This window comes from Haloferax sp. ATB1 (assembly GCF_000730175.1).
Map to the genome: position 1 here is coordinate 1 of NZ_JPES01000015.1, position 57,671 is coordinate 57,671.

The 57,671-nt window shown below is 65.8% G+C and carries 45 protein-coding genes and 4 pseudogenes (1 of these 49 running past the window's edge); 19 read left to right on the forward strand and 30 right to left on the reverse strand.

Going from position 1 to position 57,671, the window contains the following annotated elements; genetic code table 11:
- The coding region (locus ATB1_RS02610) for a DUF6498-containing protein (protein WP_042662174.1) at positions 1-760 on the reverse strand (760 nt) is incomplete at its 3' end.
- Between the two features lie 73 nt (positions 761-833).
- Complete coding sequence (locus tag ATB1_RS02615; protein WP_042662136.1) at positions 834-1,181, reverse strand: hypothetical protein; 348 nt, start codon at positions 1,179-1,181, stop codon at positions 834-836.
- A gap of 122 nt (positions 1,182-1,303) precedes the next feature.
- On the opposite strand from ATB1_RS02615, the gene ATB1_RS02620 reads away from it, so the two are divergent.
- Positions 1,304-2,557 (forward strand): DUF6498-containing protein, encoded by a 1,254-nt coding sequence (locus ATB1_RS02620; RefSeq protein WP_241768012.1) that lies wholly within the window; start codon positions 1,304-1,306, stop codon positions 2,555-2,557.
- A 17-nt stretch (positions 2,558-2,574) separates the two neighbouring features.
- Here ATB1_RS02620 and ATB1_RS02625 read toward each other — a convergent pair whose 3' ends face one another.
- The 8 genes and pseudogenes from ATB1_RS02625 to ATB1_RS02660 all read right to left on the reverse strand — a co-directional run bounded on the left by ATB1_RS02625 (position 2,575) and on the right by ATB1_RS02660 (position 9,468).
- The gene (locus ATB1_RS02625; protein WP_082256243.1) at positions 2,575-3,315 is read right to left on the reverse strand and encodes an ABC transporter ATP-binding protein; all 741 of its coding nucleotides are present in this window, start codon (positions 3,313-3,315) and stop codon (positions 2,575-2,577) included.
- Positions 3,315-4,201 (reverse strand): annotated as a pseudogene (locus ATB1_RS02630) (ABC transporter permease). Before ATB1_RS02630 ends, ATB1_RS02625 begins: the two are co-directional and overlap by 1 nt.
- Entirely contained in the window at positions 4,198-5,136 is a 939-nt protein-coding gene (locus tag ATB1_RS02635) for an ABC transporter permease (RefSeq protein WP_042662137.1), read from the reverse strand. Before ATB1_RS02635 ends, ATB1_RS02630 begins: the two are co-directional and overlap by 4 nt.
- A gap of 2 nt (positions 5,137-5,138) precedes the next feature.
- Positions 5,139-6,242, reverse strand: coding sequence for an extracellular solute-binding protein (locus ATB1_RS02640; RefSeq protein ID WP_042662138.1), 1,104 nt, complete (start codon positions 6,240-6,242; stop codon positions 5,139-5,141).
- Between the two features lie 253 nt (positions 6,243-6,495).
- Positions 6,496-7,029 (reverse strand): hypothetical protein, encoded by a 534-nt coding sequence (locus tag ATB1_RS02645; RefSeq protein ID WP_052367661.1) that lies wholly within the window; start codon positions 7,027-7,029, stop codon positions 6,496-6,498.
- Between the two features lie 132 nt (positions 7,030-7,161).
- Positions 7,162-7,896: an aspartate/glutamate racemase family protein gene (locus tag ATB1_RS02650; RefSeq protein WP_042662139.1), complete on the reverse strand. Its 735-nt coding sequence runs from the start codon at positions 7,894-7,896 to the stop codon at positions 7,162-7,164.
- Between the two features lie 63 nt (positions 7,897-7,959).
- Entirely contained in the window at positions 7,960-8,934 is a 975-nt protein-coding gene (locus tag ATB1_RS02655) for a deoxyhypusine synthase (protein WP_042662140.1), read from the reverse strand.
- A 96-nt stretch (positions 8,935-9,030) separates the two neighbouring features.
- Entirely contained in the window at positions 9,031-9,468 is a 438-nt protein-coding gene (locus ATB1_RS02660; RefSeq protein ID WP_042662141.1) for a DoxX family membrane protein, read from the reverse strand.
- A gap of 689 nt (positions 9,469-10,157) precedes the next feature.
- Here ATB1_RS02660 and ATB1_RS02665 point away from each other — a divergent pair.
- The 6 genes and pseudogenes from ATB1_RS02665 (at position 10,158) to ATB1_RS21905 (ending at position 15,989) form a co-directional block, all read left to right on the forward strand.
- The gene (locus ATB1_RS02665; RefSeq protein WP_042662142.1) at positions 10,158-10,895 is read left to right on the forward strand and encodes a 2-phosphosulfolactate phosphatase; all 738 of its coding nucleotides are present in this window, start codon (positions 10,158-10,160) and stop codon (positions 10,893-10,895) included.
- Positions 10,888-11,685, forward strand: a complete 798-nt coding sequence (locus tag ATB1_RS02670) for a sugar phosphate isomerase/epimerase (RefSeq protein WP_042662178.1) — start codon at positions 10,888-10,890, stop codon at positions 11,683-11,685. Before ATB1_RS02665 ends, ATB1_RS02670 begins: the two co-directional genes overlap by 8 nt.
- 236 nt (positions 11,686-11,921) lie before the next feature.
- The gene (locus tag ATB1_RS02675) at positions 11,922-12,785 is read left to right on the forward strand and encodes a hypothetical protein (RefSeq protein WP_241768014.1); all 864 of its coding nucleotides are present in this window, start codon (positions 11,922-11,924) and stop codon (positions 12,783-12,785) included.
- Positions 12,786-12,805: 20 nt separating this feature from the next.
- Positions 12,806-14,619, forward strand: a pseudogene (locus ATB1_RS24035) (ABC transporter ATP-binding protein).
- Positions 14,616-15,575, forward strand: a complete 960-nt coding sequence (locus ATB1_RS02685; protein WP_042662144.1) for an energy-coupling factor transporter transmembrane component T — start codon at positions 14,616-14,618, stop codon at positions 15,573-15,575. Before ATB1_RS24035 ends, ATB1_RS02685 begins: the two are co-directional and overlap by 4 nt.
- A 237-nt stretch (positions 15,576-15,812) precedes the next feature.
- Entirely contained in the window at positions 15,813-15,989 is a 177-nt protein-coding gene (locus tag ATB1_RS21905) for a hypothetical protein (protein ID WP_157837703.1), read from the forward strand.
- A gap of 664 nt (positions 15,990-16,653) precedes the next feature.
- Here ATB1_RS21905 and ATB1_RS02690 read toward each other — a convergent pair.
- On the reverse strand, positions 16,654-17,976 hold the full coding sequence (locus ATB1_RS02690; RefSeq protein WP_082256244.1) for an AI-2E family transporter: 1,323 nt from the start codon (positions 17,974-17,976) through the stop codon (positions 16,654-16,656).
- A gap of 414 nt (positions 17,977-18,390) precedes the next feature.
- Entirely contained in the window at positions 18,391-19,017 is a 627-nt protein-coding gene (locus ATB1_RS02695) for an HdeD family acid-resistance protein (protein WP_082256245.1), read from the reverse strand.
- 303 nt (positions 19,018-19,320) lie between these two features.
- Here ATB1_RS02695 and ATB1_RS02700 point away from each other — a divergent pair, with 303 nt between their 5' ends.
- The 3 genes from ATB1_RS02700 to ATB1_RS02710 all read left to right on the forward strand — a co-directional run bounded on the left by ATB1_RS02700 (position 19,321) and on the right by ATB1_RS02710 (position 21,706).
- Positions 19,321-20,292, forward strand: coding sequence for a formylglycine-generating enzyme family protein (locus tag ATB1_RS02700; RefSeq protein WP_042662145.1), 972 nt, complete (start codon positions 19,321-19,323; stop codon positions 20,290-20,292).
- Positions 20,293-20,438: 146 nt separating this feature from the next.
- Entirely contained in the window at positions 20,439-21,041 is a 603-nt protein-coding gene (locus ATB1_RS02705) for a hypothetical protein (protein WP_052367663.1), read from the forward strand.
- Entirely contained in the window at positions 21,038-21,706 is a 669-nt protein-coding gene (locus tag ATB1_RS02710; RefSeq protein ID WP_042662146.1) for a hypothetical protein, read from the forward strand. Before ATB1_RS02705 ends, ATB1_RS02710 begins: the two co-directional genes overlap by 4 nt.
- A 91-nt stretch (positions 21,707-21,797) precedes the next feature.
- Here the strand turns inward: ATB1_RS02710 and ATB1_RS02715 are convergent, their stop codons facing one another.
- A complete protein-coding gene (locus ATB1_RS02715; RefSeq protein WP_042662147.1) occupies positions 21,798-23,510 on the reverse strand; it encodes a sodium:proton antiporter in 1,713 nt (570 codons plus the stop codon).
- Positions 23,511-23,719: 209 nt separating this feature from the next.
- On the opposite strand from ATB1_RS02715, the gene ATB1_RS02720 reads away from it, so the two are divergent.
- Positions 23,720-26,038: an arylsulfatase gene (locus tag ATB1_RS02720; protein WP_042662148.1), complete on the forward strand. Its 2,319-nt coding sequence runs from the start codon at positions 23,720-23,722 to the stop codon at positions 26,036-26,038.
- Positions 26,039-26,056: 18 nt separating this feature from the next.
- Positions 26,057-26,941, forward strand: a complete 885-nt coding sequence (locus ATB1_RS02725) for a bile acid:sodium symporter (RefSeq protein ID WP_042662149.1) — start codon at positions 26,057-26,059, stop codon at positions 26,939-26,941.
- A 610-nt stretch (positions 26,942-27,551) separates the two neighbouring features.
- On the opposite strand, the gene ATB1_RS02730 is transcribed toward ATB1_RS02725, so the two are convergent.
- The 4 genes from ATB1_RS02730 to ATB1_RS22235 all read right to left on the reverse strand — a co-directional run bounded on the left by ATB1_RS02730 (position 27,552) and on the right by ATB1_RS22235 (position 35,780).
- Positions 27,552-28,319: a winged helix-turn-helix domain-containing protein gene (locus ATB1_RS02730; RefSeq protein ID WP_082256246.1), complete on the reverse strand. Its 768-nt coding sequence runs from the start codon at positions 28,317-28,319 to the stop codon at positions 27,552-27,554.
- A 77-nt stretch (positions 28,320-28,396) separates the two neighbouring features.
- On the reverse strand, positions 28,397-31,534 hold the full coding sequence (locus ATB1_RS02735) for a PKD domain-containing protein (protein ID WP_052367665.1): 3,138 nt from the start codon (positions 31,532-31,534) through the stop codon (positions 28,397-28,399).
- A gap of 314 nt (positions 31,535-31,848) precedes the next feature.
- Positions 31,849-35,466, reverse strand: coding sequence for a bacterio-opsin activator domain-containing protein (locus ATB1_RS22230; protein WP_241768015.1), 3,618 nt, complete (start codon positions 35,464-35,466; stop codon positions 31,849-31,851).
- A complete protein-coding gene (locus ATB1_RS22235) occupies positions 35,463-35,780 on the reverse strand; it encodes a helix-turn-helix transcriptional regulator (protein ID WP_042662150.1) in 318 nt (105 codons plus the stop codon). Before ATB1_RS22235 ends, ATB1_RS22230 begins: the two co-directional genes overlap by 4 nt.
- 272 nt (positions 35,781-36,052) lie before the next feature.
- Between ATB1_RS22235 and ATB1_RS02750 the strand changes: the two genes are divergently transcribed.
- A complete protein-coding gene (locus ATB1_RS02750; protein ID WP_042662151.1) occupies positions 36,053-36,595 on the forward strand; it encodes a hypothetical protein in 543 nt (180 codons plus the stop codon).
- A 368-nt stretch (positions 36,596-36,963) separates the two neighbouring features.
- A complete protein-coding gene (locus ATB1_RS02755) occupies positions 36,964-37,575 on the forward strand; it encodes a molybdenum cofactor guanylyltransferase (RefSeq protein ID WP_042662152.1) in 612 nt (203 codons plus the stop codon).
- Here the strand turns inward: ATB1_RS02755 and yqeC are convergent.
- Together yqeC and ATB1_RS02765 are read right to left on the reverse strand one after the other, a co-directional pair.
- On the reverse strand, positions 37,572-38,303 hold the full coding sequence (gene yqeC / locus ATB1_RS02760; RefSeq protein ID WP_042662153.1) for a selenium cofactor biosynthesis protein YqeC: 732 nt from the start codon (positions 38,301-38,303) through the stop codon (positions 37,572-37,574). The genes ATB1_RS02755 and yqeC overlap by 4 nt on opposite strands.
- A 128-nt stretch (positions 38,304-38,431) precedes the next feature.
- Positions 38,432-40,186 carry an aldehyde ferredoxin oxidoreductase family protein gene (locus ATB1_RS02765; protein ID WP_042662154.1) on the reverse strand — a complete coding sequence of 585 codons (1,755 nt, stop codon included), beginning with the start codon at positions 40,184-40,186 and terminating at the stop codon, positions 38,432-38,434.
- A gap of 270 nt (positions 40,187-40,456) precedes the next feature.
- Here ATB1_RS02765 and ATB1_RS02770 point away from each other — a divergent pair, with 270 nt between their 5' ends.
- Positions 40,457-41,590, forward strand: coding sequence for a GTP-binding protein (locus ATB1_RS02770; protein WP_042662155.1), 1,134 nt, complete (start codon positions 40,457-40,459; stop codon positions 41,588-41,590).
- On the opposite strand, the gene ATB1_RS22240 is transcribed toward ATB1_RS02770, so the two are convergent.
- Both ATB1_RS22240 and ATB1_RS02775 read right to left on the reverse strand, forming a co-directional pair.
- Complete coding sequence (locus ATB1_RS22240) at positions 41,591-41,752, reverse strand: hypothetical protein (RefSeq protein WP_167344148.1); 162 nt, start codon at positions 41,750-41,752, stop codon at positions 41,591-41,593.
- Between the two features lie 69 nt (positions 41,753-41,821).
- A pseudogene (locus ATB1_RS02775) lies at positions 41,822-42,978 on the reverse strand (glutathione-independent formaldehyde dehydrogenase).
- Between the two features lie 315 nt (positions 42,979-43,293).
- Here ATB1_RS02775 and ATB1_RS02780 point away from each other — a divergent pair.
- Positions 43,294-43,674, forward strand: a complete 381-nt coding sequence (locus tag ATB1_RS02780) for a Rid family detoxifying hydrolase (protein WP_042662156.1) — start codon at positions 43,294-43,296, stop codon at positions 43,672-43,674.
- Positions 43,675-43,782: 108 nt separating this feature from the next.
- On the opposite strand, the gene ATB1_RS02785 is transcribed toward ATB1_RS02780, so the two are convergent.
- Entirely contained in the window at positions 43,783-44,058 is a 276-nt protein-coding gene (locus ATB1_RS02785) for a hypothetical protein (protein WP_042662185.1), read from the reverse strand.
- Positions 44,059-44,256: 198 nt separating this feature from the next.
- Between ATB1_RS02785 and ATB1_RS02790 the strand changes: the two genes are divergently transcribed.
- Together ATB1_RS02790 and fdhF are read left to right on the forward strand one after the other, a co-directional pair.
- Positions 44,257-45,777, forward strand: coding sequence for an NADH-ubiquinone oxidoreductase-F iron-sulfur binding region domain-containing protein (locus ATB1_RS02790; RefSeq protein ID WP_042662157.1), 1,521 nt, complete (start codon positions 44,257-44,259; stop codon positions 45,775-45,777).
- Positions 45,774-49,099: pseudogene (gene fdhF, locus ATB1_RS02795) on the forward strand (formate dehydrogenase subunit alpha). Before ATB1_RS02790 ends, fdhF begins: the two are co-directional and overlap by 4 nt.
- Before the next feature lie 863 nt (positions 49,100-49,962).
- On the opposite strand, the gene ATB1_RS02800 reads toward fdhF, so the two are convergent.
- Both ATB1_RS02800 and ATB1_RS02805 read right to left on the reverse strand, forming a co-directional pair.
- On the reverse strand, positions 49,963-51,282 hold the full coding sequence (locus tag ATB1_RS02800; RefSeq protein ID WP_042662158.1) for a DUF362 domain-containing protein: 1,320 nt from the start codon (positions 51,280-51,282) through the stop codon (positions 49,963-49,965).
- Between the two features lie 19 nt (positions 51,283-51,301).
- A complete protein-coding gene (locus tag ATB1_RS02805; RefSeq protein ID WP_042662159.1) occupies positions 51,302-51,730 on the reverse strand; it encodes a universal stress protein in 429 nt (142 codons plus the stop codon).
- A 92-nt stretch (positions 51,731-51,822) separates the two neighbouring features.
- Here ATB1_RS02805 and ATB1_RS02810 point away from each other — a divergent pair, with 92 nt between their 5' ends.
- The gene (locus ATB1_RS02810) at positions 51,823-52,725 is read left to right on the forward strand and encodes a dihydrodipicolinate synthase family protein (protein WP_042662160.1); all 903 of its coding nucleotides are present in this window, start codon (positions 51,823-51,825) and stop codon (positions 52,723-52,725) included.
- A 147-nt stretch (positions 52,726-52,872) separates the two neighbouring features.
- Here ATB1_RS02810 and ATB1_RS02815 read toward each other — a convergent pair whose 3' ends face one another.
- The 6 genes from ATB1_RS02815 to ATB1_RS02840 all read right to left on the reverse strand — a co-directional run.
- Positions 52,873-53,649 (reverse strand): HpcH/HpaI aldolase/citrate lyase family protein, encoded by a 777-nt coding sequence (locus ATB1_RS02815; protein ID WP_042662161.1) that lies wholly within the window; start codon positions 53,647-53,649, stop codon positions 52,873-52,875.
- A 108-nt stretch (positions 53,650-53,757) separates the two neighbouring features.
- The gene (locus tag ATB1_RS02820) at positions 53,758-54,831 is read right to left on the reverse strand and encodes a hypothetical protein (protein WP_042662162.1); all 1,074 of its coding nucleotides are present in this window, start codon (positions 54,829-54,831) and stop codon (positions 53,758-53,760) included.
- A gap of 4 nt (positions 54,832-54,835) precedes the next feature.
- Positions 54,836-55,120, reverse strand: coding sequence for a hypothetical protein (locus ATB1_RS02825; protein WP_042662186.1), 285 nt, complete (start codon positions 55,118-55,120; stop codon positions 54,836-54,838).
- A 34-nt stretch (positions 55,121-55,154) separates the two neighbouring features.
- Positions 55,155-56,300 carry a hypothetical protein gene (locus ATB1_RS02830; RefSeq protein ID WP_052367667.1) on the reverse strand — a complete coding sequence of 382 codons (1,146 nt, stop codon included), beginning with the start codon at positions 56,298-56,300 and terminating at the stop codon, positions 55,155-55,157.
- Positions 56,301-56,307: 7 nt separating this feature from the next.
- Positions 56,308-57,363 (reverse strand): 3-isopropylmalate dehydrogenase, encoded by a 1,056-nt coding sequence (locus ATB1_RS02835; protein WP_042662163.1) that lies wholly within the window; start codon positions 57,361-57,363, stop codon positions 56,308-56,310.
- 94 nt (positions 57,364-57,457) lie between these two features.
- A protein-coding gene (locus ATB1_RS02840; RefSeq protein ID WP_042662164.1) for an ABC transporter ATP-binding protein crosses the window boundary here: on the reverse strand, positions 57,458-57,671 show its 3' portion. It continues 941 nt past the right edge of the window; 214 of the gene's 1,155 nt are visible here — the last part of the coding sequence; the start codon falls outside the window, past its right edge; its stop codon occupies positions 57,458-57,460.

Genomic DNA, 57,671 nt, shown 5'->3' on the forward strand with positions numbered 1-57,671 from the left:
CGGCCGAGGGGTGGCCGGCGGGAACGTCAACCTCGCCGCGGGTCGCGTCGCTGTCGGGGCCGGAGAGCCAACTCGTCAGCCGGCCGCCGCCGCCCTGCTCCGCGCGGAAGCCGGACCACTCAAAGAGCAACTTCACGAACACGAACCCCGCGAGCGCGACCGTCGCGCCCCCGAGAGCGACGACGAACAGGAAACACGCGAGGAACATCGCCTGCCGGGCGGGAATTTCGACGAGGGCGTACGGCGAGCGCTCCGCGTATCGGTCGCCGCGGAGGAGCGTGGCGACCGTCTCACCGACCTGCCCGACGACGAGCGCGGCGACGCTAACGACCGCCTCCGGTCGGGCGAGCACGTCGAGCACCGAGACGACCTCCGAGAGCGGCGCGAGGAGGAAGACGCCGACCCACGCGCCGCCGCTGACGACGGCGGTCGCAAACGGGACGTTACGCGGGTACACCGGCGGCAGACACTCGTGAACGGTGACGCTCCCGCGCTTGTTGACGAGGTCGTTGTCGGACAGGCTGAAGACGCCGCCCTCGCGGGACGAAGTCGGTGGCCGGCCGGCGAACAGCGCTTTCACGCCCGAAAGCGGGAACAGCAACAGCAGTTCGAGGACGTAGACCGCGAGAAGCGTCCCTGGGTTCCAGCCGAACCACAGCACGCCGGCGAGCGGGAGGAGATTCGCCGAGAGCACCGGGAGGAATCCGATGCCGGCGGGGAGAGACGAAGTCGGAACGTCGCCGTACCGTGGAGGGGCCATCGAGTGCGTCGTTTCGCACATCCAGTCATATAGCTGATGGAAATCGCTCTCGAATCGCCCCGACGGCCCGTGACTACTCGGGGAGCGATTCGTAGTCGGCGACCGTGAGTGCCTGGCCGAAGAGCATCAGTCCGATTCCGGTGATGCCAGCCGGGACCGAGAGGGAGAGCAGCAGCGAGAAACTGAGCGCGCCGATGCCGCCCCCGAGCGCCCCCCGCTTTCGGTCGCTCCAGCGTTGGTTTCCGAATCGGAAGAGTCGCTTCCACCCGTCGCGGTGGCGGAGGACGAGCGCGGTGGTCGCCGCGTACAGTGGAGCGATTGCCACGGGAAGGGACCCCGGCGTGTTGGCGACCGAGACGGTCACACCGGCGACGACGAGGCCGACGACGAGCGAGACGAGATATCGAAGCGAGGAACGCACGCGTTCTGGATAGTTCGCTGACAGTATCAACGCTTGGTTTCCAGTCGCGGAAGCGCGGTTCCGACCGCCCGACGCGAGTCAGACTACCTAACTGTCCCGAGCGAAATGTCTCTCTATCAACAATGCTCACACCCAGCGAGAAGCGGCGAGCGAAGGTAGCGGTCCTGATGGCGGTCAACGCCGTCCCGCTCGTCGGCGTGCTCGCGCTTGACTGGTCGCTCGTGGCGCTCTTGTCTGTCTACTGGGTCGAACTCGGGGCGTGCGTCGTTGGTGCCGCGGTGAAGGCGCTGTTCGCGGAGGGCAAGCCGACCTACGACGCAAACGGCTTTTCGTGGCTCGTGTTCGGTGCCCTGTCCGAAAAGCGCGGGCGCGTCGGACTGCCCGGGCTCCCGCTGTCGATTCAGGTCGCGAACCTCCCGGCCATCCTGATGACCCTCGCCGTCGGAAGTGTGGGGTGGGCCCTCTTCGGTGCAATCGGAGTCGGCGGCGTCGGGGAGACCACGGGCGCGACGATGACTGACGCCGAAACGCTCTCGGTCGGCTTGGGAGTCGTCGCCGTCGTCTTCGGTCGCGCCGTCGACGTGGGCCGCTATCTCATCGGCGGAGCCTACGCGTCGGTCCCGCCGCAGCAGCCGCTTCGGTCGGCCCTCGTGTCCGCCGCGGGCACCGGTTCGGCGCTCCTCATCGGCGGCGGATTCGTCATCGCGGGTGCTCCCGCTCCGTTCGTGCTGGCGTTCGTCCTCGCGGTGAAACTGCTCGCCGATATCGTCGACGTCTACCGCGACCAATTGGAGGCGTTCGACGAGCGCACGTCGGTCGAACTCGGACTCGCTCCCGACACCCCCGAGTGGGAGCGAATCGAGAGCTCACGGAACGGTTCCGATACCGTCCGACCGAAGGCCGTGGCCGTCGTCGTGGGCGGGGTCGCCCGCGGGCTCAGCTCTCCGCTCGCGCTCGTACTGGGCGGGGGGCTGACGCTGGTCGGCCTGCTCAGCACCGCGACGACCGACAGCGTCGCGGTCGAACTACTCGGTGGGGCGGTGGCCGTCGCTGGGGTGTTCACCGCGCTGGGCGTCTTCGACTGGTCGTTCCGGTATCTGGCGATGGAGTACCGCATCGGCGACGAAGGCGTCGGGGATGGGAAACTCGTCGGCTACGACCGACTGCTCGGACCGCAATGGCGACTCCCCCGCGAGGCGCGCGCCGAGATGGAGCGCACTCGAACCGTCACCGACCGGCTGTTCGGAACCGAGACGCTCCGGGTGGAACGCGACGACCGGCTCTATCGGCTCCCGCACCTCCCGCCGGACGCCGTCGAAGTCGGCGGGCGGTCGGCGGCAGCGGCCGCGGGCGTGGGTGGAACGACGGGCGCGTGATTCGAACGGTCGACGAATCACCAGCTGACGAACGGGAGGTCGGGCGCGTCCAGTGCGACGAACTCCGAGACGAACTCGTTCGCCGGCGATTCGTATATCTCTCGGGGCGTCCCGACCTGTTCGACGCGACCCTCGTTCAGCACCGCGACGCGGTCGCACATCACCATCGCCTCCTCTTGGTCGTGGGTGACGTAGAGGCCGGTGACGTCCAACTCGGCGAGGAGCGCGCCGATTTCGGTCCGCAGGCGCGCCTTCAGTTGGGCGTCGAGCCCCGTCATCGGCTCGTCCAACAGGAGGATGTTCGGCTCGATAGCGAGCGCGCGCGCCAGCCCGACGCGCTGTTGTTGGCCGCCCGAGAGGGTCGTCGGGTCGCGGCCGCCCATCTCGCCGATATCGAGCATTTCGAGCAACTCTCGGGCCCGCGCCCGTCGCTCGTGCTTCCCGACGCCCCGCATCTTCAGCCCGAACGCGACGTTCTCGGCGACGGTCATGTTGTCGAACAGGGCGTACTCTTGGAACACCAACCCGACGTTGCGGTTCTCCGGGGGGACGTTCGTCACGTCCTCGCCGTCGAACCTGACCGTCCCGTCGGTCGGCGTCTCGAAGCCGGCGACGGTTCGCAGCGTCGTCGTCTTCCCGCATCCCGAGGGACCGAGCACGCCTAGAATCTCGCCGTCCGAGACGGTGAGCGAAACGCCGTCCAGCGCCGTCGTGTCGTCGTAGTCCTTTCGGACCGCATCTAGTGTCACGTCTGCCATTAGCTACCTCTGCTGTCGAATCCGCGGCGACCGACCCGCTGTAGGAGGAGGGTGACCGCGACGATGATGAAAAAGAACATCGACACGGCGGCCGCCGCCTTGGTGAACGAACTGTTCGAGATGTGTCGCTGCAAGAAGAGCGCGAGCGGCTGGGTGCCTTTCGCCCAGACGATGTACGAGAAGTTGAACTCCGCGGCCGCGAGCGCCCAACAGATGATGGCTCCCGAGACGATGCCCGAGCGGGCGTTCGGTACGATGACCGTCAGGAACGTCCGCGGCCACGACGCGCCCAGCGAGCGGGCCGATTCCTCCAGTTGTTGGAGCGGCATCGACTCGAACTCGCTTTGGACTGCCATCACCATGAACGGCGCTTTCAGGAGCGAGTAGCCGACGATGAGCCAAAGCTCGTCGCCGAGAGGTCCGGATACGCCCGGAGGAACGCGACGCCCAAGATGACGCCCGGTACGAGCGGGAGCACCGAGACGGCGTTGACCCACTCTTTCCCCGGGAACTCGTAGCGAGCGACCGCGTACGCGATGGGGACGCCGACGACGAGGTTGATGAGGACGCCGCCGAGCGCCAGCCCGATGCTGAACGCCAACTCCGCCGGGACCAACACCGTCAGCGTCTCGCCGCCGAGCGGGAGCCTGAACAGGGGGCTCCATCCCATGCTGCGCTGTGAGCCAATCGTGTCCGCGAGCCCCAGCACCGCCCGCCAGTTCTCGAAGGTGACGAACCCGGAGGGGAGGACGCCGGTCCAACTCGTGGCGAACGAGGCGACGACGGTGAGGACGATGGGCGCGATGAGGAACGCGGCCGTCGCGAACAGGGCCAGCGCCACGGCAGACCGCCCGAACCGACGCGAGAGGGACGGGGACGGCCTCATATGCCGACCTCCGCGCTGGTGTACCGAAGTCCGAGGACGGTGAACAGGAACGTGAACGCGAAGTAGACGGTCGCCATCGCGCCGGCGACCTGCACGTCGTAGCCGACGCCGAGTTCCCGCGAGAGTTGGAACGTCCAGACGACGAGCGTCTGGATGACGACGAGCGTCCCGAAAATCGCCAGTCCCGTCCGGAACGTGAGAATCAGCGCGCCGGTGATTCCCGGTCGAATCTGCGGGAGCGTGACGTGCCGGAACGTCTCGAACGGCGTCGCGCCGAGCGCCTGGGCGGCCTCCTCGGCGGCCGAGTCGACCTCGGCGTACGTCCCGCGGAGGATGAGCGTCGCGCGCGGCACCATCGAGTACACGAAGGCGACGAACAGCCCCGGAACGCTCACCGCAAAGGCGAGGTCGGTGGGTCGACTCCCGGTGAGAGCGGCCGCGAGCGCCGTGACGACGCCGTTGTTCCCGAACAGCACCAGAATCATGAACGCGGCGACGATGCCGGGGAGACTGATGGGAAACGAGACGAGCGTGACGAGGAGGTCCTCGCCGGGCAGGTCGTACTTTTCGAGGGCGTGCGCGATGGGGACGGCGAGTCCGACCGAGACGAGCGTCGTCCCGGTGGTCAGCCACAGAGAGTCGAACGCCACCTGTCGGTAGTAGGGGTCGCCGAACAGCGTCGCGTAGGCGTCGAGCGAGAACCCGACCGACCGGTACTGGGCCGTCGAGACGCTGATGCGAACGACTTCGGAGAGCGGATACAGCCCCGCGACGAGCAACAGCACGGCAAACGGCGCGCACAGCGCGACGATGCGGCGGTACTCGCGCTCTCGTTCGGTGACGGGGTTCGCGACGGTCTCGAACGCGCCGACGACTCGCGTCGCGAGCGCCCGGAGCGTCGAGAGCGGACTGTTCTCGGCGTGTCGGTCGGACATCCTCAGATGTTCGCGCCGCGCGTTATCTCTCGGATGATGTCCTCCTGTTTCTCGACCAACTGACCGTAGTCGACTTGGAACTCCGTCCGGTCGTACTCGGCCGGGTCGATGAACTCGTCGGGAAGCTCCAGCTCCGAGGAGCGAATCGGCCTGACGTAGGCGTCGAGGAACTGCTGTTGGCCCTCCAGCGAGAGGACGTAGTCCATGAACAGTTTGCCCGCCGCCGGATTCGGCGCGCCCTCCAAGAGCGCGTAGCCGTACGGCATGTTGAGCGCGCCCTTGTTCCCGTTTTCGCCGCCCAAGAGCGCGACGCCGACGTTCTCCTCCGCGACCTCGTCGTTGTTGTACTTGAGGTCGAGCCCGGAGTAGTCGTACCGGATGAACGTCGCGTACTCGCCGCGGGAGAACTGCGCGAGGAAGTTGTCGGTGAACTCCGCGCCGCCCTCCTGAATCCGCTCGTAGTAGTCGATGACGGGCTGGAGGTCGTCCATGCTGCCGCCGCGGGCGTTGTTGACCGACAACGCCGCCGCGAGCCCGACCGCCGCCTGCGGGGTCTGGAGCGCGAGGTCCTGCATGATTTCGGGCTGGAGCAGGTCCTCCCACGTGGTCGGCTCGTCGAGGCCGCGTTCCTCGTAGATGTCCTTCCGGTAGGTCACGGCGGTCGTCACCCGGCGGGTCGCCGTAACGTGGCCGTCGTCGGTCTTGAGCGAGTCAGGCACCTTGTCCCACCCCTGTGGCTTGTACGCCTGCGTGAAGCCCTCGTTCCGGGCGACGATGCCGTAGGTGTAGCCGCCGTTGTATCCGGAGTGGGTCATGTTGTTCGAGTGGGAGCGCATGTGCTGGAGCGCCTCGCCCGACGAGCGGTCGTCGTCGTGGACGGCCACGCCGTAGGAATCCTCGAACGACTGCATCAGCGACGGCCAGTTCATCCACCCGGACTGGACGCAGTAGAAGTACAGCATATCGGGGAACGCGGTGGCCTCGATGTTCGTCTGGAAGTCCTGATAGCCGACCTCGTACGTCTCCGCGTCGCCGCCACCGGAACCCGTCGAGGCGGCGTCACTCTCGGAACTGCTCGTCGTCAGACAGCCGGCGAGACCCGCCACCGCCGCGGCAGAACCCCCGATGAAACTTCGCCTGGTTGATACCATCGCCCGAGAAACATGACTGTCTGCTAAAGGGAATTGCTATGAGCCTAACGTAGCCGTTTCGATCGCTGAGACGGTCACATAGCGCTATTTGGGGGACAATAGAGACGGACGTTCTGTCGAATCCCGCGTGATTTCGGTCTCCGACACGCCCCCACCTCGCCGAGGTCGATGGCGACGCCACCGAGTTCTCGACGGGAGCACTCCTCGGTTACTCCCGCGAGAGAACCGCGTAGCCGACCGTCACCGGGAGCGCGAACACGACGTGGCCGAACACGCTCCACAGTTTCTCGGGCATCGCGAGGTCGGGGAACGCGGGCGCGAAGGGATACTGCACCGCCGCTAACCACAGCGGCATCAGAAGAACTGACAGGACGAGCGTCGTCCCCACGCCGACAGCGACGGCGAACAGGACCGCACCGCGCAGGGACGCCGCCAGTCGCTCGAGCGGCCGCCACTGCACCGCGGCGACGTACGCGAGCGCGAGCACAACGCCGTGGAACTGGTGAATCGCCCAGCCCAGCACGATGTCGGGTCCGGCGAAGCCGTACATCCTCGGAAGCGCGAGCGCGAGAAGCGGTTCGGGATTCCCGTACTGCATCATCAACCCGAGCGGGACGCTCCCGAGGAACCCGGTGAGTATCGCGGCGAGCCATTGCGCGGGCGGCACGTCTCGAATCGCGACCCGAATTCGGGTTCGTCGGCGTCGCCAGTCGTTCCGCGTCCGCGTGGCGTCTTCGTTCATTGAACGACTATTCGTAGACGGGAGTATAATTCTACTGAGTGAGCACTTACTTGGAAACAGAGGACCGAACTCGTCGTGGCGAACGATTACTCGACTGGCCCACCCGGAGAACACTCGGAGCGACAGCCTCCGTTACGCGTCTGTCTGCCCGAGGCTTCGTTCGACGGCCCGCTCGGCGTGGAGCGCCGTCGTGTCGAACAGTGGCACACCCGGTCGGTCAGTCTGTTCGACGAGGAGTTCGATTTCCGTGCACCCGAGGACGATACTCTCGGCACCCCGCTCGACCAGGCTGTCGATGGCTTCCAGATAGAACGCACGAGACGACTCGCGGACCTCGCCCTTGGTCAACTCCTCGAAGATGATTCGGTCGAGTTCGTCGAAACGCGACCTGTCCGGGAGGATAACGTCGATGCCGCGTGCTTCGAATCGCTCCCGGTAAAACGCGCCGTCCATCGTGGCCCGGGTCCCCAAGATACCGACTGCGTCCAGTCCCTTGGCGTGAATCGCGTCCGCGGCCGGGTCGACGATGTGGACGAACGGAACCGACAGCGCCGCCTCGATGCGCGGGGCGACCCTGTGCATCGTGTTCGTCGCCATGACGACGAAGTCCGCGCCGCCCGCTTCGAGGTCAGTCGCGGCACCGGCGAGGTACTCCCCCGCGTCGTCCCACTGCTCGGTTCTGATAAAGCGCTCGACGGTGCCGAAGTCGACGCTCCGAATCAGGAGTTCCGCCGCGTGATGGCCGCCGCGAGCGTCGTTGATGCCCTCGTCGATGAGTCGGTAGTACTCCACCGTCGATTGACTGCTCATACCGCCGAGAATGCCGACCGTTCGTCGTTCGCCGCCGCCCGCGTCGTCTCCGTTCATGTTGAGTGAACAACCACTCGTTCACGAGGATAAATATCGCTCGGCGGGCGTCCAGAACTCGCGCTAGTTCTTGAACGCGCCCGCAATGAGAAGCGGGAAGACGAGCGTCGCCTCGGCTTCGATTTGCGTGTAGTTCGTGTCGTGGTCCTTGATTTTCCCCCACGACACGGCTTCGTTCGGGGGCGCGCCCGACAGCGAGCCGTCGCCCTCCATCCCCGTCGAGATGTAGACGACGTAGTCCGCGCCGCCGCGGAAGAGGTTCGTCATGATGGCGTGGTGCTTGGGGACGCCCCCGCCGACGGCGATGAGACCGGTCTCGTCCGCGAGGAGACCGTCTTGGATGAGCGAGTCGTAGTCGTCGAGAATCTCGATGCCGACGTCCTTGTCGTAGCCCTGCCGGTAGTAGTAGAGGAAGTTACCCACTTCGGCGTCGGTGAGCGCCGGGCAGTAGACCGGCACGTCGTTGTCGGCCGCCTGCTTCAACACCGAGTGCTCGTCATCGAGCGTCTCGCCCAGTTCGCGGGCGAAAGCCGTCGGCGTCCGCACCTTCTCCTCCGCGAAGAAGTCATCGAAGAAGTCGTAGAGGTACGCTTCGAGCCAGACGTACCGGTCGGAGGGGACGTAGATGTTGCCGAGGCGGTTGATGCCGCGCTCGCGGAGTTCACCCTCGTCGGCGTCCCACGAGCCCATCTTGAACGGCTTGGCGGTCTTGATGACGTCCTCGGTCAGCGAACCGGACGTCGTGATGAGCACGTCGACGAAGCCCTCGCGAACGAGGTAGGCGACGGCCTCGCGCAGGCCCGACGAGATGATGTTCGAGGTGAACGTCAGATAGACGGTCGCGTCCGCCTCCTGCATCTCCTCGGCGATGTCGATGGCTTCGGCGAGCTGTGTCGCCTGAAAGCCGGTCGTCGCGTACGCGTCGAGGAACTCGTCGAAGTCGAACGCGCCGTCGAAGTCGTACCCCCGAACGTCGGCCGAATCGATGGCCTCGTCGCTTCCGGGGACGACGTGGTCGTGAGTGTCGTCTTCGGTCATCGGATACGGCTCGCACCGGCGCGCTTGAATCAGTTCCGTTCGGTTCCGAAAACAGCCGGACGGCGTGGGACTCGGCACCGACTCACTCGGTGACGGTCATCGGCTCGGGGACGAGTCGACGCCGCCGTCTGACTCCGGGCAGGTGTACCACCACGCCCACGCGACGAGCACGCCCTGAAGCGGCAGTCGAAGCCACAGGGCGGCCTCGGAGGGCTCTCGAAGCGCCGCCGGGACGCCTTCGAGCACGATGTCGCTCGTCGCCATGTAGACGTTCGCGGGGAAGACCGCGACCAGCAGCGCGATGAGCCCCCACGCGGCGATGCGTTGGGTGCGGCGGAAGACGACGCCGACGCCGAGAGCGATTTCGGCGACGCCCGAGACGTAGACGAGCGCAAGCGCCGCAGGGAAGACGGGTGGAACGACCTGCGCGTAGGCGTTCGGCACGACGAAGTGCATCACGCCGGCGAGGACGTAGAGCGCGCCCATCGCGTATCGGAGCGGCGTCTTGAATCGGGTGAGTCGTTCGGCGACCATCTCGACTCGACGTTGGACCGGCGGTCAAAGACGCTGTCGGCGTCGCGTCGGCGAAGCGACAGTCGGTACTGAGCCGGGAGCCGGGACCACCACATTCGAAAATCAATATCTGTATAGTAATAATGTAAGATTCCTACCATAGTTGTCACCAAATCCGAAGACTGTCGTTGTGAGAGTACGACTCCACTCAGACGTGTATCCCGGCTGACCGCGACGGACGCGAGACGTTTGCAACTGAACCCGCCCCAGTCGTCGCAACCGCTCTCTTCAGCAGTTTCACACGTTCGGACGAGAGAGTATCCGTAACGGTCGTCGCGAAAAACTGTGCTCCCGAGTGCGAGTAACCCGTCGACGCTGCTCGCATCTAAAAACGCACTCTTGCGCCATGATTAATCCGTTTTCCGGGGATACGGTCGAGTGAGCCGAACTCGCAGTCGTGGTGCGAGAACGCAGTCAAAACGGCTCGGTTATCTCGCGAGTGACGGCACGCTCGGTGCCTGATCTCGAGATAGAACTGGTGTGTTAGAAATATAAATATTCAGTTAGATTTTAGTATCTATTTCTGATATTTCTCTGCCGGAGTCGAGCTGTCGGGGGACTGTCGACGGGCGAAGCGAACTACAGACAGTACGGTTCGATATATATCGCTACTAGCAATTGACTTGTAGGTGTTGTAGAGAACGTGGGCTATGTCCGCAGATGGACGACAGACAGCGGTGTTCGCAGAGACATTGATAGAGGGCTGTGAGAACATCCCGGCAGACCCGGCTCCGGGCGACTACGTCGTGGTCGACGTGACCCACTTCTCGGCGACCGTGGCCGAACTGCTCGCGCTCGGCGCGGAGTACGTCCACGTGACCGACGAGCGCGGCGACGAACCGGCGTATCAGGAGGACCACCCCGAGTGTCTCATCGGCGGCGGCAAGACCGACGACTACGAGCCGAACCCCGGCTACGACTTCTTCAACTCGCCGAGCTACGTCCAGCGACTGGACCTCGACGGGCGGCCGACCGCGATGACCTCCACGAACGGCGGGCGCGCAGTCTCGACGCTCCGCGAGCGCGGCGGCCCCGATGTCGAGGTGTTCGTTGGCGGCTACACGAACGCCGCAGCGGTCGCGGACCTGCTCGAAGACCGTGGGCGACCGGTCACTATCGTCGCCAGCGGGTCGAGCGGCCAGCCGACACCCGACGACACCCTCGGCGCGGCGCTCATCGACGAGTGCCTTCACGGCGACGGCCTCACCGACCGCGACCGCGAGCGGTACGCGCGTCTCCTCGTGACGGCGAAGGGACCGAGATACGAGCAGAAACACGAGATTCGGCGGCGCGACCTCCACGAGTTCGAGACGGCAATCGACTCTCGGTCGGTCGTACCCGTCCTCCGTGGCGACCGCCTCGTTCCCGCGAGCCGGGTCGATGTCTGAGGCGACGCCCGTCCAGCGACCGCGGTTCGGCGCGTCGATGGACATCCGCTACGCCGACGAAGTCGCCTCGTTCGCCGAGTTCCTCCGCAGATTCGACCTGAATCACGTCGAACTCCGCGCGGGGTATCTGGACGTTCGGGCGGGCGAGCGAGACGCCGAGCGCCTGCGAGCGGTCGCCGAGGAGTTCGACGTGAGCTACACGGTCCACGGTCCCCACCTCGATGTCGCGCCCGGGAACGTCAACGAGCGACTTCGAGAGGCCACGGTCGCGGCGACGCGAGACGCCATCGAACTTGCCGCGGCAATCGATGCCGGCGGCGTCATCGTCCACGGAGGGACGGTTCGGACCCGCTATCCGGACCACGTCCGCGAGCACACCCGAGAGCAGGCGGTCCAGACGCTCCGCGAGTGCGCCGAGTTCGCCGCCGAAGCGGGCGTTCCGGTCTGTCTCGAAAACCAGCGCGACAAACCGGGAACGCGTCGTCACACCGCGACTCCGGACCGACTCGCGGCGTTCCTCGACGACGTCGGCGTCGGCGACGAGTTCCTGAAACTGACGCTCGACGTGGGCCACGCGAAGGCGACGGGCGTCGACTACCGACAATTCGTCGAGCGATTCGGCGACCGCATTCAGGTCGCGCACCTCCACGACAACGACGGCACCGAAGACGCGCACGAACCGCTTCCGTCGTTTCGGTCGGTCGCCGCGGACATCGACGCTCCGTACAACGTCTTGGAGATGAAGTCCCGCGCGGACGTCGAGCGCTGCGTGGGCGCGACCGAGGCCTGACGGTCGGCGTCACCGTCATCGTCGCCGCCGCTCGGTTCTTTTTTCGACACGGACAGTCGCATTCAGTAGCATCCGAATCGTTTCGCGAGCGCCGCGAGGGCGGCATCCGGAGCGCAATATACCGGCGCGAGTTCTATGTACGTCCACCGATTGCTCCACAGAGTATAGTCGGATATACAGTCGTACGCTGTGCTCATACCAACGATTAAACAACTTGCTTAACCACCACCACCCGGATGGTGACAACGTCCAGCAACTCGAGTAGTGCGTTCAGTTTCGACCATAGGGACATGATGGCGTTCATCCTCGTCATGTCGCTACACGGTCTGCAGAGTATGATTACGGAACTCCTTCCGGAGTTCTCGATAGGCGGGTTAGGCGTCTCTATCGGACCGTTCTGGTTCGTTGCGATGTCGGTCGTCCTTCTGTTCCGCTCGTTTTGGGCCTGTCTCGCGATTCCGGTCGGCGGCATCGTCTTCGGAGAGATTCTCATCGGCGACTTCAGCGCCCTCGGGGCGGTCGAGGGGCTCATCGTCGTCACGCTGTCGTGGTTCTTCGTGATGTCGCTCATCACGGACCCGAAAGACGTCAAACAAATCGCGGCGCTGGGCTTCCTCGCGAAGGCGATGGAGGAGACCGCGGCGTGGTTCATCGACGTCGGGAAGTTCTACGTCGGCGTCGAAGAGCTCGAAGCGATTTCGTGGCTCCCCGAGACCGTGTGGGCCACCGAGGGAATCGGTGCCCTGCTGCAGATTATCATCGCCGGCGTCGTCTTCGGCGCGATTCCGACGCTGTTCCTCTACCCGCGACTCCGCGGAAAAATCGAGCCGCTGCTCGGAATGAGTCCCGTCGAGGGCCGCGACGGTCCGATGTTCACGCGGACGTCTCTGAAGCGACTCATCGCGTGGGTGGCGCTGATTCCCGTCGCGTTCGCGTTCGAGACGCTGAGCGAGACCAGCGGCGGGCTCATCACGTTCACGCCGGAGTTCGTCGAAACGTACGGCCAAGCGTTCCTGTTCGTGCCGATTGCCATCGCGGCGGTCATCTCGTTCGGGCTCGTCGCCTACCGCCAGCGCAAGGTCGACGGCCTACAGGACTGAACCCCATCTCTTTGTTTTTTATGAGCAGCAACAACATCGTCGTCGAGAACCTGACGTTTCAGTACCCCGGCGGCAACGAGGCGGTATTGCGCGACGCGAGCGTGACGATAGAGCCGGGCGAGTTCACGGCCGTCGTCGGTGGCAACGGAAGCGGAAAGACGACCCTGTGTAAGACGTTCAACGGCCTCATCCCGCACTTCTTCGAGGGGACGTTCGACGGGCGAGTCACCGTCGCCGGCACCGACACCCGCGAGTCGGACGTCGCCGAACTCTCGAAGACGGTCGGCTACGTCTTCCAGGACTTCGAGAACCAACTCGTTCAGGAGACGGTCCGCGACGACGTGGAGTTCGCACCGCTCAACCACGGGCTCGACGACTACGCCGAGCGGGCGACCCGCGCGCTCGAAACCCTCGGTCTCGACCACCTCGAAGACCGGTTCATCTGGGAACTGAGCGGCGGCCAGCAACACCTCGTCGCGCTCGCGGGGGTGCTCGCGATGGACCCCGAGTTCATCTTCGTCGACGAGCCCGCCGCACAGCTCGACCCCCGAAACGCCCGCGAGACGTACGAACAGCTCCGACGACTCAACGAGGAGCGGGACAAGACGATAATCGTCATCGAACACCACTCCGAGTTCATCGCCGACTACTGCGACGAGATGGTGCTCGTCTCCGACGGCGGAGTCGCCTGGAAGGAACCGGTCGAGGTCGGACTCAACAGACTCGACGACCTGCTCGCCCACGACATCCACCCGCCGCAGGTCACACAAATCGCTGACGGCCTGCCGACCGAGGCGGGCACTTTGCCCAGCGGTCGGTATCCCGTGACCGTCGACGAGGCGGCGACGGCGTTTCAGCCCGCCACGACGCACGAATCGCGGGCCGCGGTCGACGGCGGCGCGGTGGCGACAGCCGACGCAGGCACCGCCCAGTCTCCCAATTCCGAACGGAACGCCCTAGTCACGATGCGCGGTGTCGGTCACGGCTATCCCACGCTTCGGGAGGGGTACAACCACGTCCTCGATGGGCTGGACCTCGAACTGTACGCGGGCGACCGGGTCGCGCTCGTCGGAGCCAACGGCTCCGGGAAGTCGACGCTGTTGCGGTTGATGACGGGGTTGGAGTCACCGGACCAAGGGGAGGAGTGACGGTCCTCGGCCGCGACACGAGCGAGACGCTTCCCGAGCAGTTGGCCGACGACACCGTCTACATCCACCAGAACCCCGAGGAGATGTTCGTCGAGGACACCGTCCGCAAGGACGTCGCCTACTACCTCGAAAACCGCGACGCCCCGAACGTGGACGAACGCGTCGACGAGATTCTCGCGTATCTGGACCTCGAACACCTCGCCGACCGCGACGGTCGCCTGATGAGCCTCGGCCAACAGCGCCGCGCGTCGCTCGGAATCGGTCTCGCGACCGACCCGACGGTCGTCCTCCTGGACGAACCCACGGGCAGTCTCGACCTCCAGAGCCGCCGCGAGGTGACCGGAATGCTCCGAAAGGCGGAGAGCCGCGTCGAGACCGTCGTCGTCGCCTCGCACGACCTGCAACTGGTCGCGGCGTGGGCCAACCGCGTCCTCGTCATGGGCGAGGGCGAGGTGCTCGCGGACGCGCCGCCGGCGGCGGTGTTCTCCGACCCGGACCTCCTCGCCGAAACCGACCTGCGACGGCCGCAGGTGGTCGAACTGAGCCAGCGACTCGGGCTGGAATCGCCCGCCCTCAGCACCGACGCGATGTGCGAGACGCTGGCTCGTTCGTTCGACGGTGGGCTCGCAGACGGCGGTGTCGGCGACGTGGGTGGCGACGCCGAGCCGAACGGAGGGGCGCGATGAGGTACGTCGACGCGCTCACCGACATCTCTGTCGCCGACGTCAAGGTCGACTTGATGCGGACCGCCTACGACAACGAGGACGCGCTGTTGAACAGCTTTGACCCGCGGGTCGTCTTGCTGTGGACCGTGCTGTTCATGATTATCCCGTGGCTGTTCTACGACACGCTCCCGCTGGCTATCCTGCTCGCGGCGGCCTTCGCGCTCGCCGCGCTCTCGCAGGTCAGCAAATACCTGCTCGCGTTGCTCCTGTTCGGACAAGTCACCAACGTCGGCTTCTTCGTGGTGTTAGTCCCGCTCATCGGCGGGGCGATGCGAGCGGTGGATCACTTGGGTGACAACGCCGGTCGGGTCGTCGAAGGCGTCACGACCGGCGATGTGAGCGCGTTCGCCGAGACCGGCACGATCGTCGCGGCCGCGGTCGGCCGAGGCGTCCACACCGCCACGACCAGCCAAGAGGTCGGTATCGACGCCGCCGGGGCGCTCGTCCCGTTCTTCCTCAAGCTCACGATTATCTCGGTCATCAGCCTCGCCGTCTTCTCGGCGATGAGCCCGCAGAAACTCAGCAAGGGGATGTTGCGTCTGGGCGTCCCCCGACAGCTCACGTTCGCAATCGCGTACGGCTACCGGATGATGCCGCTCCTCGTCGAGGAGTACCACGCGCTGATCAACTCGTTCCGCCTTCGAAGTAAGGTCCCCGAGAAACAAGGACTGTTCAGGTGGCGCTACTTCTACTACCTGCTGACGCTCTCGGTCAAGGCGTTTTATCCGCTGATTTTCAACGTGGCGAAGCGCTCGCGGGTCACCGTGGAAGCGATGGAGACGAAGGGGTTCTCGCGCTCGCTGGGCGACGAACGGAGCCAAGCCCTCCGGACCGAGGGCATGATGGTTCGGACCCGAGACGTCACCTTCGTCTTCGGGTCGCTGCTGTTCGTCGCCGCGGTCTGGGCGTTCACCTGACCGGGGCTCGGTACCTTGCGGACGATACTCAGCGTCGCAGCCACTTCGTCGGTCGTCGTCAGAAGTGAATCCCGTCGAGATGGGTATATCACCGCCGAATCGACGTACACAGCGGAGTTACACGGGTAGGCCTGTTATCGACGGACGCCGAACGTCGGGCGGGAAACTCGCTCGACGGTTCGGCGTTCGGCTGAGCCGACCGAACAGGAGTTATACGGCTCGACCCGATTGGCGTGTATGGCTATCGCCGCGGAGATTTTCCTGTCGTCGGAGGCGCTCCCGCTCGTCGAGTTGGCTCGGGCGCTTCCGAACCGGGAAATATCGCTCTCGCAGATGATCCGGTTGGAGGGCACCCGGTACCTCTTTATGGTGACACCGTCCGCCCGACCGACGCGCCGCGCGGATGAAGTCTGACGCGGGCGCGTAGTCTCGACCGGGCCTTCCCCCAAGCACGGGAGTCGCTACCTCAGGGTAATCAAGCGCTCCGCGGCGGCGACCGGGGTCCGGAACGCGACTGAATAGCTGGTCTGAGCGCCCCGCCCACACTGTCTGTGCGTACCGACGCCACGACACGAATGCGTTAGTTATCCAATGATACTCTCCGTGAAGTAGTTGCTATTGTGATTCCTCCACTATATACTTCGTCGGCGAACGACGTTTTAGTATTCGAGAGCTGAGTGGAGTAATGATTATATAATCGATTTTTGGTCACTTCCCTACAAAATATGCGAGCACCGCGATATTCTTCCGGCATTTTTTTCACCATCTATCATTTGAGCTCAGCGACAGTTTCGAATCAGCCGGTACTATCTCACTAGATGAGAAAATCACTACAATTCTAAGTAGAGTGTTGTGACTGATATATGCTATACTATCGGCGTAGGTTCGAGTGTCGGGCTCTGCGGACACGCTGTTCGGCGGCCCGTGGCAGGAACGACGGCGGGCGAACCGAGAGGCAGGTTGAAATGACCGACCGCTCCGGTCGATATATCGAATGCCGCGATACCGAAGGGAGTAGCCGGTCGCCACCGCAGTTTCGAAGGACGGGAAACCAGCCGATGCTCCGCCGGCACGTCGATTACTGGTCGCTTTTCGTCCCCTCAACTGAGTCGGTGACCTCGTCGACTGCCGAACTGTCGTTGGCGGCTCCGCCCGTCAGGAGCGACTCGGTCGGCGCGCTCGTCTCTGGTCTCCCTTCGGAGGACTCCCCGGAGAGGCCCGGTGTCGCGACGAGGGGGCGCTCCGGATGGAGTAGCCACGGGAAGACCATCCGTCCGAACTCGAACGTCACGACGAACAGCAACGGGGCCAAGAAGATGCCGTACCAGCCGAAAAGCAGTGGACCGACGGTGTACGCGAGCATCACCGCTCCGACGTGGAGGGTTCGCCCGCTGACGTACGGACGGAGCACCTGGTCCGGGATGTAGTCCACGATGACGAACGAGACGAGGAGGAAGACGACGGGGAACCAGAGCGCTTCCGGGTCCAGCCAGAGCGCGCGTCCGAGGAGGTAGGCGGCGACCGGCCAGGTCACGAGTTTGATGCCGATGACCGGAACGAGGCTCGCGATGCCGACGAGCAGACCGAGGAAGGCCGCCTGGGGAATCCCGACGCTGAGGGGTGCAAAGAGGTTGAGAACCGTGTACACCACCGCCGCGAGGACCCCGGTCAACAGCGCGTTCAGGATGTTGCCGAAGTAGACGTTGTGGAGGTCGCTGTCGACCGCCGTGAAGTACGTGTCCAGTACCCCGCCGTCTTCGATGAAGTTGGCCCGCGCCCAGCGGGCGAGGCGATAGTCGTCCCGCAGGAGATAGAAGACGAAGATGAGGACGATAAAGCCGTGAATCCCCGCGTTGAACACCACGCCGAGCCAGGAGAGAGCGACTCCGACTACCTCACCGAGGACCGACCCGAATTGGAGGTCGGCGAGTCGACTCGGGTCGGCGACCACGTCGTCGACGAACTGCCCCGTCTCGGCGACGAGCGCGGTGAAGTCGAAATAGGGCTGCAGGAGTATCTCGAAGTCGTCGAAGGCGTCCGATTCGAGCAGTTCGTTCAGCGACCCCGCGAGAATCGCGAACGCCCAGCCGACCACGAAGAGCAGCGGGAGTGCCACCGTCACCAACGTCACGGCGACGGCGACGGTCCGCGATTCGATGCGAGCGTTGATGCGTCTGAATATCGGACGCGTGACGTAGTACACGAACAGGCCGATGACGACGGTCCCGACGAACCGCCAGCCGAGGTAGATGAGCTCAAAGACGAGGGCGATGGCGACGAACCAGAGAGCCACACGCGCCCGTTCGAACGAGAGCGACCGGAGCGCCGCCGCGAGTCGCTCCAGCGGTGAGTCGTCCGTCGGTGCCGACGCCGTCGAGTCGCGGGTGGGTTCTTCCGGCATGAGTGTGTGAGCGGGCGCTTACCCGCGGAATACACGTCATACGACGCGTGTCCGACAGATAGCTCTTTCCGCGGCGATGAGGGGCCGTACGTCACCGATGCGAGACACGCCCGTCGGGACACCAGCGAGGCGGCGCTCGGGCGTGACAGCCGGGGGGATAGCCGAGAGTCATCGGTTCGGGGCCGCGTGGACGCTCCGAGTCGGCCCGAACGCGGTCTCTCGCGGTTGTTCGGAACGTCAGGCATTACAGAATTAAGTATGTAATGGAAAGTACGTTTTCGTCTACATTTATTTCGGGACACCGGCCTGCTCTGCTTCGCAAACTACCGGAGGGAGCGAGGCCGGACGGTGTGTCAACTGACGAGAACAGCGCAGAAATTGGAGGGTACACGCAGGTCGAGCGCCGCGGGGGCCTCAGACACCCGTATCGGGACGGGTCACCGACGGCGACGACGCGACATCGGTCGTTCTAGCGCCGTTCCCGACGACAATCATCGACAGGCCGGTCGCGAGGAGGTTGACGCCGAATAACAGTCCGAGCGCCCACGCGGCGGTCGCGGGGAACCCCACGAAGAGGAGTCCGGCGAGAGCTAACGAGAGCGCGCCGCTCACCGCGGACCAGACCCAACCCCGATCGCTCCGGAGCGACCACGCGAAGTACAGGAGGACGACGCCCTCGACCGCGAAGTACGAGACGATGAGGAGCGTCAGGGTCGCCAGCGTAAGGACGGGATTGACCAGCATCACGAGGCCGGCGACGAGGAAGACGACGGCGAGGACGATTTCGCCGAGCGCGCCCTTCCAGCCGGGTGCCGAGAAGGCGTGTGCGACGTGGGCGAACCCGGCGACTGCGAGCGCGGCACCGAAGAACAGTCCGACGCTCAGCGAGGAAAGCAGGGGAAAGAGCAACGCGCCGAACCCCAAGACTGCGAGCAGGCCGCCGACGACCATCAGCGTCCGGCCCTCGTTCTGGAGCGCGTTCGATAGCGATACCTCGGACGTGGCGGGCATCTCCGACTCCGCCTGCGTGTCAGTGCTCATAGCGACAAGTTGGTGTACGACGGACCGGACAATAAAGGGAAAGCGCACTGGTCGTGAAACTCCGCGTCCGAAGAATGGCGCGGTTCGCTCCGAATTCGCGCTGAGAGATCGACGCGCGTTTCGTAGCCGTCGCCGCGACGACCGGAGAGCAGACCCCCGTCGGAGCCGGACGCGACGTGTCCGAGGCGGCGCTCGGGGGTTCGACCTGTCGGCGGCGAACAAGGATTAAGTCGGCTGCCGCTGTACTCGTGTCGAGAGCGTCGCCGTACTCCCGGTGGAGACTGGCGGCGCAACAGCACGACTATGAGCCACGAGAGTTCACCGCAGACGGACGCGCCGACTGACCCACCACGCGAGGAGATGGTATGGGTTCCCGGCGGGACCTTCACCATGGGTTCGGACGACCACTACCCCGAGGAGGGACCGACTCGTCGGGTCGAAGTCGACGGAGTCTGGATGGACAGAACGCCGGTGACGACCGCGGAGTTTCGCGAGTTCGTCGAGGACACCGGCTACGTCACGCTGGCGGAGCGAGACCCCGACCCGGCGGACTACCCGGGCGCGGACACGGAGATGCTGGTTCCCGGCTCCGCTGTGTTCGTCCAACCCGACCGGCCGGTCAGCCTCAGAGAGCCGAGTAACTGGTGGGCGTACGTCCCCGGGGCGAACTGGCGACAGCCGCTCGGACCGGACGGCGACGAGACGGACCGCTCGAACCACCCGGTGGTCCACGTCGCACACGAGGACGCCGCGGCCTACGCCGAGTGGGCGGACAAGCGACTCCCGACGGAGGCCGAACACGAGCGGGCGTCGCGCGGCGGGCTCGAAGCAAGAGAGTTCGCGTGGGGCGACGAGTTCATGCCGGACGGGAACCCGATGGCCAACACGTGGCAGGGGACGTTCCCCTACGAGAACACGGAGGCGGACGGATACGTCCGCACGTCGCCGGTCGGCGCGTTCCCCGCGAACGGGTACGGTCTCGAAGACATCATCGGGAACGTGTGGGAGTGGACGGACGACTGGTTCCGCGCCCGAACCGGCGGCGAGACGCCCGCGTGCTGTGCGCCGAAGAACCCCCGCGGCGGAACCAGAGCCCAGAGCGTCGACCCGCGGGACCCGAGTCGGATACCGCGGAAAGTGCTGAAAGGCGGGTCCCACCTCTGCGCTCCGAACTACTGCGTTCGGTACCGCCCCGCCGCGCGCTACCCCGAGCCCATCGACACCACGACGACGCACGTCGGGTTCCGCTGTGTCGTCTCCGGTGCCACCGACTGACTACCGACTGACTGCCGACTGACCGCCTCCCGACCGCCACGAACCGACGCGAGAATCTTTATTAATATTCGCAGTGAATAGTCGGTACCGTACGAACCCGCAGAGCGGAGCCACGGACGGACTCCCTCGGTGGTCGGTGCCTACCCATGAGTCAACAGCTACCCGAAGAGTGGTTTGTGAGAGCCGACCGAACGAACGCGGTCATCGCTTGGATGCTCGTCGCGCTACTCGTCGGAATCTCGGTTCTGAGCGTCCGAAACGGCCTGTTGGTACACGCGACAGTCGCCGGGGTCGCGGCGGTCGTCGCCGTCGTGCCGGCGGTTACCGGCGGGGACTGGACGCGAATCGTCTCTTGGCCCCTCTTGCTCCTCGCGTCGCTGCCACTCGCGGCCGGAGCGGTCCAGCCGTCGTTCTTCCGCGACGTCGTCGTCGGTCTCAGCATCGCCACCCTCGCGATGCTCGTGGTCGTCGCGCTCCAGCTGACGACGACGGTCCGGATGACGCCGGGGTTCGCAATCGTTTTCGTCGTGCTGACGACGCTCGCAACGACGGGATTCTGGACCGTCGGCTCCGCGGCCTCGGCCGCGTATCTCGGGACGAGATTCGTCGAGACCAACGACGAACTCATGGTGATTTTCACCGCGGCGTTGCTCGCGGGCGTCACGGCAGGGCTGGTCTTCCGCTGGTACTTCCGCCGGCAACTCGCCGCGAACCTCGAACGCGGTCCCGACGAGGGGGTGGCGGGATGATTCAAGAACGGGGGTCGAGCGTCTCGCTCACCGCCCAGCGAGCCGTCACTCGCGCGCTGCAGGTTCTGATGCTTCTCATCTTCGCCGTCGGCGTCTCCTACGGGAACTCGGGGGTCGCCGTCAACGCCGCGGTCGGGCTGCTCGTGACGCTCCTCCCGGCGGTCATCGAGCGCAGATACGAGTTCACGATGCACGTCGGAATCGTCCTCTGGATTACCGTCGCGATGTTCCTCCACGCGCTGGGAACGCTCCCGCTTCCCGGCCTCGACTTCCTGAGCGCGTACACGGCGGTCTGGTGGTGGGATCATATGACCCACGCGCTGTCGTCGTCCCTCGTCGCGGGGGCCGCCTACGCCGTGACTCGGACCTTCCAAGTGCGCACGGCGAACATCAACATGCCGCCGAAGTTCATGTTCGCGTACCTCCTCCTGTTCGTCATGGCGTTCGGCGTCCTGTGGGAACTCCTTGAGTTCTACATCAGCGTCGCGGCCCGGGTGTTCGGCACCGCGGAGGTGCTCACGCAGTACGGCCTCGACGATACCGTCCTCGACCTGTGTTACAACACGCTCGGCGGTCTACTGGTCGCCGCCTTCGGGACGGCCCACCTGACCGGTCTCTCCGCGGACCTCGCGGAGAGGCTCGAAGGCAGGTCGCCGAACCGGTGAGCCGAGGTGAGCCGAGAGCCGAGAGCCGAGAGCCGAGACCTGCGTCGGTGCCGTTGGGAGTCGTCAGGGTCGTCAGGGCCGTCGGGTTGCGTTAGGGGCCCTCCGTTCCCTCACCGATGGTTGCGTCGTCGTCCCGCTCGGCATCGAGGCCGACTTGTTCGAGTTGGTGACGCCAGTAGGGGTCCCGACCCGGTCTCGGCCCGGGAGTCCCTTCGTCGGCGAGGGCGCGGTCGATGTCCGCTTCGACGTCACGCAACAAGCGGTCGCCGACCTCCTGACTTATCTCTCCTCGCTTGATTGCCCCGCGAATCGCCTCGAACTCCGCGATGAGGATGCGATGGCGCCCGAGTCGTTCCTCGTGTTCTCGAATGTCCGGATACCGCGCGAGGAGGGATTCGACGGCGGCTTCGAGTTCGAGGCGTTCGCGTTTGTACGTCGTGGTGAGGTCATCGAAGACGCTCGTCGGAATGCGGTCCTGTTCGAGCAGTCGCTCCGCGGTATCGAGCGCGGCGTCGACCCCGTGCAGGCGGCCGATGAGCGCCTCGTAGAGCCGTTGCGACGGCCGTTGTCCGCTGATTCCGACGCGGCTGATGACGGCTCCCATCGTCGGCCCGTTGACGAGGAGCGTGAACGCGGCGACGCCGAAAACCAGTGCCGAGAGCTGTTCCGCGAGGGGGCCGGGGAACGCTTCCGCGAATCCGAGAACGAGCGCGATTGAGACCGATGCGTGGATACCGCTCCAGACGAGCACGTGCTGGTAGCCGCGAGGAATCGCGGGGCTCGACCGCCGATTGAGGAGTTCGACGAGCGGGTAGACGACCACCGCCCGCGCGAGAAACACGAAGACGATGGCGGCGGCGATTTGAACACCGTATTCGAGAAGCAGGTCGAAGGGCGTGATAACCCCGAGCGCGACGAAGACGAGCGTGTTGGCGATAAACGCCGCGTACTCCCAGACCGCGCCGACGGTGTAACTCGTCTCGGGGGAAACCGCCGTGCGGCTCAGGCGACTCGCAAGGACGACACCGGCGGTCAGCGTGCCGATGACACCGCTACTGCCGAGAATGTCGAGGAGGATGAAGACGCCGTAGGCGACGAGAAACGAGAGGACAACCGCGATTAGCTCGTCGTCCACCCGCGAGACGAGGGCGTATCCGACGTACCCGGCCGCGGCCCCGACGAGCGCCCCGCCGACGAGCGCGACGACGATACCGAGACCGACGTCGGTGATGAACGCGCCGATAGTGGTGAACTCTCGGACCGTGAGCCCCCGAGACCTCGCCTCGACGAAGACCGCGAGGACCGACGAATAGACCACGATAGAGACGCCGTCGTTCAAGAGGCTCTCACCCTCGACGAGGATGTTGAGTCGCTCGGGAACGCCGAGGTCTTCGAAGATTGCGAGGACCGACACGGGGTCGGTCGGCATGATAATCGCACCGAAGAGGATCGCGACCGCCAGCGAGAACCCGAACGCGAACTGTCCTATGGCGGCGATGAGCGCGATGGAGAACAGCAGTCCGACGACCGCGAGCACCAGTATCGGAACGAGGTTCTCGCGGAACGCCTCGACGTCGATCTCGATTGCGTCGTTGAATATCAGGGCCGGGAGCAGCGCCAGCAGGATGAGGTCCGACGTGAGAGCGACCTCGACGGGCGAACCGAGTACGGAGATGAGTAACCCGGCAAGTAGCAGTCCGGTCGTGTACTGCAGACGGGTGTATCGCACCGTGAGCAGACCGGCGACTGCGGCGACCCCGAACAGGTACAGGAGCGTGAGTAACTGCTCTTCGACCCCGGCCATAGCTCGTGTTATCCGCAAATGTAGATAAAAACTCACTATGGCCTACGCTCGGCAAAGTACGGTTAATCAGACGATTACCGATTGCTGACTGTACAATTGTCAACGAGATAGATTTAATAGTCAACACATCGATGAGTTCGGCGTCATCGGCTGCTGCGCGAACTGTCCGTCCGCGACAGTGACTCGGTACTGATGCAACGACCCGAACCATGTCCCAGCAAGAGTTTCACGGCCGTATCGGCCGCACGTACGACGAATCAGAACCCTGGTGGCCCGAGCCGACCCGAGCATCGGAGACCGCTCCAAACGTCCTCATGGTCGTCCTCGACGATGTCGGATTCGGCCAGTTGGGCTGTTACGGCGGCCTCGCCGACACTCCGAACATCGATAGACTCGCCGAGAACGGCCTCCAGTACAGCAACTTCCACACGACCGCGCTCTGTTCGCCCACGCGTTCGTGTCTCTTGACCGGGCGCAACCACCACTCGAACGCGATGGGCGGTATCACCGAGATATCGACGGGGTTCCCCGGCTATAACGGCCACGTCCCCCACGAGAACGGCTTCCTCTCGGAGGTGCTCGGCCAACAGGGCTACAGCACCTTCGCCGTCGGGAAGTGGCACCTCGCCCCGGCGGAGTCGATGAGCGGGGCCGGCCCGTACGACGGCTGGCCGCTCGGCCGCGGGTTCGAACGCTACTACGGCTTCCTCGGCGGCGACACCGACCAGTACACCCCCTCGCTCGTCTACGACAATCACCAGGTCGACCCCCCAGCGACGGCGGCGGAGGGTTATCACCTCACCGAGGACCTCGCCCAGAGGGCCATCGAGTTCATCGGCGACGCCAAGCAGGTCGACCCCGACAAGCCCTTTTTCACCTACTTCTGTCCCGGCGCGTGTCACGCCCCGCACCAAGTGCCGAGGGAGTGGGCCGACAAGTACGCCGGGGAGTTCGACATGGGGTGGGACGAGGCCCGCGAGCGGATTCTGGAGCGACAAATCGAACTGGGGGTCGTTCCCGAGGGAACCGAGCTCTCGCCCCAGAACCCGGACGTTCGGCGATGGGACACCCTCTCCGACGACGAACAGCGACTCTACGCGCGGATGATGGAGGTGTTCGCGGGCTTCCTCGAACACACCGACGCACAGGTCGGGAAGGTGCTCGACTACCTCGAAGAGCTCGGCGAACTGGAGAACACGCTCGTCGTGACGGTCTCGGACAACGGGGCGAGCGCCGAGGGCGGCCCGACCGGGTCCGTCGACGAGAACCGCTTTTTCAACAACGTCCCGGAGAGCCTCGAAGACAACCTCGAAGCGATGGACGAACTCGGCGGCCCGAACTACTTCAACCACTACCCGTGGGGCTGGACGTGGGCCGGTAACACCCCGTTCCAACGCTGGAAACGCGAGACGCACCGCGGCGGCGCGAGCGACCCGATGGTCGTCTCGTGGCCCGCGGGTATCGACGCGGCGGGCGAGATACGGAGCCAGTTCGTCCACGCCATCGACGTCGTCCCGACGGTTCTGGAACTGCTCGGCGTGGCGGCCCCCGACGAGATACGGGGCATCGCCCAGTCCCCCATCGAAGGGTCGAGTTTCGCGTACACGTTCGACGACCCCGACGCGCCCGAACGGCACACGAGCCAGTACTTCGAGATGTTCGCGTACCGGGCGGTCTACCACGACGGATGGCGGGCCGTTCACCCGTGGCCGCTCGGTGATGAGATCACCGCCGAAGACCTCTCGACCACCTCGCTCGCGGACTCCGACTGGGAGCTGTACCACGTCGCCGAAGACTTCTCGGAGGCCCACGACGTCGCCGCTGACCACCCCGAGAAACTGCTCGAACTCGTCCAGTTGTGGTGGACCGAGGCCGGCAAGTACGACGTCTTGCCGCTCGACGGGCGGAGCGTCCAGCGCTTCGTCGAGGAGCGCCCGGAGCCGGGTCGCCCCCGCGAACAGTACGTCTACTACCCCGGCGGCCAGTACGTCCCGGAGAACGCCGCGGTCAAGGTGCTCAATCGCAGCCACAGCATCACCGCGGACGTGACCATCCCCGAGGGCGGCGCGGAGGGAACCCTCCTCGCCCACGGCTCTCGCTCCGGCGGGTACTCGCTGTACGTCGAAGACGACCGCCTGCACTACGTGTACAACTACGTCGGCGTCGAGGAGTACGACGTCGTCGCCGAGACGCGCGTTCCGGAGGGCGAAGTCAGCCTCCGGATGGAGTTCGAGGCCACCGGCGAGGCGGACCCCGCCGAGGGGAAGGGCGCGCCCGGGACGGTCCGACTCTACTACGACGACGAACAGGTCGGCGAGGGAACGATTCCGCGGACGCTCCCGATAACGATGGGGCTCACCGCGGGGTTGAGCTGTGGCCGCGACGCGCTCAGCACCGTCACCGCGGCGTACCGCGAGCGAGTGCCGTTCGCGTTCACCGGCGACATCGCCCGGGTGACCGTCGACGTCAGCGGAGATGCGTTCGTTCACCCCGAGGCCGAGATGGACCGCATCATGGCACAGGAGTAGCTCGGAGGACCACCGACGATGGCCGTCGTCCTCGAATCACTCGCAACGCTGTCGGTGTTGGTCTTCGTCGTGACCAGCATGCTTGCGATGGGGTTGAGCCTGACGCTCGGCCAGATACTCGACCCGCTGAAGGACGTGGCCGTCGTAGCGAAAGCGCTCGCGGCGAACTTCGTGTTCGTCCCGGTGCTCGGGTACGCACTCGTCGCCGTCGTCCCGATGACCGAGGGACAGGGCATCGGCCTGCTACTGCTTGCGACCGCGGCGGGAGCACCGTTCCTCCCGAAACTCGTCGAGGTGGCGAAGGGGAACGTCGCGTTCGGCGTCGGGGTGATGGTGCTCCTGATGGTGACGACGGTGGCGTACGTCCCGTTGGTGTTACCGCTTTTGCTGCCGGGCGTTCAGGTGAATCCATTCGATATCGCGAACTCGCTGATACTGCTGATGCTCCTCCCGCTCGCCCTCGGACTGGTGGTGAACGCCCGCTACGCCGACCTCGCCGCGAGCGTCCAACCCATCATGGCGCAGACGTCGACCACCGCGCTGGTGTTCCTCGTCGTGCTCATGCTGGTGTTGAACGTCCAGAACCTGCTGGCCGTCCTCGGGACGGGCGTGCTCGTCGCCCTGTTGGCGTTCGTCGCCGGGGCGTTCGCCATCGGCTATCTCCTCGGCGGCGACGCGACCGACCGGAAATCGGTGCTGGGGTTGGGGACGGCACAGCGGAATATCTCCGCCGCGTTAGTCGTCGGGGCGCAGAACTTCCAGGACCCGGACGTGCTGACCGTCCTCCTCGTCGGCGCGCTGGTGATGCTCGCGGCGCTGATGGTTGCGAGCGGCGAACTCGGTAAGCGAACCCCGCGAGAACGGGGCCAATCGGCTCAGACCACGGAGTCTGTCGACGACTGATACGAGCAGAAGCCCACACTGGAACGAACAGTTCGGGGCGACGGTCGCGGAGCGAACGCGGTGTCACGGCGTCTCCCGCCGTCATCACGGTCGCCCAACGACTCGGACACACTCACGACCGAGGCCATCGGTCCGTCCGTATCTCGACGCCGAGCGCGGTCCCCAAGCGGTTCCAATAACAGACGCTCGTCTGATACGTCGTGAGTTTCTACGAGAGAACCACCTCGGACCCGACCGACGATTGCAAGCAGTATTGGATAAAATAATCAATATTGTTTGGTGGAACCGCGACCCGTAGTGTCGTGGTGTCCACGCACTCCGGAACCAACCTCGACGGCTTCGTTACTCTGCCGAGCCTATGGGAAACACGACTTTCGAGGAGAACATGCCGTGTCCCGTTCGGACGGGAGGAACCAACTGTCCGGTTCCGGAACCCGCGGGTGAGATGTCGCGCGAACGCCGAAGGATTTCACACGATATATGCAATACAACCCCGCCCGACGACTTCGGTTCGATCGACGGTAGAGCTCATCCGAGAATATAAATAATATGCCATTTTATCGGGGCGATGGTATCGCGGTGGCGACGCGGGCGAGGGGAAGGACCGCGGTCAGGCCACCAGTTCGCCAGCGTCACGATACCGTCCGAAAATCTCCTCCGCCCATGCGACGGCGTCGGGGTCGTCTGTCGTCGCGGTGGCCGTCAGTGTGCCCCGACCGGCGTCGAAGGCCGTGAGGACGAGGGTGTCGTCGTAACAGGAGAAGTCGACGGCGACGTCGTCGACGACGTACGCGGCGGCGTTATCGTGAGCCAGTACCGTCGCGTGCAGTTCGCCGTGCTGTCGTTCGAGGCGGTCCAGCACCGCTGTCGGAAGCGCCCACTCGAACTCGACGCCGGCCTCGACTCGCTCGACCGTGCGAGCGAGCAGTCCGGGCGAGCCGAAACTCGTCGCGGCGCCACAGATTCGGTCACTGGTATCGGCGATGAGGGTATCGAGATGCTGTTCGACGGCGTAGGGGGCCTCGGGGTCGGCCTCAACGACGGTCGCGTCTGCGAACAGCCGCGTGTTTTCACGCAGTTCCGCCGCGTCGATGCGGGCTAACACCGGCCGGAGGCGTCTGGCACCGTCGACCGCTTCCCGGAACCCATCGACGCAGTCGAGCAGCGTGCTCCCGAGTCCGGTGAGGCGGTACCCGCCGTTGGCCTGTTCGACGAGTCCCCGCCGTTCGAGGTCGGTGGTCGCCCGATAGGCCGTCGTCCGCGAGCAACCGGCACGCTCGGCGATGGTCGAACGGCCGACCGGGCCGTCCCGACAGGCAGCCAACACTGGAGCCCGCTGCAACAGCGTCGTGTCGCGGTCGAGGCCCGAGTAGTCCATATCAGTCGTGTCCGACCGACTCCATATAACGTTTCAGAAACGGGCCGCCGCTTCGGCCTCGAACCGAGAGGTCCCGGTCACTGACGCCGAACGGCGATCACCACGAGCAGTATCGCCAGCAGCGTGCTGACGAGGCCGAACCCGGGGCCGTCGACGTCGGTCGACTGTGGTGACTCCGACGGAGCACCCGTCGTAGACACTCGACTGTTTCCGGACACGTCGGATTCTGAGGCGTTACCCGATCCGCCCGCCTGCGTCGAGGTATCCGAGCCCTCGACGACGACCGTCTCGATTACTGTCGCCGTTCGCCCCGCGTCGTTCGTCACCGCCAACTCGACGGGGTACGTCCCCGGTCGGTCGAGTCGCATCGTCACGGTCTCACCGGACCGACTGCGTCCGTCGACGGACCACTCGTACCTGACGAGGCTCCCGTACGGCGTCGACGACCCGGTCGCGTCGAGTTCGAACGGCTCACCGACAGAGACCGTCGTCGGCATCCCCGACACCGAGGCCTCGGGCGTTCCGACGACAGTCACTGCGAACGGGGAGAACCCGGTCGTCGCGGCGCCGACCGTGACTGTGCGAGCCGTTCGGTTCACGACGCTCGCGTTCGACAGCCGCCAGCGCCCGTCGACGTGGTGCGCGACTCGGACGGCGGACGCGTTCGCGCCCACCGCCCGCAGGTCGGCCCGCGGAATCCGCATGTGAACGGTTGCGGACGCGTTCGCGGCCGATGGCGGCCCGAGTAGCTGGAGTGCGACGAGCGACCGCCCGGGGAGCGCTTCCGGGACGGACTCGCTCGTGGCGAATTCGACCACGGCGAAGTCACCGCGGAGTTCGGTGTCGGGGGCGAATCGAATCCGGGACACGGTCGCGTTCCGCGTGAACGTCACCGAGGCGGGGCTGGAGCCGTCCGTCAGAAGCGACACCCGCTCGGCGTACGTCGGCGTCGCGTCCGCGGGCAAGTCGAACTGGCGTCGAATGTCGGACGCGTCGTCGAACGTCGAGCGGACGCCCTCGTTGGTCTGTCGGACGGTGAGCGTCACCGTCGCCTCGTCCGTCAGACCGGCTTCGTCGCTCACCGCGTAGGTGAACGAGTCCGACCCGGTGAACCCGTCGTTCGGCGTGTACGCGAACGACCCGTTCGGGTCGAGTTCGAGCGCGCCGTTCGAGGGGGCGCTCACGACCGACGCCGAGAGCGCGTCCACCGCGTCTTCGGGGTCGCTATCGTTGGCGAGGAGTCCGCGTTCGGTCGTCACGTCGTACCGCGTCCCCGCGGGGATGGTGTACGAGTCGTCGCTCGCAGCCGGCGGCTCGTTCGAACCGTCCCGCGGTCCGTCGTCGTCGCCGCGGGCGAGCAGGACCGTCACCTCCAGCGTCTCCGTGTCGGTGTTTCCGCCGGCGTCGGCGACGGTCAGGGTGACGGTGTACGTGCCGCGCCCCGCGTAGGTGTGACTCGGCGTCGCACCGGACGCGTTCGGCGACCCGTCGCCGAAGCTCCACCGATAGGACGCGATGCCGACGTTGTCGGTCGACGCCGAGGCGTCGAACGCGACCGGACTGCGCTGGTCCACCGGGTTCGGATCGCTCCCCGGCACGGCGACGGGTGCGGTGGTGTCGACGGTGTAGGTCTCGCCGGTCGCGTAGCTCCCGTCGGCGCTGCCGGACTTCCCGGCTTCGACCAGCGGGTTACCGTCGCTGTCGGTGATGCTGTCGTCGTCGACGAGGTCGAGCCGGAGGTCGCCGTCGCCGGAGACGTCGGCGACGCCGACGGTGTACCGGTCGTCACCTCCGGCGACCGAGATGTCGCCGTCGTCGTTCGCCGCCGTCGCGGTTCCGGTCGTCGTCAGCGCGAAATCGCTCGCGTCGACGCCGGTGACGGGCTCCGAGAACGCCACGGTGAACGTCGCGTTCCCGGCGGCGGTCACCCGCCCGGTCGGACTGGTCCGGGTAATCGATTCGACGGTGGGGTTTGCGATACCCTGCGCTCGCAGTTGGTCGCCCCGGTCGAGCGAACGCAGTATCGGGTAGCCGCCCGTCGCCGCGTCGGTGTCCCCGCGCTCGACGGTCTCCCACGTCCCCGAGAAATCGAGCGCGGTCAGGTTCGTTTCCGCGCTCGCGCCCCGCATCTCGGGGGCGGGGGCGGTGTCGGCCGTCGCGCCGAAGCCGCTGACTTCGGTCACCGTTATCGGGTCCCATCCGTTCCCATCATTCACGCTCGCCTCGTTCGTCGTTCCCACGTCCCAATAGGCCCGCTCCACGGTAACAGGACTAACAGCGGAGCCACCGACAATGCCACCGATTCCCTGCGTCTCGTCGCCGATGCTGAGGGCCCCGGTGGCGTAGGAACGCCGAACCGTTCCCCCGGGGGCCATCTGGTAGGACCCGAGCACCCCACCGACGTACCAGCTTCCGGAAACCGCTCCGGTGGCGTAGGAATCGGTTATCGTTCCGGTGGTGACGCCGACGAGCCCACCAACGGAAGCGCCATCGAAACTTCCCCCCTCTCCGACGACGGCTCTTGCGGCGAAGGAGCGATCGACCGTCCCCCGGTTGTAACCGACCAGTCCGCCAACCCAATCGGTCCCACGAGTTCGCTCCCCGCTCGCGGAGGAGCGACGAAGCGTTCCGTCGTTCCGGCCGACCAGGCCGCCGACCCGCTCGGTCCCGGTGGTCGCACCAGTGGCGTGGGCGTCCTCGATTGTCCCGTCGTTAAATCCGGTGAGCTGTCCGACCCTTCTCGCGCCGGTGACGGAGCCACCCGCGAGACTGACGTTCGTAATCGTTCCTCCCGGCCCGACCTCACTGAACAGACCGACGGAGTACGTCCCCCCTCGGTCGATAGTGAGTCCCGAGACCGCGTGGCCGTTGCCGTCGAAGGTCCCAGCGAATTCGCTGTTCTCGTCCCCGACGGGGTCGAACCCGGCGCCGCCGTTCCAACTGCTCGTCTCGCTCGCGTCGATGTCTTCGGTCAGAACGTAGTTTTCACCCAGTCCGTTCGTCTCGATACACTGGAGTTCGTCCACCGTATCCACCTCGTAGTACGTCTCTCCCGAGACGGTTCGCGTGGTCCACGGGAGGGCGGCACACTCGGATTCAGTCGGTGCATCGACCGCCGCTGCCGCGCCGGAGAACGCAGTGACGCCCGCAACCAGCGCGGATATCAGGAGGAGCGAACTCACGACCGCACGCAATCGCGTCTCGGAGCGACTCACGCTCCGTGCCTCCCGATACCCACGCCCGCTCCGGTACTCGGTCCCCGTCTGTTCACACGCGCTTCCGGTCGGGACCGAACGGAGGCGAGCGCGTTCGACGAACCCATCGAGTTCATTGTCGCGAGGACGGGCAAGGCGAGTTTATACGCACCGATGGGACGTTGTTTCATGGGCGACACAGCGTTTCATCGAACGAACGGGCTACAGGGCGACGGCTGACTCTCGATGACAGGCCGGGATAACGGCAATCGGCGGACCGCCGTCCCGGTCCGTCGTCGATGCCGGGACCGCCGGGAGGTCGCCCCCGAAACGAGTCAGGCCGACTCGAAGACCAGCGCACAGAGTCGTCGCTGGGATTCCCGGAGGTGGTAGGTGAACGTCGCCTGCGAGATATCGAGGACGGCGGCGAGGTCCGTGCCGGTCTGGACGCGCGGGGACTCGAAGTACCCGCTCTCGTAGGCCGTCTGGAGCACTTCGAGTTGCCGGGGCGTGAGGCGGTCTTCGAGGGTCATCCGGAGCGAGGACTGCGTTTCGAGGGGGCGGGTTCGCGTCGTCCGGGCGAGCAGTTCCAGGTCCGGCAGGTCCCGTTGGAGTTCGTCGAGGAACTCGCTGACTGCTCCCGTCTCGGGGAGGTCCGCGACGACCGTGACGGTTCCCGCCTCGACGGCCACCGACCGGACGATTGCGTGCCGGGCGACCGGCACCGACACGAGCAGTTGGTCGGTCAGTCGGGCCCGAAACAGGCTCTCGTCCTCGCGCTCGTCGAGGCAGGTCAGGTCGTCGATGGCGAGAATTCGCTCGCCGGCGGCCGAGAGCGCGTCCGAAGCGATGCCGCTCGCTGTGAAGAACACGAGCAGTTCGTCGGTAGCGGTGCTGGGAACGAGTCCCTCGACGGTGATGTCGCAGTCGGTCTCCCGGGAGAGGCGCGCGAGCGGGGTCTCCGCGTTCCGCGTCCGAAACGTGAGTTCGACGACGCTGTCGGGCCGTCGCGTCGTTTGCGTCTCGGCGGCGTGAATCGTGTGGGCTATCGTCTGACCGAGTTCCGCAATCACCTCCGTCTCGCGGTCGTCCGGTCTCGGCGTCCGACCGTAGACGGTGAGGATACCGTACATCGACCCCTCGTAGACGAGCGGGACGGTGATACACGAGCGCGCGCCGCGTTCGAGGGCCGCTTCGCGCCACGAGGCCACGCGGGCGTCGACGGCGACGTCAGAGACGACCTGAATCTCGTGGGTCCGGTGGGCGGCGACGAGCGGGTCGTCGCCCGACGCGTCTCCCACGGTGACCGTCCGGTCGTCCAGATAGCGACTGTCGATGCCGGACCAAGCCCGCGGCCGCAGCGTGTCCGTCTCCCCGTCGTAGGCGGCGAGCCACGCCGACTCGTAGAGGTCCGAACGGGCCAACTGCTCGCAGACGGCCTCGTCTATCTCCTCGCGGGTGTCGGCCCCCACGAGCACTTGATCGATTCCCCGGATGAGACTGTTGAGTCGGTCGAGGCGCTGCAGTTCGTCGTTCTGCGCCTGCAGTCGGTGCTCGCCCTCGGCGCGGTCCCACGCGGTTTCGAGCGTCGCCCCGAGGGTCTCGGCGAGCCCGACGACCCGTTCGTCGAAGGCGTGCGACTGCAGGGAGCCGACGCAGACGACCCCGTGTCTCCCCAGCGGGAGAAGCAACCGACTCCGCAGGGTCGCCCCGTCACGGGCGGTCCCCTCGGCGAAGAGGTCGTTACTGACGGCGATTTCGTCGCCGACGAACGCCTGCCAGACGTGGTCGGAGATATCGTCGGGGTGCCGGACTGCGTCAGTCTCGCTGCCCGCGTTGAGAGCACTGGTCGCTTCGGTCAGGTCACCGTCCGCCTCGTTGTACCGCCAGAGGGCAGCGTACTCGACATCGAGCACGTCCACCGTGAGGTCTGCCACCCGGACGTAGAGCGTCTCCGTGTCCACGTCTATCAGCTCCCTGCTCGCACCGGTGAGCCGTTCGAGCGCCCGCTGGGTGCGTTTGAGTTCGGAGATGTCGTTGAACAGCACGGCGACTTTGCGCTCGTCCGCGTCGCCGATGCGGAAGGCGTAGACGTTGTACCATCTATCGCCGATGTACTTCGCCTCGTTCTGGAACCGCTCCGGCTCACCCGTTCGGGCGATGCGACCGTAGATTTCGAACCAGTGGTCCTCGTGGTTCGGTTCGAGGTCTCGCATTCGCTCGCCTTCCGCGTCGGTCAGGCCGGTCTGGCTCTCGAAGGCCGGGTTCGTCTCCAAGAAGCGGTAATCGACGGGGTCGTCGTCCTCGTCGAAGATCACCTCGACGATGAAAAAGCCCTCGTCGATGGATTCGAACAGCGTGCGATAGCGCTCCTCGCTCTCGCGGAGGTTCTGCTTGGCGTGGGCGCGTTCGACGGCACCCCACGTCCGCTCGGCCGTCTCCTCGACCATCGCGACCTCGGTGTCGGTCCATTCTCTCGCTGTGGATTCCGTGACCGAGAGGAACGCTTCGAGCGACCCGTCCTTGACGAGCGGGACGCCGACCCACGCGTGTATCTGTGCCCTTCGACACGTCTCCAGCGACGCTTCGCTCAGGGTCGGGGACGTTTCGAGGTCGTCTACGACGAGGGTTTCGCCCGCGCGGAACCCGTCGGTGATGTACTCGCCGTAGGAGTCGAGGCGGTGCTCGCCGGCGAGGGATTCCATATCGTCGCGGTGGTAATCCGCGCGGACGACGTTCGTGTTCTCGTCGTCGAGCACTTCGCCGTACTGGACGCGGTCTGCGCCCAGTTCCTCGCAGAGGACGCGAGCGGCCTCCCGCTGTATCTCGACCGGGTCGGAAATCGAGCGGATCGCGTCGCTCAGCGCGAGCAGGAACTGCTCGCGTCGTTCGCGACGCTTCTGTTCGGTGATGTTCGAGATAGCGCCGTGGAGTTTGCGCGGGGTACCGTCGTCGTCGTATTCGACGGTGCCCCGGGAGACTAGCCACAGGTCGTCGCCTTCCGCGTTTTGAACGCGGAATTCGGTTTCAAAACGGCCCGTCTCGGTAATCGCGTTATCGACGTCCCGCAAGATTCGTTCGGTGTCGTCGTCGTGAACCGATGCGACGAATTCCTCGACGGGAGCGCCTTCGGCGGCCCTATCGGGGTCCACGCCGTAGCACTCAGCCACGTAGGTGTCGCCGATTAAGCGGTCCTCGTCTACGTCCACTGTCCACAGTCCGACCGACCCGGCTTCCGCCGCGACCCGCAACCGGTTGCGGACCTCCTCTAACTCCGCCGTGCGCTCTTTGAGCGCCCTCGTTCGGCGTTCGCGCTCGGTGATGTCCGTCGACGTTCCGAACCACTCGGCGATTTCGCCGTCGTCGTCCAGCACCGGCACGGCGCGGGCGTGTACCCACCCCCGGGTTCCGTCCGCCTGCACCACCTGGTGTTCCAGATCGAACGTGCTCTTGGTTTCGATGGCGTCTTCGATGGCCGCCGTCACCCGCTCCCGTTCGTTTTCGGGGACGTACTCTTCGAGCCACGTTCCCCGCCGCTCCTCCGTGTCGACGACGAAATCCTTGCCGTCGAGGTAGTGCATTTCGGTCCAGTCGGGAGTCATGCGGTAGACGACCTCGGACGTCGACGTGACGAACGCATCCAGTCGGTCCTCGCGCTCTCGCCGTTCGGCTTCGGCCTCCTTGCGCTCGGTGATGTCGATGACGAACTCCACGTACCCGACCCCCTCTACCCGCCGCGATTCGAACAGCCCCCAGAAGCGCGAGCCGTCAGCGCGGTAGTACTGCTTCTCGTAGGGGACGCCGCTCCCGGTCCCGACGGTCTGCTCTACGTGTCGCTCGCTGTCCGGATGGAACTCCTCGGGCGTGAGCTCCCGCCAAGACGTGCCAATCGCCGCCTCGTAGTCGAGGTCGGCCATCTCCAGAAAGGCCCCGTTCGCGTCGCTAATCGTCATCTCCTCTCCCCAGACGACGACACCGACCAACGCGGAGTCGAAGACCGGGTGAGCGCGAATCCGCTTTCTCTCCCCCGGGACCCCACCTGTCGGCGGTCGGTAGCCGCGGGACGCCACCACACGCGGCTGTTCGCGCCGACCTTCTTCGTCCGTAGCACGCCGTCTTCGACGAGCGACGACAGTCGGTTATAGATCGTTCTCGTGGTGCAATCGAACCCCTCGGCGACCTCCGGTGTCGTCACCGGCGTCCCGGGCGGACCGATGTCGTGGACCTTCGCCGTTACGTCGGCGACGGTCGGTGCAGCCGAAGTCATACAGAGGGGTTGTCATTCGTACTACAAATCAGTTCCGTCGATAGAAGATTCACCGCCTCTCGTCGTGCCCGGCGTGTGGAGTACGGGAAACGAGACATCGCTGACACCGATACGACGGCGAACTCTGTTGTCCCCGCGGGGAACGACCGCTGGCTAAAATATTAGATAGTTTGCGGTGGTGCTCTCGATATACTAGTGAGTATCTTTTCACCCGATTCACACAATCTGTAGCGCATGCCGCCTGATAGAGAGGATACCGGGTCGGGTTGGGGATGGGTCGCCCACCGAGACCGAACACCGAGGAAGCGACAACGAACGGGGAAGCCGCCGGCTGCACGCACAGTCACTACAAGAAGGCGACGCTGTTGCCAACCGGCGATTCAGACAGCGGGACGTGTCGCCTTTCAGACGGCGGGGATGCCGACTGCCACCGATCCATGACGCGAGGAGAGAATCGTCGTCAGTCGGATCACGTCGTCGAGTTGATTGCGGTCTCGGACACGCTCGTAAATCCCCACCGAAACCGCGTCCTACACGTGCTCCAGCGTCAGGGTACCCCTATCTCACTCGATACGCTGGCGACCGAGGTCAAGTGGGCAAGTGAACGCGGAGCAGATTCCGCGGAGCAAATTCCGTCGAGAGAAAAGTATACGCGACAACTGCACCACGTGCATCTGCCGAAACTGGACAGTTCGGAACTGATTCAGTACGATTCGACCGACCGAATCGTCGTCTCACTAGACGAAGAACGTCTCGACCACCTTCTGAACGTGGGACAACAGATGCTCGCATCACTTGAGGAGGGCCGCGAGTGACACGTGACACGCTGGTTCCGCGCGGGTCCGACGTACGCCACAGCCACCTTTTCGGGGGGACTAGCTGAGCGAGAGACGTATCCGAACGAGCGGTCTTCGCCCGCCGATTCGAGCCTCGAATCGCGCGAGACGTTCGCGACGTTTCTTCGTCTCGGAGTGCTGCGTTACTTTTAATTGAATTGAAGTTAAGATAACACGGCTAGCTGTGTCATGACTGTGATGCGTTCTCGGCCTCTCTCACGCCCCGAACTCGGAGGGTGAGAAATCATCGAAAGAGGGGAACGCGCGGAACGTCGGGCGGCGTAGTCGCCCGTCGAGAGACGGGTCGGAGCACAACTGCTTTGGAGAGTGAGAGAGTGGACCCCGGTATGCGAACTGGAGTCATCATCGCCGGGGGATACTCGACGCGGTTCGGCGAGGGGGACAAGGCGGTCGCATCGCTCGCGGGGACTCCCCTCATCCGCCGCGTCGCCGACCGGATGGCCGGCGTAATCGACACCCTCGTCGTCAACTGCCGACCGGAACAGACCGCTGCACTCCGAACCGCGCTCGACGGCTACGACCACCCAGTGACGGTTGCGGAAGACGCGGAGTGTGACGAGGGACCGATGGCGGGAATCATGACGGGCCTGCGGGCCGTAGAGACGGAGTACGCGTTCGTCGCCGCCTGCGACATGCCCTTTCTCGAATCCGCGCTCATCGACCGGCTGTTCGACCGGGCGGCCGGCCACGACGCCGCCGTGCCGCGAGTCGGTGACGGCTGGTTCCAACCGACTCACGCGGTGTACCGAGCCTCGGCGATGGCCGACGCGTGCGAACTCGCGCTGGCCGAGGGGAACCACAAGATCATCGAGCCGCTGTTCGCGCTCGACTACGTCGTCCTCGGGGAGGACGAGGTGTGCGAGTACGCGAGCCTCGACACCTTCGAGAACATCAACACCCCCGAAGAGTTCGCCCACGCGGCGGAACGGTTGGGCTAGCGCTCCACGGTGGCCACGACGGGCTCGGACGCCGTCAACCGCGTCAGAGCGACGCGCGGAACGTCGGACCGAGCGAGGATGTCCGAAGCAACCTCTCGCGCGACCGCTTCGAGCGCCGAATCGTCAACTTTGTTCAGCACGGGAATCACCGTCGCGCCGTCGGGGACGTCCGCGAGGCCGCCGCGCTCGCTCGTGAGCACCGTTGCGACGTCGGACGGGCGAATCGCGTCGCCGGGGTCGAGACCGGTGAGGGCGGCGACCCGTTCGGGGCGGTGAACGGTATCGTCAGCGAGCGGTTCTCCGACCGCGTGGACGCTGGCGATTGGGAGGACGGTGTCGGCAGTCGCCGGGAGCTGGGGTTCGCGGTCGCCCGGAGCTTTGAATTCGCGCATCCGAGCGCCGTCGGCCTTCACGAGCACGGCGTCGGCGGCGTCGGATGCCCCGATGTCGTCGACCACGTCGGGGTCGTACCCCCGGTAACGGTCGTCGCGGTCGCGGTCGGGGACGACGCCCACCGGCCAGTCCGTCACGCGCTGGAGCGCGGCGACCGGAGCGTCGGTCACGAGCACGTCGTCGACGTGCTGGTCGAAGATCGGGATGCGAACCGTCGCCGTCACGACGGCGCGGTCGAGTTGACGCGCCAACGCGTACAGCGTGGATTTCTTCCCGCCCGCGCCGACGACGCAGACCACGCCGCTTCGAGCGCAGAGCGCATCGCGAAGCTTCATATTCGTCCCACGACGGCCAGCGATTAAAGTGACACGGGGTGGGGTTCGTCAGCCGCGAGTGGGCGGTCGAGGACCCGCGGACAGTTGGTTCGCCCGTATCGGTCGCCGACCGGGCGTTCGGGCGGTGTTCAATCGCGGAGCGCGTGCAGGTCGGCGGCGAGTTCGGTGAGGTCGAGGCGGTCGATGGTCTGTGCCGTCGGCACGCCATCGGCGGTCCAGCCGCGGCGGCTGTAGTACGCGTCGAGCATCGAGTCGAAGTCGTCGCGGTCGACGACTGCACCGGCGCGCGGGCCCCTCTCAAGCGGCTCTTGGAGCGTGGCCGGCAATGCGTCGTCAGCGCGCGAGATTCCCTCACGGACGTTGAACAGGCGCGTCACGTTCCAAATCCGTTCACCGACCGTGGCGAGTTCCCCGGCGGGTTCGAGACCGACCGATTCGAGCCACGCTCGTCCGAGGTCGTCGAGCGCGTCGCCGAAAAAGTCGTCGGCGATGAGACTCCAGAGTACCGACCGCCGGTCCTGCTCGCGAACGACCGCCTCCGCGGTCCGGTCGGCTCCCCACTCTCCGTCGAACGCCTCGCGTTCGATGGGTCGCGCCCGTCGATGGCAGGCCCCGCGGTCGCTGGTCGCGTACGCCAGCGCCATGCTCTGCGCGCCGCGCGGGTCGTAGGCCGGTAGCTCCATCGACTTGACCGTGGGGACGAGCTCTCTCCCGCCGTACCGCGACGCCGCGGCATCGACCCCGTCCGCGAGCGCGTCGCCGAGGTCCGTCGCACGGTTCGCAACCTCCCGTAAGAGGGCGCGCGCTCCGTCGGCGTCACCGAACGACAGTGGACGGTCGAGGACGCCGGCGGCGTCGGCGTTGATGGTCCACGCGACCGCGCTGCCGGCGCTGATGAGGTCCATCCCGAGCCGGTCACAGGTCTGTCCCAACTCGGCGACGGCGTCGAAGTCGTGGATGTCGAGTCCGGCCCCGAGCGTCATCGCGGTGGCGCCCCGCGGCACGTGGTCGCCCTCGTCCGTCGGTACGCGAAATCCCCCCGGTGCCTCCGTGTCGGCGTACTCGCGACCGACGGCGCTGTCTTCGACCGCAGTGATTCCCAGTTCGTCCGTCTGTTCGAGGTGTCCATCGCGCCAGCCTCGCGTCGAGAGCGCGCCGATTTCGTTCGCGAAATCGATGGTCTCGACGGTTCCACTCGCCCGGAGCCAGCGTCCGGTGGAACTCTCCCGGTACTTCGCGGCGTAGGCCTCCCGAAGGTCGTCGAACCCCTCGGGTGGCTCTCCCCGCGCGACGACCGCCTTCAGTCGCTTCGAACCCATGACCGCTCCCGCGCCCCCTCGACCAGCGTGGTGCTCGCCTTCGTCCGAGGCGATAGTGGCGTAGGCGATATGGTGTTCTCCCGCCGGGCCGATGCACGCGACCGACGCGTCGGGGAACGCTCGCGCCGTTTCGACCGTGTCGGCCCCCCACGTCTCGGCAGGAGCAATCGTGGCGTCCCCGCCTTCGATGACGAGGGTGACGGGGTCGGACGCGACACCCGTCACGAGCAGACCCATATGCGGCCCGAGCGCGCCGGCCAGCGAGTCGGGGAACTCGCCGCCCGCATAGGAATCGAGAAAACAGCCCGTGAGCGGGGATTTCGTGATAGCGGCGTATCTCGACTCGCCCGGGAGATACCCCGACAGCGGGCCGAGCATGAACAGAAGCGCGTTTTCGTCACCCAGCGGGTCCACGCCGGCGTCGAGTTCGTCGTAGAGATAGCGGGCACCCAGCCCTTTTCCGCCGACGTACCGCCGTCGCCACTCATCAGGAATCGGCGTACTCTCGACCGAACCGGAAGACAGGTCGACCGCGAGGAGTCGGTCGGGGACGGGGGGGACCATCAGATCATCCGTCAGGACCGGCGACCAAAAAAGATGATGCCGTCGTGCCACAGCGGGCGAGCGAGTTCGGTGGCGCGAACGTGTCCAACAACGCCGAGAGTTCGATTCGCGGAAGTCGGCCGACGCGAACGGCCGCGAAACCCGACCTATCAGTAATGGAAGAAGATGAGTTTTCGAACGGAGGTCCGGTGTGAGGGGTTCTACACTCGGGTCGAGCGAGGCGACCCAGCATTGATTACAGCCACCCGCGAGTCGACACACAGCATCGACATGTCCACGGCTGAAACTCCGATTACGGTCATCAGCGGGCCCCTCGGCGCGGGCAAAACGACGTTGGTCAATCGACTCCTGAACGACCCCGGCGGGAGGGAGATAGCCGTCGTCGTCAACGACATGGGCGAACTGAACGTCGACGCCGAGTTAGTCGCCTCCGAGGCGGACGACGGGCTAATCGACCTCTCGAACGGCTGTATCTGCTGCCGATTGCGGGACGACCTCGTGACCGAAGTGACGCGGTTGGCCGAAATGCGTTCGTTCGACTACCTTCTCATCGAGGCCTCCGGAATCAGCGAACCGCTCCCGATTGCGCGGGTGCTGACGCGCGAGTCGGAGGAGGGAGGTCTGCCGGAGCAGTTCCGGTTGGACACCACGGTCTCGGTCATCGACGCCTACGGGTTTTGGAAGGCGTTCGACCCGGCGGAATCGCTCCCGGACGCCGCCCCCGACCCGGAGCGTCCGTTGACGGAGGTTCTCGTCGAGCAGGTCGAGTTCTGTGACGTGCTGTTGCTGAACAAGTGCGACATGGTCCCCGACGACGCGCTGGACGCCGTCGAAGCCGAGATTCGAGAACTCCAGCCCCGTGCGACCATCCACCGGACGACACACAGCGAAGTCGAGTCGGGGCGAGTTCTCGATACGGGACGGTTCGATTTCGACGCTGCGAAACACCACCAAGGCTGGAAACGCGCGCTCACGGGCGACGATGGCGAGGCGAACGGCAACCACGACCACGGCCGCGACAGCGGACGCGCCCACGACGAGGACGTCTCGGCGGCGACGGCCCACGGCGTCGAGTCCTTCGTCTACCGGCGGGACCGCCCGTTCCATCCGCACCGACTCGATGACTGGCTCGACGACTGGCGGGGGAACGTCGTCCGCGCGAAGGGGTTCGCGTGGGTCGCGAGTCGTCCCGAGACGGTGCTCGGCGTGAGTCAGGCGGGGCCGTCGGTACAGGCCGGCCCCATCGGTCAGTGGGGAGACGATGACCCCGAAACGCGACTCGTGTTCATCGGCCGCGACCTCGACGAGGCGGCACTGAGCGGAGAACTCGACGAGTGTCTGGCGACGACGGACGAGCGGGCGGCGTCGTATCCCGACGACCCGTTCCCCCGGGAGTCCGCCTGATTAGGCCGCGCCGAGGTCGACCTCGTCTCGGAGTTCGTCCCACGACTCGTGGAAGCCGTAGGTCGACTCCGACTCACCGCCGACCGCCGTCTGGTAAACCTCGTCGTACTCCAACAGCTGGGTCCAGCCGTCGTGGTACCGGTAGCTACAGTACTGGCACATAGACCGAACTACCGGGGTGACCGTCAAAGGAGTACCGGTGAAAATCAGAGGGGGAAGCGACGGTTACCGTTAGGGTTCCAGCAGAACCTTCGTGACGCCCTCCTCGCGGTTGTCGAACTTCTCGTACATCTCGGGCGCGTCTTCGAGGTCGACGCGGTGGGAAACGACCCAACTCGGGTCGGCTCGGCCCTCGATTATCATGTCTCGGAGCTTTCGGTTGTACTCCTTGACGTTACACTGGCCGGTGCCGAGCGCCTGCCCTTTCTCGAACAGGAGACCGAAGTCGATGCCGAGACGTCCCTGCGCGGCCATCTCGTCGGGAGCGCCGGGGTCGTCGGGGACGTAGAGACCCGGGATACCGAGTTCGCCGGTCGGACGGACCGTCCGAATGAGGTTGTTGATGACGACGGCCGGGTTCTCCCGGGCGGGGTCGTACGCGCTGTCGGCTTCCTTGTCGGGGTCGATGGCCTGATAGCCCACCGCGTCGACGCCCTTGTCGACGCCGCCGCCGTGAATCTCTTTGATCTGTTCGACGGGGTCGCCCTCCTCGAAGTTGATGGGCGTGGCGTCGCAGTGTTCCTCGGCGAGCGCGAGGCGACTGGGGACGCGGTCGACGACGTAAATCTCGGCCGCGCCCTTGAGCTTGGCGCTGTAGGCGGCCATCAGGCCGACCGGACCGGCCCCGTAGATAGCGACGGAGTCACCGGATTCGAGATTGGCGAGTTCCGTGCCGTGCCAGCCGTCGGGAAGATGTCCGCGAGGAGCGAGAACGAGTCCTCGTGCTCCCGTCCGTCCGGCAGTTTGAGCGCGTTGAAATCGGCGTACGGAATGCGGAGCTTCTCGGCCTGACCCCCCTGATACGGCCCCATGGCGACGTAGCCGTACGCTCCCCCGGCGAATCCCGGATTGACGTTGGTACAGAAGCCGGTGTAGCCGTTCTCACAGTTCTCGCAGAAGCCGCAGGCGACGTTGAACGGCGCGACGACGCGGTCGCCGACTTCGAGGCCGCTGACGGCCTCGCCGACCTCCTCGACGATACCCATGTTCTCGTGGCCGAACACGATTCCCGGTTCCGCCGCCGTCCGACCCTCGTACATGTGCAGGTCGGACCCGCAGATGCAGGTCGTCGTGATGTCGATAACGACGTCGTTCGGATGTTCAATCTGCGGCTCTTCGACCGCTTCGACTGCGACCTCTCGTTCGCCTTTGTAGACGACTGCGTCCATTGACATTGTTCGGGCTCCGCTCGGTCTCTGCGGACGGATGCCATTTATAGCTCGGGTGCGAATGTCTTTCACGGCTCTCGGCACTTCAACGCTTAAATATCGTTGGTGGGTGCTTCATCGTGTCACGTTCGTTACCATTCGTGTTTTCTGCGTGGGTGTCGGCAGGGCCGAGACACCCGCGAGGCTCCGAAGTTCGAGACGAGGAGTGCCGACGTGCAAGCCGAGTGACGCCACGGAATGGCAGATGGCACACATATCGTGAGACCGGTTCGTCCCGGACGTGGATTTAATACGGCCTGTTCGAAACGGCCGGCTATGAAGCGCACGATTAGCACTTCGGACGCACCGGCGGCCGTTGGCGCGTACAGTCAGGCGACGACGAACGGCGACCTCGTCCTCACTGCGGGCCAACTGCCGCTCACGCCCGACGGGGAGCTACTCGACGACGCCTCTGTCGGCGACCAGACGAAGCGGTGTCTCGAAAACGTGGAAGCGATTCTCGTCTCGGAGGGCGGCTCCCTCGACGACGTGCTCAAAACGACCGTCTTCCTCGACGACATCGACGACTTCGAGGAGTTCAACGAGGTGTACAGCGAGTTCTTCGACGAGGAACCGCCGGCGCGTAGCGCGGTCGAGGTCGGGAACGTGCCGAAAGGGGCGGCGATAGAAATCGAAGCGATAGCGGCGACCGAATAGGTTCGCGGACCCGAGCGGACGCATCTGGGCCCGACCCGCGTGAGGATTTTTGAGACGACACTCACCGACGAGAACTCGCGTTCGAGCGGCCGGTGTCGGAGACCGCGGTTACTCCAATCGCATGTTCTCCGCCCGCTCGGCCGCGAGGTCGGTGATCTCCTCGACGTCGCTCTCGGAGCGGTCCGCGAGGACCCGAACCATCATCCCGAGTTGGACGGCCGCCGTCTCGCGTAGCTCCGATGCCTCTTCGGTGTCGTTGGCGAAGTAGTACTCGCGTCGACCGTCGTCGTGGACGAGTCCGGTGTACACAGACAGGACGTCGTCTTCGCGGGTCGCGTCGGCCGCGGTCTCTCGGACGTCGTCGAACCGTGGGTTCGTCATCACCTCGGGGAACAACGCGTCGCCGCATTAGCTCTTTGCTCCGGTCGCTGCCGTCTGGGAGCGCCATCCGCCGCGGCGACTTCGTGCCAATCGCGGTGGGACCGGCTTCGAGTCCGGGGGATTGAACGCCTCGAAGCCGCGCGCCAACGGGACCGGATTGGGATGATTTTTTAACCCCACCGCGTCTTTTTAACCGTGAGAATGAATCGCACAGGCAAGGCGACCCCGTCGCCGACCGTCCGGGTTTCGGGACCCGGGCGAACGGAGCGCGGGGAGCGTGTCTTGAGCAGCGCGCGCGCCGCCGCCGACTCCGTCCCGGTCCTGCGAACGGGACCGACCGGAATCAGCGAGTACGACCCGCTGGTTCTGGCGACCAGAGCGGGGCGGACCGCGTTCTTCCCGGCTCCGGACGCACCGAGAGCCCGGGAAATCGTCGCCGACGTGGAAGATGGGGCGTTACCGACGGACGGTGCCGCGGCGGTCGTCGAGCACGACGCCGAGACGACGACGCTACCGGTGCCGACGAACGGGCCGCTCGCGGTAGGTCGGCGGCGCGTCCTCGGTCCCTGCGGGTGGGTCGACCCGCTGGACCCGGAGGGGTGTCGGTTCCAGTCGCTCGACAAAGACGCGGGTGCTATCGCGGACGCCGGCCTCGTCGGTCGAGGAAGGGGCGACGCCAGCGCTGACGACCCGGTCGCCGAAGCGTGGCGGCGCGCGCGAGAGACAGACGGCGACCCGGTGGTCGTCGTGAACGCGAACGACGCGGACGACAGGCAGTGGGCGGACGAAACGCTCCTCGCCGGGTCGCCGATGTCGGTGCTCGACGGCGTGGCGGCCGTCGCCGAGTACCTCGGGACGACCGACGCGGTCATCTATCTCGCGGAGACCGACACCGAACTCCGAGAACATCTCCGGCGGGCCGTCGACGCCGCCGCGGACGAACTACCGGTCGTTCCGAGAGTCGCCATGGGGCCGGACGAGTACCGCGCCGGCGCACCGACGGCGGCGCTGGAAGCGATTGAGGGTGCGGACCGAATCGAACCCCGTCTCCAGCCACCGTCGCCGGCCGAGTACGGACTCTTCGGTCGCCCCACGGTCATCCATTCGCCGCGGACGTTCGCACAGGTACACCACGCACTCTCGGGTTCCGAGAGTACCGATGAGGACGGGTCCGCCTCGGCGACGCGACTGTTGACTGTCACCGGGGACGTGGCCGCGCCCGCGACGATAGAGGTCGGGTCGGACGCCCGCCTCTCGGCGGTTCGGAACGCCGTCGAACTGGAGGGCTCGTTCAAGATGGCCTGCGTCGGCGGGGTGTTCGGCGGCGTCACCCGGACGTTGGATATCACACCGACCGCGGACGAACTGGCCGCGGCCGGCCTCGGCACGGACGGCGTCGTCGAACTGTTGAACGACGAGCGGTGTCCGGTCGCCACCGCCGGTCAACGAGCGAACTTCGCCTCGGAAGCCAACAGCGGGCGGTGCATGCCGGGTCGGGAGGGAACCGTCCAACTCACCGAACTGGTGCGAGCGGTCTACCGAGGCTCGTACGACCGGGAGAAGATACGCGAACTCGGGCGGGTCATGGCCCGGTCGAGCAACTGCCGAATCGGGGCTCGTGCGCCGCGACCGGTGCTGACCGCGATGGACGAGTTCGAATCGAGTTTCGAAGCACACGCCGACGGCCGCTGTCCCAGCGGAACCTGTACTGACAAACTATGAGTACTGACGACCCACTTCCGGGCGTTCCGGAGATAGACGACCCACAGCACGAGACGTCGGTCACGGCTGAGTTCGAGACCGGGACCGCGAACGACCCGCCCGTCGGAACCGGCGGAGAGAGCCCGACGACGGTCACCGTCAACGGGACCCCGGTCACCGTCCCGCCGGGGTCGACCGTCATCGACGCCATGCAGGCCGTCGACGACGAGGTCGTGAGCGTGGACCCCGGCTCCGACAGCCTCGACGGGGACGCCGACGTTCCGGCGCTCTGTTATTACGACCGCGACGGCGACGCGAGTGACGAAATCGGCCCTCGGAGCGAGTGTCGAACCTGCATGGTCGAGACGGACGAACACGGGGTCGTCCCCTCCTGTTCGTTCCCGGCGACGGACGGGCTGACGGTCGAGACCGATACGTCGGCCGCCGAGGAGTGCCGGAGCGTCAACCTCGACCTCGTCCTCTCCAACCACAATCTGCGCTGTACGACCTGTAACGGGAACGGCCGGTGCGAGCTCCAGGAGACGGCCATCAGCGAGGGGGTCGACCATCCGCGCTACGGCGTGTTCGACGAGCGAAGCGAGTACGAACCGCTCGACGACAGCTCCTCGTTCATCCAAATCGACCGCAACAAGTGCATCCTCTGTAACCGGTGCGTCGAGGGCTGTAACGACGTTCAGGTCGAAGGCGTGCTCCGTATCGAGGGGTCCGGTGCGGACACCCGCATCGGTTTCCAGTCCGACGCCGAGACGATGGGGGATTCAGACTGCGTCTCCTGCGGTCACTGCGCCACGGTCTGTCCGACCGGAGCCCTGACCGAGAAGGACATCGGTGGCGCGGGGACGCTCCCGCTCCCGGGGTTCACGCAGCGGAACTCCGTCGGGAACGTCATCGAACACGAGGAGGCGGAGACCATCGACGACACGACGGCACCGAACCGCTCGCCCGCCCCCGGTAGCGCGGGGACCGCCGGTGGCGAAGCCGAGGCGGGACAGGAGGGACGGAGCGGCGTCGCCCGATACATGGCCCAGAGCAAACGCCGAGCGTCCGACTTCCTCGGGGAGTACGGTCGGAAGGCCATGCTCGCGGGCGAACACACCGCCGAGAACCTTGCGGCGCGGACCCTCTCCGAGGGCCGGCTGTTCGACGTCGCGTCGCTCGTCAGCGACTACCGACTGGGCAAGGTCGACAAAGCGGAGACGACCTGCGGGTTCTGCGCGGTCGGCTGTCGGTTCGAGATGTGGGGCAAAGACGGGAACGCCCTCGGCGTCCAGCCCGTCGACGACCCGGACAACGCACCGGCCAACAACTTCTCGACGTGCGTGAAAGGGAAGTTCGGACACGAGTTCGCCAACAGCGAAAACCGGCTCACGAGACCGCTGATTCGAAACGACGACGGCGAGTTCGAGGCGGCGTCGTGGGACGAGGCGCTCGACTACGTCGCCGGCGAACTCCGCGAGATTCAGGACGAACACGGCGTCGACGCGGTCAGTTGCCTCGCATCGTCGAAAGGGAGCAACGAGGAGGCGTACCTCGTCCAGAAGTTCGCGCGGCAGGTGCTCGGCACGAAGAACATCGACAACTGCGCCCGGCTCTGCCACTCGTCGACGGTGGCGGCGCTCCAACAGACGCTCGGCTACGGCGCGATGACGAACCGCATCAACGAGGACATCGGCGAGGCCGACGCCTACCTCATAAGCGGGTCGAACACGACCGAGTCGCATCCGGTGTTGGCGACCCGCATCAAGCAGAACGTCCGCGACGGGGCCGACCTCGTGGTGTTCGACCCCCGGAAAATCGGCATCGCCGAACACGCAGACCAGTACACGAGAACGACGCCCGGCTACGACGTGGCGTGGCTCAACGGCCTCATCCGATACCTCATCGAACACGACCTGCACGACGAGGCGTTCATCGAACGGAATACGAAAGGATTCGAAGACGTCAAACGGAAGGTTCAGGCGTTCACGCCCGATCGAGTCGAGGAACTGGCCGGCGTCTCGCCCGACGAACTGAAGTCGGCCGCCGAGACGCTCGCGGACGCCGAGAACGTTGTCTTCGGCTGGGCGATGGGCATGACCCAATCCAGCCACGGCACGGAGAACCTCCTCGCGATGGCCGACCTCGCGCTCACGCTCGGGCAGGTCGGGAAACCGGGTGCCGGACTGTCGCCCTTCCGGGGCCAGAACAACGTGCAGGGCGGCGGCGGCGACATGGGGACTCTGCCCGGCAGTCTCCCCGGATACCAGGACCCGGCCGACGACGAGGTCGGCGAGAAGTTCGCCGAGGAGTGGGGCGAGCGTCCACCGGCGGAACCCGGTCTCAAAGTGCCGGAGATGCTCGCCGAAGCCCACGAGGGCAATCTCCGCGGGATGTACATCGTCGGGGAGAACCCCGCGCTCTCGGAACCCGACATCCAGCACGCCGGCGAGGCGCTCGATAGCTTGGACTTCCTCGTCGTACAGGACATCTTTATGACGGAGACCGCGGAGCACGCCGACGTGGTGCTGCCGGCGGCGACTTCGCCGGAGAAACACGGTACCTTCACCAACACCGAGCGTCGTGTCCAGCGGGTTCGAGCGTCCGCGGAACCGCCCGGAAAGGCGCGTCAGGACTGGGAGATTACGCAGGAACTGGCGGCCAGACTGGGCTACGAGTGGGGCTACGACCACCCGCGAGAGGTCATGGATGAGATCAGCGACCTAGTTCCCATCTATGGGGGCGTCAGTTACGAGCGTCTCGAATCGGGCGACGAGCACGGACTCCAGTGGCCGTGCTGGGACGACGACCACCCCGGCACGCCGTACCTCTACGACTACGAGGAGGGGAACTTCAACTTCGACGACGGACTCGCCCGCTTCGTGCCGGCGGACGGCGGCCACCCCGGCGAACTCCCCGACGAGGAGTACCCCCTCACGCTCACGTCCGGGCGGGTCCTCTACACTGGCACACCGGACAGATAACCCGGCGCGTCGAGGGTCTCATGAGCCACGTCGGCGAGAGTTTCATCGAGATTAACCCGACGACGGCCGCGGAACTCGGCGTTTCAGACGGCGAGTACGTCAAGGTCGAGTCCCGCCGCGGCGACATCGTCGTCAAGGCGACGGTGACCGACCGCGTCGGCGACGGGACGCTGTTCATCCCGATGCATTTCGCGGCCGGCGCGGTCAACAAACTCACGCAGGAGACGTTCGACCCGCAGGCCGGCATTCCGGAGTACAAGGTGTCGAGCGTGCGCGTCGAACCGCTCGGACCGGACGCCGACCCGGACGTGCTGCGGACTCCGGACGCGGGCGCTGGCAGCGCCGCACGCGGCGACGACTGAGTGCCGCGAACGGTCGGTTCGTCCCCGCCTTCTGCGCGAGTCAGACAGCGCGGTTGTAACTGGGCGTTGCAACTGACCCGACGCGTCGGGGCACAGCGACGAGAACTGCGGGTGGCTCTATGGGGACCGAGGCGAATGCTGACTGGTCCGGATTACCGCGTCTAGTACGTCAGATTAACTATTCGAGAAAATACTAGTTCGCATATGTATTCGAGCGGGCCGGCGTGGGGGTGTCCACCGACTCCGCACAGTTACTACGGATAGTTTAGTCACACACCTCGTCTTGAACGTCAAAAGCACCGCAGACGCCGTATTCGACTCGGAGGGATTCGTAGCCGACGAATCTGCCGTCAGATTCAACGTCTGTTGGAAATGCGGTTTCAATACACTATAGCGCGGGAGAACCGTGACTCTCGACGTTGCGCTGTTCGGGGGTTGGACCGGTCCCCACGACTCGCGTCTGTACGAGAGATGTGAGAGACGACATTGTCCGGAGACGAGTAGACCTCCGAATTAGCCACAGTCCGGGATTCAAGCTCGTGTCTGATAAACGGCGGAGCCGGCGGTTCAGTTCGAATCTTCGTCGACACTCGGTTTCAGACCCGCGGATTCCAGTCGGTCGTTCCCAGTGCCGCGGGGCAAAAGGACACAATCGGACGCAGTAGTATTTTAGATTACCTGCACAGTTCATTCGAATAGCGAACCGGACCTACGCTCGACGGGCGAACGCGATTACGGAGATTCTAACCACTCGTGATAGAATATAACGTATTTGTGAAAACTGATAATTCGTGAGATAGTTCGAAGCGGCGTGCGACCGAGTCGGTCCGACCGCCATTCGCTCGGTCCGGTCCGCGCCGTGACTACTCCTCGATGGCAGAGACGAGCGTGCCGTCGGCATCGAATTCGAGGCGTCGACGTTCGCCGATTTCGACGTCGTCTCGTCCCGCTAAGTCTTCGAGCACGGGTTCGGAAGCCAGCATCGTCCCCGGTTCGAGCGTGTTGGTGATGCGGCCGATGCGCATCTCACTCAGGTCGGGAACGCCGGTCATCGAAGCCGCGAGAACGAACGCCGTCGCATCACAGGGGACGACGAACGGAATCTTCGAGCGTTCGGGTTCGCCGCTCGTGGTGATGTTGACGTACATATCTTCGAAATTGACCGCTTCGACGAGACTTCGGTTGACGTAGTCGGCGAGGCCGATGCCGATTGCGTTGCCGTGCGACTCCGCCGTGACCGAACGGACGTAGATGCGCGTTATCTCCGGCGAGTTCACTTCGGGTTGGTTGTGGAACCAGACCCGGCCGACGACGTTCGTGTCCATCCCCGTCCCGCTGATGTTCTTTCCCAGTTCGTCGACCATCAGGAAGTCCAACTGGTCGACGGGGAGCGACGGGAACAGCTCTTTCGACCGTTCGAGCAGTTCAGACTCCCGTTCGGGAAGCCCCTCGGCGGGGACGCCCTCGATGAAGGCGGCGCGCTCGTGGTCGTTCTCGACGACGGCGATACCGCCGACGATATCGGTCTCGGCGAGCAGTATCTCCGCGCGCTCGGGGATGACCTCGTCGAACCCGCGAGCGATTGCGGCGTTGTGCATGTTCTCGGCTCCGCGGTGCTTCCCGAGGCCGACGACGGCCATCTTACAGAGCCCGGATTCGATCGGACCGCGGTAGTCGGTGTGGAGTTTCACGCGGTTCGCGAGGAGGATTGCATCGGCTTCGAGCGCGTCTCTCGCCGCGTATATCGGCTCGCCGTTCGGGTCTTCGGCGACTCGCTCGACGGCCATCGACGAGCGGATTTCACAGCCCATCGACGCCTCGGTGACGCCGAGCGAGGCCAACGTCTGGACCTGTCCGTCCGCGGTCGCGCCGCCGTGGCTCCCCATCGCGGGCATGATAAACGGGTCGAAGTTCCGGTTTTGGAGTTCCTCGACCACCGCCGCGAGGACGGCCGGCATGTCGTGAATTCCGCGACTTCCGGCCGTAATCGCCACCGACGACCCCGACGGAAGCGTCTCGAACGCCGGTATGTCGTCGAGCGCCTCGACGGCGCTCGCTCGGACGTCGTCTACCTCCGGGGGGTCCGAAACCGAGCGGACGGTCGCGAAGGCCGGAAGGTCGTCTACCGAGGCGTCGTTTACCGCTTCGAGTCGCTCTCGGCTGGGGAGGTCGAGTGTAACCATCTGTGTCTGAGTCCCGTGTTCACTTTTCGTCCATGACCGCGACGACGGGGACGTCCGCGCTCAGGAGGACCGACTGCGTCGTACTTCCGAACAGCGCCTTCCCGACCGCCGTACGCTTTCGCCCGCCGATGACGAGGTACGACGCGTCGAGTCGCTCCGTCTCGCCCAGCAGTTCGTCGACAACCTCGCCGACGAGGCCGCGCGTCTGGACCTGTCCCGGCCGGTCAGTGGTCGCTTTGACGACGGAGCGCGCCACCGATTCGGCGTCGTTCTGACCGTCTTCGACCGTGTACCCCGTCTGGTGGACGTCGTCTCTCTCCTCGAACTCTCTCTGGTTGAGAACGTTGACGACGACGAGTTGGTCGTCGAACGCGTCCGCGAGGTCTTCGCCGATCGTCACGACGCGGTCCGGTTTCTGCTCTCCATCGACTGCTGCCAGTATCGTCATCGTGTGCCATGTTTTCACATGTATACATAAATCTTGACGCCTCGCTCCGAGTCGTGAGAACATATAACTGGCATCGGCGGGAGTACGAGACGATGACAGACGTAGCACGACGGTTCGCTGGTGTACACTGCCCGCTCGTCACGCCGTTCGACGGTGGCGCGGTCGACCACGAGGCGCTCGAAACACTCGTCGGCCACGTCGTCGACGCCGGCGTCGATGGACTCGTCCCCTGTGGAACGACGGGTGAGTTCGCGAGTCTCGACGACGCCGAGTTCCGCGCGGTTCTCTCGACGACGGTCGAGCGGGCCGACGGCACGCCGGTGATGGCGGGCACCGCCGCGACGAGCGTCAAAGCGACTGTCGACCGAATCGACGCCGCGGCCGAGGCCGGTGCAGACGCCGCGCTCATCACGCTTCCGTATTTCCACGGAGCGAACGACCCGGCCGGCGACGTCGCGTTCGTCGAGGCGGTCGCCGACGATGCGGCGCTCCCGCTGTACCTCTACAACATCCCCGCCTGTGTCGGCCGGTCGCTCGACGCGGACGCCGTCGTCGAACTCTCCGGGCGCGACGCTATCCTCGGTCTGAAAGATTCGAGCGGCGATCTGAACTACTTCTCGGAGCTACTCCGACGGACTCCCGAGAGGTTCCAACTGTTCGAAGGGTTCGACAGCCACCTCGTCCCGGGACTCGTGTTGGGCGCGACCGGGGGCGTCAACGCGCTCTCGAACGTGGTCCCCGAAGCGTTCGTCGCCGCCGCGACCGCGGCCGACCGCGGCGACGTCGCCGAGGCGCGCCGAATCCACGAGCGACACATCGCGCCGCTGTTCCAACAGTGCGTCGAACACGGGTTCGCGCCGGCGACGAAAGCGGCCCTCCGCGCCCGCGGCGTCCTCGAAACGGACGAGGTCAGGCCCCCGCTCGTCGGGGTCGACGAGGCTGCCCGCGACGAGATTTCGTCGCTCGTCGAGACGACCGTCGCCGCGTATCGCTGACGGAGCGCACTCGCCGCCTTCGGTTGCCGCGGGCTCGGACCCGAATCGTAGACGATGCGAAATCCGACGGGGATGCCACCCGACGGCGTCGCAGGCGGACGGAAAGATGGTGCGGTGCGACCGAACGACAGGCGCGCCGTCGCAGCGTCAGTCGCCGAGCGTGGTGCTGTGGTCCAGGGCGTCGACGGCCCCGTCGGAGAGGTGGAGCGCGTCGACGCCGGCGACCAGATAGTCGACACCCCAGTCGATGCGGGTCGCCCGCTGGGCGGCGTCGGTCGCGAGGGTTCCGACCGCCACTCCGGCGTCGGCCGCGGCCGCGACGGTGCGGTCGACCGCTTCGAGGAAGTCGTCGTCGTCCCACTCACCGAAACAGCCCATCGACATCGAGAGGTCGACCGGTCCGATGAACACGCCGTCGATTCCGTCGACCGCCGCGATGGCGTCGGCGTTCCCGACCGCGAGCTCGGACTCCAGTTGAACGTACCTCACGACCGTCTCTTCGGCGGCCTCCACGTGCTCGCCGAGCGTGCGCCCGTACCCCGTCGCGCGGCCGAGACCGAGTCCCCGCGTTCCCGCCGGAGGGTAGCGACTGGCGTCGACGACCGCCGCGGCCTGTTCCGGCGTCTCGACCATCGGAACGAGGACGCCGGTCGGGTCGAGGTCGAGCGTCCGTTTCAGCGTCGCGGGGGCGTCGTCCGGCACCCGGACGAGGGTTTCCGTCTCACCCGGTGCCGCGTCGACGGCGCGAATCATGTCCGCTATCGTCTCGTACGACATCGGCGTGTGCTCCGCGTCCAAGACGACGAAGTCGTATCCGACGCCGGCGAGCAGCTCCGCGGTGCTCGGGTGGGGAATCACGGCCCACGTGCCAATCAGTTGGTCCGACGACCGTCCGGCGCGTTTCAACCCATCGTGTTCGACCATGTGACTACTCTCGGGGGTGGCGAAGGTATAGCTTCGCAATACTCGGGAGAGACATCCCCGCCGGGAGAGAGTATGTACGCCGTCACAGGTCGGTCCCGAGCGGTCGGTTCACGCCTCGGTCGAACACGCGTACCCCGCGTCCGCCGCGCTCGCGCGGAGCGACTCGCCCGCACCGACGAGCGCGCTCGCGTCTCCCTCGACGTTCCCCGACTCGACGCGGTCGGTTATCTGCGCGGCGACCCGACACTCCGCGGCGTGCAGGTCGGCTTCGAGCGCGGCGACGCGTTCGCGCTCGCTCGTCGCCGACGCGTCTTCGCGGGCCGCGCTGAGCTGTGCCGACACCGTCTCGGAGAGGAAGACCGCCTGTCGCCCGTGGGTGGTGAGTTTGTCCGCGTCGTCGCGGTCCCACCCGATTTCGACCGCCTCCTCGCCGAGCGAGTCGACGAGGAACGCGGCCTTGTCGAGCGTGGCGTCCGTCGCGTCGTATCCGGGCGTCGCCGCCGCGCGCGCGTCGTAACCGACGAGCACGGCCCGCTCGGGTGCGCTGTAGGCGTCCGCCGGGTAGGCCGCACCCACGACGCCGCCGGCACCGAAGACGAACACCACGACGAGGAAGAGCCCGAGGAACGCTCTGGGGGCCCCTCGAACCGGCTTGCGGGCGAAGAAGGGGTGTGCGCGCGTCCGTTCCATCGTCAGCGACGCGACGCGTTCGACGAGCGCCGCCAGCGAGTGCGTGTTCTGCGACGCCCCCGTCACGACGAGGCGGCCGTCGCCGGCGACGCGAACGAACGAGTTGTGAAATCCGGTGTGGCGAACGTTGAGGCCGCGACCCTCTCCGAACCGGTCGCGGCGACACTCGTCGTACTCGTCCGCCGCTTCGACGGCCGCTTCGATGTCGGTGAGCGCCTGCTCGGCGTCGCTCACGGTGTCCGCCGAGACGAAGATGGAGTCGCGCTCGAAACTGAGTCCGGAGCCGTTTCGTCGGTACTCGGCGAGCCGTCGAAGCGCGAACTTCACGTGTGCGGCGACCAGCGGAACCACCGGGAGGAGGACGACGGCGACGAGCGCCGTGACGTACCCGCCTCTCGAAGCGGGGCCGTAGCCGTATCCGAGTCCGACGAAGGCGAGGGCGACAGCGAGCGTCAAACAGCCGCCGACGACGAACGCGCGGAGTTTGTTCATGCCGTCACCCCCCGAGGAACGTCTGTTTGATGCGGCCGAAGAGCCCGACCTTCCGCCGCTTACTCTCGGCTTCGAACACCGGTCCGAGTTTGGTGACGAGGTCATCGTAACTCTCGAATCGGTCCGCCTCGGCCTTCCCGAGTAACTCCGCGACCATGATGGAGTTCCCGTCCGCGTCCACCTGCACGTTCGCCAACGCGTGCTCGCGCTCCACTCGGCGAACTGAGACGGGGTACTCCCAGCCCGACTCCTCGACGAGAGCGTGAACCGCGTCCGGTCCGTGTGTCATGTTCGTTCGTCTGGTTTCTTCGACCATAAACCTTTCACGGGGCGGTCGGGGGCGCGGCCGTCGACGGCGCGGATTCGTCGAGCAACGAATCGAGACACCGGTACCCCAGCCGACTCCCCGACGGGGACCGCACCTCCGAGAGGAGCGGCCGGGACCAGACGGTCGTCCGGTCCCTCGCGAGGGGGTCGCCGTCCGGCGTGGTCCCACTGACGACGAGCGTGTACTGACCCCACCGTACGACCGTCTCGTTGCGCGGTGCGAACGCCGATACGACCGACTGCGCGGCTCGCAGCGACGGCCACAGACTGATTTCGAGCGTCAGCCTGTGACCGGACGGCGGCACGTACGTCACCGCGTGCCGCGCAGTCGGGTCGCGAAGTCGGTCCGGTTCGGCCGGCGGGTCGGACGTCGCCGGACTCTGCTGCCACCCGTCGAGTCCACCGGCGCTCGCCCCCGGCACGACGGCCGGGGCGAGTTCCGCTGGGCGAACGTTTCTCGGTGGAGCGGGACAGCCGATGACCGAGTACGAGACTGTCTCGACGTCGGCGGGCGCGTTCTCACTTCCGTTTTCACCGCCTTGAGCGTCGGTTTCGGACTTCGGTCGCGCCGTCGCCGTCGAGAGTTCCGCCTCGCGCTGGTCGGCCGTCGCGGTGGCGGGTGAAGGTGAATCCACAACCGGTGTCGGACCGGTGTGAGTGAGGACCACACCGACGCTCGCGAAGAGGAGCACCACCGCGACCGCGACGACTGCACCGCTCGTGGGGGTCTTCAGCCGGTCGACGACGCGTGACTCCTCGGCGGCGGCGAATCGCGGCGAGCAAAACCGGTCCGCCGAGGGGCCGAGATAGTCCGCGAGTATCTCGGCCGACCGGTCTCTATCGACCGCGTACCGAACGACGTCGAGTAACTCGGCCGCGTCGACGACGCTCGGGTCGTCGGAGAGCCGGGACGTGACGACGACGTCGCCGGCGACCGTCGACGGCGGCCGGTGAGTCACGACGAGGTGACGCGTCGTGCTCCCGTCGCCGACAGCGATGGTGGCCCCATCCCGCGCGACAGACCGGCCGCGTTCGACCCAGAGGTCGGACACCAGTCGGGCGAACGTCTCCACGTCGAGGCGGCGCAGCCGCGCCGCGAACTGGCTCGCGTCGTCACCTCGGTTCCCGCGAAGGCGGTGCATCGGTCGATTAGAGGCGCGTCCTGATGTCTTCGACGACCGTCTCGGTGGTGGAAGACCCGCCGAGGTCGGGGGTTCTCGGTGCCGTTTCGTCGGCGAGTTGTGACTCGACCGCGCGCCGGATGTCACGGGCGACCTCGCTCTCGCCGAGGTGGTCGAAGAGCATCGAAACCGAGAGGACCGTCGCGAGGGGATTGGCGATTCCCCGTCCCGCGATGTCCGGGGCGCTCCCGTGGACCGGTTCGAACATCGACGGGGAGTGCCCCTCGACGTTGATGTTCGCCGAGGGGGCCATCCCCATGCTCCCGCTGACGATGGCTCCGATGTCCGTGAGAATGTCGCCGAAGAGGTTAGACGCCACGAGGACGTCGAACTCCTCCGGCCGTCGGACGAGGTCCATCGACGCCGCGTCGACGAGCAGGCGTTCGACGGTCACGTCGGGATACTCGGACGAGACCTCCTCGACGATTCGGTCCCAGAACACCATCCCGTGTGCCTGCGCGTTCGACTTCGTCACGTTCGTCAGCCGGCCCTCGCGCGACCGGGCCTCCTCGAACGCCGCACGGACGACCGTTTCGGTCCCTTTTCGGGTGTAGACGGCCGTCTGAACCGCGACTTCGTGCGGATAGCCCCGATGCTCGTGGCCCCCCGCGTCGGCGTACTCGCCTTCGGTGTTCTCCCGGTAGACGACGAAGTCGATATCGCCCCCGTCGTATCCGCGGAGCGGGCTCTCGACGCCGTCGAAGAGCACCGAGGGGCGCTTACAGACCTGCTGGTCGAACGCCTTTCGAATCGGGAGCATCATCCCGCGGAGCGTCACGTGGTCCGGAATCTCCGGGTGTCCGACGGCACCGAGGAGAATCGCATCGCACGGTTCGAGCGTCTCGATGGCATCGTCCGGCATCATCGACCCCGCTTCGAGGTAGCGTTCGCTCCCCCAGTCGTACCGCGTCGTCTCGACGTCGAATCCGCCCGCGTTAGCGGCGTCGTCGAGGAGCGGCCGCGTCGCATCGATGACCTCGACGCCGATACCGTCCCCCGGAAGAATCGAGATAGAGTATATCACACACGAACGTCGCCGAGTGAGAGCAAAAGCGTTCCCCCGCGGGGGCGGAAATGCCGACGGCGCCGTTGCGGCGGGGGGCGGGGGGTGCGGTTCGTTAGGCTTCCGATTCGATTATCTTCGGCGACGATTCAGCGCGCTCGTGTCCGTGAATCAGCGCTTCCTCGGTGTTGCGGTCGAACAGGTGGAGGTCGTCTTCCTCGAAGGTCACAGTGATGACGTCCCCTTCTTCGGGTTCGGTTTCGGACGGGGCGCGGAGGCGGCACTCCTTGCCCGCGACGTCGAGGTAGATGAAGTTGTCGGAGCCGATG

What these genes read in the sequence shown, in the direction of transcription:
- ATB1_RS02645 (WP_052367661.1), bottom strand. Translation starts at nt 7,029, where the DNA reads ATGAACGAAGACGCCACGCGGACGCGGAACGACTGGCGACGCCGACGA.
- ATB1_RS02695 (WP_082256245.1), bottom strand. Translation starts at nt 19,017, where the DNA reads ATGAGCACTGACACGCAGGCGGAGTCGGAGATGCCCGCCACGTCCGAG.
- ATB1_RS02655 (WP_042662140.1), bottom strand. Translation starts at nt 8,934, where the DNA reads ATGACCGAAGACGACACTCACGACCACGTCGTCCCCGGAAGCGACGAG.
- ATB1_RS02830 (WP_052367667.1), bottom strand. Translation starts at nt 56,300, where the DNA reads ATGCACCGCCTTCGCGGGAACCGAGGTGACGACGCGAGCCAGTTCGCG.
- ATB1_RS02705 (WP_052367663.1), top strand. Translation starts at nt 20,439, where the DNA reads ATGAGTCAACAGCTACCCGAAGAGTGGTTTGTGAGAGCCGACCGAACG.
- ATB1_RS02725 (WP_042662149.1), top strand. Translation starts at nt 26,057, where the DNA reads ATGGCCGTCGTCCTCGAATCACTCGCAACGCTGTCGGTGTTGGTCTTC.
- ATB1_RS02650 (WP_042662139.1), bottom strand. Translation starts at nt 7,896, where the DNA reads ATGAACGGAGACGACGCGGGCGGCGGCGAACGACGAACGGTCGGCATT.
- ATB1_RS02620 (WP_241768012.1), top strand. Translation starts at nt 1,304, where the DNA reads ATGCTCACACCCAGCGAGAAGCGGCGAGCGAAGGTAGCGGTCCTGATG.
- ATB1_RS02720 (WP_042662148.1), top strand. Translation starts at nt 23,720, where the DNA reads ATGTCCCAGCAAGAGTTTCACGGCCGTATCGGCCGCACGTACGACGAA.
- ATB1_RS02675 (WP_241768014.1), top strand. Translation starts at nt 11,922, where the DNA reads ATGGTGACAACGTCCAGCAACTCGAGTAGTGCGTTCAGTTTCGACCAT.
- ATB1_RS02800 (WP_042662158.1), bottom strand. Translation starts at nt 51,282, where the DNA reads ATGGTTACACTCGACCTCCCCAGCCGAGAGCGACTCGAAGCGGTAAAC.
- ATB1_RS02635 (WP_042662137.1), bottom strand. Translation starts at nt 5,136, where the DNA reads ATGTCCGACCGACACGCCGAGAACAGTCCGCTCTCGACGCTCCGGGCG.
- ATB1_RS22240 (WP_167344148.1), bottom strand. Translation starts at nt 41,752, where the DNA reads ATGTGCCAGTACTGTAGCTACCGGTACCACGACGGCTGGACCCAGCTG.
- ATB1_RS02710 (WP_042662146.1), top strand. Translation starts at nt 21,038, where the DNA reads ATGATTCAAGAACGGGGGTCGAGCGTCTCGCTCACCGCCCAGCGAGCC.
- ATB1_RS02820 (WP_042662162.1), bottom strand. Translation starts at nt 54,831, where the DNA reads ATGAACAAACTCCGCGCGTTCGTCGTCGGCGGCTGTTTGACGCTCGCT.
- ATB1_RS02805 (WP_042662159.1), bottom strand. Translation starts at nt 51,730, where the DNA reads ATGACGATACTGGCAGCAGTCGATGGAGAGCAGAAACCGGACCGCGTC.
- ATB1_RS22235 (WP_042662150.1), bottom strand. Translation starts at nt 35,780, where the DNA reads ATGACTTCGGCTGCACCGACCGTCGCCGACGTAACGGCGAAGGTCCAC.
- ATB1_RS02700 (WP_042662145.1), top strand. Translation starts at nt 19,321, where the DNA reads ATGAGCCACGAGAGTTCACCGCAGACGGACGCGCCGACTGACCCACCA.
- ATB1_RS02670 (WP_042662178.1), top strand. Translation starts at nt 10,888, where the DNA reads ATGTCTGAGGCGACGCCCGTCCAGCGACCGCGGTTCGGCGCGTCGATG.
- ATB1_RS02780 (WP_042662156.1), top strand. Translation starts at nt 43,294, where the DNA reads ATGAAGCGCACGATTAGCACTTCGGACGCACCGGCGGCCGTTGGCGCG.
- ATB1_RS02660 (WP_042662141.1), bottom strand. Translation starts at nt 9,468, where the DNA reads ATGGTCGCCGAACGACTCACCCGATTCAAGACGCCGCTCCGATACGCG.
- ATB1_RS21905 (WP_157837703.1), top strand. Translation starts at nt 15,813, where the DNA reads ATGGCTATCGCCGCGGAGATTTTCCTGTCGTCGGAGGCGCTCCCGCTC.
- ATB1_RS02685 (WP_042662144.1), top strand. Translation starts at nt 14,616, where the DNA reads ATGAGGTACGTCGACGCGCTCACCGACATCTCTGTCGCCGACGTCAAG.
- ATB1_RS02815 (WP_042662161.1), bottom strand. Translation starts at nt 53,649, where the DNA reads ATGGTCGAACACGATGGGTTGAAACGCGCCGGACGGTCGTCGGACCAA.
- ATB1_RS02765 (WP_042662154.1), bottom strand. Translation starts at nt 40,186, where the DNA reads ATGGTCCCCCCCGTCCCCGACCGACTCCTCGCGGTCGACCTGTCTTCC.
- ATB1_RS02790 (WP_042662157.1), top strand. Translation starts at nt 44,257, where the DNA reads ATGAATCGCACAGGCAAGGCGACCCCGTCGCCGACCGTCCGGGTTTCG.
- ATB1_RS02770 (WP_042662155.1), top strand. Translation starts at nt 40,457, where the DNA reads ATGTCCACGGCTGAAACTCCGATTACGGTCATCAGCGGGCCCCTCGGC.
- yqeC (WP_042662153.1), bottom strand. Translation starts at nt 38,303, where the DNA reads ATGAAGCTTCGCGATGCGCTCTGCGCTCGAAGCGGCGTGGTCTGCGTC.
- ATB1_RS02730 (WP_082256246.1), bottom strand. Translation starts at nt 28,319, where the DNA reads ATGGACTACTCGGGCCTCGACCGCGACACGACGCTGTTGCAGCGGGCT.
- ATB1_RS02690 (WP_082256244.1), bottom strand. Translation starts at nt 17,976, where the DNA reads ATGCCGGAAGAACCCACCCGCGACTCGACGGCGTCGGCACCGACGGAC.
- ATB1_RS02625 (WP_082256243.1), bottom strand. Translation starts at nt 3,315, where the DNA reads ATGGCAGACGTGACACTAGATGCGGTCCGAAAGGACTACGACGACACG.
- ATB1_RS02665 (WP_042662142.1), top strand. Translation starts at nt 10,158, where the DNA reads ATGTCCGCAGATGGACGACAGACAGCGGTGTTCGCAGAGACATTGATA.
- ATB1_RS02755 (WP_042662152.1), top strand. Translation starts at nt 36,964, where the DNA reads ATGCGAACTGGAGTCATCATCGCCGGGGGATACTCGACGCGGTTCGGC.
- ATB1_RS22230 (WP_241768015.1), bottom strand. Translation starts at nt 35,466, where the DNA reads ATGACGATTAGCGACGCGAACGGGGCCTTTCTGGAGATGGCCGACCTC.
- ATB1_RS02715 (WP_042662147.1), bottom strand. Translation starts at nt 23,510, where the DNA reads ATGGCCGGGGTCGAAGAGCAGTTACTCACGCTCCTGTACCTGTTCGGG.
- ATB1_RS02750 (WP_042662151.1), top strand. Translation starts at nt 36,053, where the DNA reads ATGGGTCGCCCACCGAGACCGAACACCGAGGAAGCGACAACGAACGGG.
- ATB1_RS02825 (WP_042662186.1), bottom strand. Translation starts at nt 55,120, where the DNA reads ATGACACACGGACCGGACGCGGTTCACGCTCTCGTCGAGGAGTCGGGC.
- ATB1_RS02810 (WP_042662160.1), top strand. Translation starts at nt 51,823, where the DNA reads ATGACAGACGTAGCACGACGGTTCGCTGGTGTACACTGCCCGCTCGTC.